General features: G+C 74.5%; 41 protein-coding genes and 2 pseudogenes (1 of these 43 only partly in view). 27 read left to right on the forward strand and 16 right to left on the reverse strand.

Features of this window, described 5'->3' with window-relative positions:
* Nucleotides 1-890, forward strand: partial view of a serine hydrolase domain-containing protein gene (locus tag ACFVVL_RS01325; protein ID WP_380287264.1) — the 3' portion only. Its footprint begins 178 nt before the window's first position; the window shows 890 of its 1,068 coding nt (coding positions 179-1,068); its start codon lies off the left edge, out of view; it ends in the stop codon at nt 888-890.
* 148 nt (nt 891-1,038) lie between these two features.
* On the opposite strand, the gene ACFVVL_RS01330 is transcribed toward ACFVVL_RS01325, so the two are convergent.
* On the reverse strand, nt 1,039-2,322 hold the full coding sequence (locus ACFVVL_RS01330) for a S1 family peptidase (protein WP_387670425.1): 1,284 nt from the start codon (nt 2,320-2,322) through the stop codon (nt 1,039-1,041).
* 470 nt (nt 2,323-2,792) lie between these two features.
* Between ACFVVL_RS01330 and ACFVVL_RS01335 the strand changes: the two genes are divergently transcribed.
* Together ACFVVL_RS01335 and ACFVVL_RS01340 are read left to right on the forward strand one after the other, a co-directional pair.
* Nucleotides 2,793-3,137 (forward strand): hypothetical protein, encoded by a 345-nt coding sequence (locus tag ACFVVL_RS01335; protein WP_380287262.1) that lies wholly within the window; start codon nt 2,793-2,795, stop codon nt 3,135-3,137.
* Nucleotides 3,138-3,252: 115 nt separating this feature from the next.
* Nucleotides 3,253-6,942 carry a SpoIIE family protein phosphatase gene (locus ACFVVL_RS01340; protein WP_387670427.1) on the forward strand — a complete coding sequence of 1,230 codons (3,690 nt, stop codon included), beginning with the start codon at nt 3,253-3,255 and terminating at the stop codon, nt 6,940-6,942.
* A gap of 18 nt (nt 6,943-6,960) precedes the next feature.
* On the opposite strand, the gene ACFVVL_RS01345 is transcribed toward ACFVVL_RS01340, so the two are convergent.
* Nucleotides 6,961-8,157 (reverse strand): MFS transporter, encoded by a 1,197-nt coding sequence (locus tag ACFVVL_RS01345; protein ID WP_387670429.1) that lies wholly within the window; start codon nt 8,155-8,157, stop codon nt 6,961-6,963.
* Between the two features lie 149 nt (nt 8,158-8,306).
* On the opposite strand from ACFVVL_RS01345, the gene ACFVVL_RS01350 reads away from it, so the two are divergent.
* From ACFVVL_RS01350 to ACFVVL_RS01360, 3 genes are all read left to right on the forward strand, one after another.
* A complete protein-coding gene (locus ACFVVL_RS01350) occupies nt 8,307-9,209 on the forward strand; it encodes a winged helix-turn-helix transcriptional regulator (RefSeq protein WP_387670431.1) in 903 nt (300 codons plus the stop codon).
* Nucleotides 9,210-9,561: 352 nt separating this feature from the next.
* Nucleotides 9,562-10,305: a polyprenyl diphosphate synthase gene (uppS, locus tag ACFVVL_RS01355; protein WP_387670433.1), complete on the forward strand. Its 744-nt coding sequence runs from the start codon at nt 9,562-9,564 to the stop codon at nt 10,303-10,305.
* Nucleotides 10,295-11,596, forward strand: a complete 1,302-nt coding sequence (locus tag ACFVVL_RS01360) for a hypothetical protein (RefSeq protein ID WP_387670435.1) — start codon at nt 10,295-10,297, stop codon at nt 11,594-11,596. The genes uppS and ACFVVL_RS01360 overlap by 11 nt, the downstream gene beginning before the upstream one ends.
* A 95-nt stretch (nt 11,597-11,691) precedes the next feature.
* Here ACFVVL_RS01360 and ACFVVL_RS01365 read toward each other — a convergent pair whose 3' ends face one another.
* Nucleotides 11,692-12,642: a pseudouridine synthase gene (locus ACFVVL_RS01365; protein WP_387670437.1), complete on the reverse strand. Its 951-nt coding sequence runs from the start codon at nt 12,640-12,642 to the stop codon at nt 11,692-11,694.
* Nucleotides 12,643-12,791: 149 nt separating this feature from the next.
* Here ACFVVL_RS01365 and ACFVVL_RS01370 point away from each other — a divergent pair, with 149 nt between their 5' ends.
* Both ACFVVL_RS01370 and ACFVVL_RS01375 read left to right on the forward strand, forming a co-directional pair.
* Nucleotides 12,792-13,883, forward strand: coding sequence for a PP2C family protein-serine/threonine phosphatase (locus ACFVVL_RS01370; RefSeq protein WP_387670439.1), 1,092 nt, complete (start codon nt 12,792-12,794; stop codon nt 13,881-13,883).
* Between the two features lie 102 nt (nt 13,884-13,985).
* Nucleotides 13,986-14,669, forward strand: a pseudogene (locus tag ACFVVL_RS01375) (DUF5995 family protein); the annotation flags it as partial.
* A 122-nt stretch (nt 14,670-14,791) separates the two neighbouring features.
* On the opposite strand, the gene ACFVVL_RS01380 reads toward ACFVVL_RS01375, so the two are convergent.
* Complete coding sequence (locus ACFVVL_RS01380; protein WP_380287254.1) at nt 14,792-16,231, reverse strand: GuaB1 family IMP dehydrogenase-related protein; 1,440 nt, start codon at nt 16,229-16,231, stop codon at nt 14,792-14,794.
* Between the two features lie 301 nt (nt 16,232-16,532).
* Between ACFVVL_RS01380 and ACFVVL_RS01385 the strand changes: the two genes are divergently transcribed.
* Nucleotides 16,533-18,044: an SDR family NAD(P)-dependent oxidoreductase gene (locus tag ACFVVL_RS01385; RefSeq protein WP_387670442.1), complete on the forward strand. Its 1,512-nt coding sequence runs from the start codon at nt 16,533-16,535 to the stop codon at nt 18,042-18,044.
* Between the two features lie 38 nt (nt 18,045-18,082).
* Nucleotides 18,083-18,538: an NUDIX hydrolase gene (locus ACFVVL_RS01390; protein WP_387670444.1), complete on the forward strand. Its 456-nt coding sequence runs from the start codon at nt 18,083-18,085 to the stop codon at nt 18,536-18,538.
* Between the two features lie 98 nt (nt 18,539-18,636).
* Here the strand turns inward: ACFVVL_RS01390 and ACFVVL_RS01395 are convergent, their stop codons facing one another.
* Genes ACFVVL_RS01395 through ACFVVL_RS01405 form a run of 3 tightly spaced genes read right to left on the reverse strand, consistent with a single transcriptional unit; the run spans nt 18,637 to nt 22,099 of the window.
* Nucleotides 18,637-20,868: an FtsX-like permease family protein gene (locus ACFVVL_RS01395; RefSeq protein WP_387670446.1), complete on the reverse strand. Its 2,232-nt coding sequence runs from the start codon at nt 20,866-20,868 to the stop codon at nt 18,637-18,639.
* Nucleotides 20,865-21,578 (reverse strand): ABC transporter ATP-binding protein, encoded by a 714-nt coding sequence (locus tag ACFVVL_RS01400; RefSeq protein WP_380287250.1) that lies wholly within the window; start codon nt 21,576-21,578, stop codon nt 20,865-20,867. The genes ACFVVL_RS01395 and ACFVVL_RS01400 overlap by 4 nt, the downstream gene beginning before the upstream one ends.
* Nucleotides 21,575-22,099, reverse strand: coding sequence for a PadR family transcriptional regulator (locus tag ACFVVL_RS01405; RefSeq protein ID WP_387670448.1), 525 nt, complete (start codon nt 22,097-22,099; stop codon nt 21,575-21,577). The genes ACFVVL_RS01400 and ACFVVL_RS01405 overlap by 4 nt, the downstream gene beginning before the upstream one ends.
* A gap of 388 nt (nt 22,100-22,487) precedes the next feature.
* Here ACFVVL_RS01405 and ACFVVL_RS01410 point away from each other — a divergent pair, with 388 nt between their 5' ends.
* Nucleotides 22,488-23,159 carry a hypothetical protein gene (locus tag ACFVVL_RS01410; RefSeq protein ID WP_387670450.1) on the forward strand — a complete coding sequence of 224 codons (672 nt, stop codon included), beginning with the start codon at nt 22,488-22,490 and terminating at the stop codon, nt 23,157-23,159.
* 101 nt (nt 23,160-23,260) lie between these two features.
* On the forward strand, nt 23,261-23,782 hold the full coding sequence (locus ACFVVL_RS01415; RefSeq protein ID WP_387670452.1) for a GNAT family N-acetyltransferase: 522 nt from the start codon (nt 23,261-23,263) through the stop codon (nt 23,780-23,782).
* 42 nt (nt 23,783-23,824) lie between these two features.
* On the opposite strand, the gene ACFVVL_RS01420 is transcribed toward ACFVVL_RS01415, so the two are convergent.
* Both ACFVVL_RS01420 and asnB read right to left on the reverse strand, forming a co-directional pair.
* Nucleotides 23,825-24,532, reverse strand: coding sequence for a YoaK family protein (locus tag ACFVVL_RS01420; RefSeq protein WP_380287246.1), 708 nt, complete (start codon nt 24,530-24,532; stop codon nt 23,825-23,827).
* An 83-nt stretch (nt 24,533-24,615) separates the two neighbouring features.
* Nucleotides 24,616-26,448, reverse strand: coding sequence for an asparagine synthase (glutamine-hydrolyzing) (gene asnB, locus ACFVVL_RS01425; RefSeq protein WP_380287245.1), 1,833 nt, complete (start codon nt 26,446-26,448; stop codon nt 24,616-24,618).
* 178 nt (nt 26,449-26,626) lie between these two features.
* Between asnB and ACFVVL_RS01430 the strand changes: the two genes are divergently transcribed.
* From ACFVVL_RS01430 to ACFVVL_RS01455, 6 genes are all read left to right on the forward strand, one after another.
* Nucleotides 26,627-27,565 (forward strand): TIGR01777 family oxidoreductase, encoded by a 939-nt coding sequence (locus ACFVVL_RS01430; RefSeq protein WP_387670455.1) that lies wholly within the window; start codon nt 26,627-26,629, stop codon nt 27,563-27,565.
* A gap of 100 nt (nt 27,566-27,665) precedes the next feature.
* Nucleotides 27,666-28,037 (forward strand): BlaI/MecI/CopY family transcriptional regulator, encoded by a 372-nt coding sequence (locus ACFVVL_RS01435; protein ID WP_380287306.1) that lies wholly within the window; start codon nt 27,666-27,668, stop codon nt 28,035-28,037.
* Nucleotides 28,034-28,927 carry a M56 family metallopeptidase gene (locus ACFVVL_RS01440; protein WP_387670457.1) on the forward strand — a complete coding sequence of 298 codons (894 nt, stop codon included), beginning with the start codon at nt 28,034-28,036 and terminating at the stop codon, nt 28,925-28,927. Before ACFVVL_RS01435 ends, ACFVVL_RS01440 begins: the two co-directional genes overlap by 4 nt.
* A gap of 287 nt (nt 28,928-29,214) precedes the next feature.
* The gene (locus ACFVVL_RS01445; protein ID WP_387670459.1) at nt 29,215-29,787 is read left to right on the forward strand and encodes a carboxymuconolactone decarboxylase family protein; all 573 of its coding nucleotides are present in this window, start codon (nt 29,215-29,217) and stop codon (nt 29,785-29,787) included.
* Nucleotides 29,784-29,996 (forward strand): hypothetical protein, encoded by a 213-nt coding sequence (locus tag ACFVVL_RS01450; RefSeq protein ID WP_387670461.1) that lies wholly within the window; start codon nt 29,784-29,786, stop codon nt 29,994-29,996. The genes ACFVVL_RS01445 and ACFVVL_RS01450 overlap by 4 nt, the downstream gene beginning before the upstream one ends.
* A gap of 28 nt (nt 29,997-30,024) precedes the next feature.
* Nucleotides 30,025-30,600, forward strand: coding sequence for a hypothetical protein (locus ACFVVL_RS01455; RefSeq protein WP_387670463.1), 576 nt, complete (start codon nt 30,025-30,027; stop codon nt 30,598-30,600).
* Between the two features lie 27 nt (nt 30,601-30,627).
* On the opposite strand, the gene ACFVVL_RS01460 is transcribed toward ACFVVL_RS01455, so the two are convergent.
* Complete coding sequence (locus ACFVVL_RS01460; protein WP_380287239.1) at nt 30,628-31,656, reverse strand: NlpC/P60 family protein; 1,029 nt, start codon at nt 31,654-31,656, stop codon at nt 30,628-30,630.
* Nucleotides 31,657-31,912: 256 nt separating this feature from the next.
* Between ACFVVL_RS01460 and ACFVVL_RS01465 the strand changes: the two genes are divergently transcribed.
* Genes ACFVVL_RS01465 through meaB form a run of 3 tightly spaced genes read left to right on the forward strand, consistent with a single transcriptional unit; the run spans nt 31,913 to nt 37,047 of the window.
* Complete coding sequence (locus tag ACFVVL_RS01465) at nt 31,913-33,820, forward strand: methylmalonyl-CoA mutase subunit beta (protein ID WP_387670465.1); 1,908 nt, start codon at nt 31,913-31,915, stop codon at nt 33,818-33,820.
* Entirely contained in the window at nt 33,817-36,045 is a 2,229-nt protein-coding gene (gene scpA / locus ACFVVL_RS01470; protein WP_387670467.1) for a methylmalonyl-CoA mutase, read from the forward strand. The genes ACFVVL_RS01465 and scpA overlap by 4 nt, the downstream gene beginning before the upstream one ends.
* A 12-nt stretch (nt 36,046-36,057) precedes the next feature.
* The gene (meaB, locus tag ACFVVL_RS01475) at nt 36,058-37,047 is read left to right on the forward strand and encodes a methylmalonyl Co-A mutase-associated GTPase MeaB (protein ID WP_387670469.1); all 990 of its coding nucleotides are present in this window, start codon (nt 36,058-36,060) and stop codon (nt 37,045-37,047) included.
* A 4-nt stretch (nt 37,048-37,051) separates the two neighbouring features.
* On the opposite strand, the gene ACFVVL_RS01480 is transcribed toward meaB, so the two are convergent.
* Nucleotides 37,052-37,522: an ATP-binding protein gene (locus ACFVVL_RS01480; RefSeq protein ID WP_387670471.1), complete on the reverse strand. Its 471-nt coding sequence runs from the start codon at nt 37,520-37,522 to the stop codon at nt 37,052-37,054.
* A 267-nt stretch (nt 37,523-37,789) separates the two neighbouring features.
* Here ACFVVL_RS01480 and ACFVVL_RS01485 point away from each other — a divergent pair.
* Nucleotides 37,790-37,867, forward strand: a pseudogene (locus ACFVVL_RS01485) (helix-turn-helix domain-containing protein); the annotation flags it as partial.
* 30 nt (nt 37,868-37,897) lie between these two features.
* Here the strand turns inward: ACFVVL_RS01485 and ACFVVL_RS01490 are convergent.
* Complete coding sequence (locus ACFVVL_RS01490) at nt 37,898-38,125, reverse strand: hypothetical protein (RefSeq protein ID WP_387670473.1); 228 nt, start codon at nt 38,123-38,125, stop codon at nt 37,898-37,900.
* Between ACFVVL_RS01490 and ACFVVL_RS01495 the strand changes: the two genes are divergently transcribed.
* Both ACFVVL_RS01495 and ACFVVL_RS01500 read left to right on the forward strand, forming a co-directional pair.
* The gene (locus ACFVVL_RS01495) at nt 38,109-38,582 is read left to right on the forward strand and encodes a hypothetical protein (RefSeq protein ID WP_387670475.1); all 474 of its coding nucleotides are present in this window, start codon (nt 38,109-38,111) and stop codon (nt 38,580-38,582) included. The two genes, ACFVVL_RS01490 and ACFVVL_RS01495, sit on opposite strands and share 17 nt — an antisense overlap.
* A 53-nt stretch (nt 38,583-38,635) precedes the next feature.
* Nucleotides 38,636-38,956 (forward strand): putative quinol monooxygenase, encoded by a 321-nt coding sequence (locus ACFVVL_RS01500; protein ID WP_387670636.1) that lies wholly within the window; start codon nt 38,636-38,638, stop codon nt 38,954-38,956.
* 96 nt (nt 38,957-39,052) lie between these two features.
* On the opposite strand, the gene ACFVVL_RS01505 is transcribed toward ACFVVL_RS01500, so the two are convergent.
* Nucleotides 39,053-39,655, reverse strand: coding sequence for a superoxide dismutase (locus tag ACFVVL_RS01505; RefSeq protein ID WP_380287232.1), 603 nt, complete (start codon nt 39,653-39,655; stop codon nt 39,053-39,055).
* 163 nt (nt 39,656-39,818) lie between these two features.
* On the opposite strand from ACFVVL_RS01505, the gene tsaD reads away from it, so the two are divergent.
* A complete protein-coding gene (gene tsaD / locus ACFVVL_RS01510; RefSeq protein ID WP_387670477.1) occupies nt 39,819-40,883 on the forward strand; it encodes a tRNA (adenosine(37)-N6)-threonylcarbamoyltransferase complex transferase subunit TsaD in 1,065 nt (354 codons plus the stop codon).
* A 139-nt stretch (nt 40,884-41,022) separates the two neighbouring features.
* Nucleotides 41,023-43,356 carry a collagenase gene (locus tag ACFVVL_RS01515; RefSeq protein ID WP_387670479.1) on the forward strand — a complete coding sequence of 778 codons (2,334 nt, stop codon included), beginning with the start codon at nt 41,023-41,025 and terminating at the stop codon, nt 43,354-43,356.
* 139 nt (nt 43,357-43,495) lie between these two features.
* Here ACFVVL_RS01515 and ACFVVL_RS01520 read toward each other — a convergent pair whose 3' ends face one another.
* Nucleotides 43,496-49,429, reverse strand: a complete 5,934-nt coding sequence (locus ACFVVL_RS01520; RefSeq protein WP_387670481.1) for a TIR domain-containing protein — start codon at nt 49,427-49,429, stop codon at nt 43,496-43,498.
* Between the two features lie 160 nt (nt 49,430-49,589).
* Between ACFVVL_RS01520 and ACFVVL_RS01525 the strand changes: the two genes are divergently transcribed.
* A complete protein-coding gene (locus ACFVVL_RS01525) occupies nt 49,590-50,792 on the forward strand; it encodes an SLC13 family permease (protein ID WP_387670483.1) in 1,203 nt (400 codons plus the stop codon).
* 73 nt (nt 50,793-50,865) lie between these two features.
* Here ACFVVL_RS01525 and ACFVVL_RS01530 read toward each other — a convergent pair whose 3' ends face one another.
* Nucleotides 50,866-51,723 carry an inositol monophosphatase family protein gene (locus ACFVVL_RS01530; RefSeq protein ID WP_387670485.1) on the reverse strand — a complete coding sequence of 286 codons (858 nt, stop codon included), beginning with the start codon at nt 51,721-51,723 and terminating at the stop codon, nt 50,866-50,868.
* Nucleotides 51,695-52,369, reverse strand: a complete 675-nt coding sequence (locus ACFVVL_RS01535; protein WP_387670487.1) for a hypothetical protein — start codon at nt 52,367-52,369, stop codon at nt 51,695-51,697. The genes ACFVVL_RS01530 and ACFVVL_RS01535 overlap by 29 nt, the downstream gene beginning before the upstream one ends.
* Nucleotides 52,370-52,545: the final 176 nt, after the last annotated feature.

The following is a 52,545-nucleotide window of genomic DNA, read 5'->3' on the forward strand; positions in this document are numbered from 1 at the left end:
TGACCAAGGTCTTCACCTCGCTCGCGCTCGCCCGGCTGACCCTGGCGGGCACCGTCACCCTGGACGAGCCGCTCGCGGACCTCCTGGCCGACGCGCTCCCGCCCGGCGTCACCGTCCCCACCCGGGGCCCGGAGCCCATCACCCTGCGGCACCTGGCGACCCACACCTCCGGCCTGCCGCGGCTGCCCGCCGGCATGCTGCTGTCCTCCCTGCTCACCCCCAACAAGCCCGACCCGTACGCGCACTGCACCCCCGAGTGGCTGCTCGCGAGCCTCGCCCGCACCAAGGTGCGGACCGCGCCCGGCCGCAGCTTCCGCTACTCCAACCTCGGCGCCGGCCTCCTCGGCCTCGCCCTCGCGCACCGGGCGGGCCTGGACTACGGCGACCTGGTCCGCCGGGAGGTCTGCGAGCCGCTCGGGCTCACCGACACGGTGCTCGCCCCCGACGCCGGACAGACGGCCCGGCTCGCCCCGGGCCACACCGCGGGCGGGCGCCCGGTCCCGGGCTGGAACCTCGCCGGACTCGCGGGAGCGGGCGCACTCAAGTCCACCGCCGCCGACCTCGCCGTCCTCCTGCGGGCCCAGCTGGCCACCGGCACCGACGAGGCGCCGCCCCTCGGCCCCGCCATCGCCCTGACCCGCGAGGTGCGCCACCGGGTCAACCCCGTCGCCTGGATGCACCTCGGCTGGCTGGGCCACCGCCTCCACACCCGCCAGGGCGGCCACCTCCAGATCTGGCACAACGGCGGCACCGGCGGCTACCGCTCCTTCACCGCCTTCGACCCGGACAAGCAGGTCGGCGCCATCGTCCTGGCCAACACCCGCCGCCCCGTCGACACCCCCGCCGTCCACCTCCTGCGCACCCTCCAGACCACCCACGCCCATGGGTAGGCCGATTCCTGTGGATCACCGAGTGGCCCCCGGTGAGAGTGCCCGCAATCGAGAGTGGATCGGTGGGGGGTGTCGACGGCGTTGCGCTGCACACAGGCCGCGCGGTCGAGGCGGTCTGCGGGCTACCGCTGTGACAAGTCAGCGCCCATCAGCCCGTATTGATCGTCCAGCCCTTGTCATGCAGAATTTGATAGATCGGCACGTACATCATGGCGCTGAAGCACCACGGGGTACGACTTCCACCGTCCGAGGTGGTTCGACCATTGCAGTTGACCGTACTGTCCAGCGAAGAGATGGTTCCCCGCGCCACTGCCTTTCCTGCGCTATCGACAGTGTAGACCGGACCCCCGCTGTCACCGTTGACAGCAGCTATGTCGTTCGCATTGGTCTGAATCGCGTAGTCGGCCACCTTGCGCCAGACACCATTGGGGCCGGTGTAGGAGAAATCGGTCCGGGTGATCTTAATCCCGCAATGCGTACCCGAGTTCGCAGCGGACTGACAGACATAGTCACCGACGTTGTTGTGTCCCCAGCCGGAAACGTACTTTCCGGTACCCGTCGAATCATTCCAGGGACCCTCATAGATGGCGTTCCCCACGGCGTTTCCGGTGTTAATTCCAGAGACGTCCAGGATGTCGAGCATGTCCGCCTGGGAGGTTGACCCGACGAACGCCCCGTCGTACCAGTTGTGGTAAATTCCGTCACCACAGTGGTAAGCGGTCGTGAGGAGCGGCGTCCCGTCGCTTCGAGTGACGCCGAAACCGCTGGAACAAATGGTTCCACCAGGCGTCCGCAGGCCACTTCCTCCCCACCAGGGAGAGTAGTCTTCGCCGCGCGTGGCATCAATGGCGATCGGCGCATAGACCACGTCGGTCTCGACGCCGGCGAGGCTGCTCGTGATGGCCTTGACCTCGCCGGTCTTCCTCGTCCTGGTCGCATCGTCGACCGAGGGCTCCCCGGACTGGGTCAGGCTGGCGGGCCGACTTCGAGGCTTCTCCTCGTCATAGCCGATTTCCAGACCGCTCCCGTCGACGGCCGGCGCGATGTGCGTAATTCGAGTTTTCGCCCGAGTGACCTCCGAAGCAAGTGGCTGCGGCTTCCCGTCACGCAGGAGCCTTTCCCGGGCTTCGTGCAGTTCCGCCTTGGAGTACTTTGCAGGCAGCACTTCGACCGTCACTCCGGCCGGAAGGCTGCCCATAATTTCGCGGGCCGTCGACGACACTTCCCCCTTCCAGTGGAGGCGGATGCGGTTCCCTGCCGGATCGACCTCCACATCCGTGAAGCCGGGTATGCGGTCCCTCTCGACCTCCGACAGCCCGCCCGTCATACGGTCTACGACTGCGTCGAGGACTTCCTGCTTTTTCATGGTCTCAACAATGCGAGAATCATCCGCCGCATTGCCTGCTACCGGCCTTTTCCCCTCGCCGCTCACCGTCGACTCCGTGGACGCCGCCACGGCGGGCATCACAACCGAGATCGACAACACGAGAGCTGCGGCGAGGCCGATCCTCCCCCTCTTTCCCATGCGCCTGAAGTTCACTGAACCCCCACTATTTCCAGGAACCGCCCCGGCGCGGGCGCGCCGCGACATCGGCACTCTAGCCGGGGAACGCAGGGTCTGCATCCATGATTTTAGCCACGAAATCCCCACACTCGGGGATCTACTGGACGGACACCTGAATTCGAAATCATTGGCACGAAAACCGGCAGGCCACATCTTTCCATTCAGGCGAAATGTGGCGAGGGAGAATAATTCACACACTCCGGGCGAAGCTTGACCTGCCTGCCCGAACCGGTAGTCTTGCCGCCGCCATGGCACGACTGCACCCACGAGGAGACCGAGTGACGCACCCAAGGCGGTGGCCACGCTTATCGAGGCGCGCCGGCCTCATCATCGTGGCCGTGCTGGTCGTCGTCGCAACCGAGGTTTCGCTGGAGACGTGGTGGTTGCCCTCGAAATGGCGCAGCTACGATGCCAGCGCGGCAGGCCAGGTCTCCGTCAGCGAGGACGGGAGGACGATCAGCCTGGCCGTCGAGTGGAGATGTGAACAGCGCCCCGAGCTTGAGGCGCATGAAAGCGCCGACCGCGTCACGGTGGTTCTGCACCGCAGGGAATTCAAAGGGCCGACCTACCAGTGCCCGGAGGATTCCGCCGGTTCCGCACTCGTCAGCGCCCATCTGGGCAATCCCCTGGCCTCACGGTCGCTGATCGACGAGATCTCCGGTCAGGCATTGCCTCTTGGCTGAACCCGGAGACTGCCGTTCGCCGTGGTGTGCGGCGAGCGGGGGTGGTGGGGCGCGTGGGAAGATGGCAGGGCTGGCGGCGACGATCTCCGGGCGGTTCCGGCCATGGTGACCGAGCATGGTGAACAGACGGCATGAGCGGCGCGAGGGCGCCGGGCCCGGGCGACCCGATGGTCCGGAGGCCCTGCTGATGGTGCCGATCGCCACCGCGCTGATCGAGGCGGACGGCCGGATCCTGCACTGGAGCAGCGATGCCGAGGCGCTGCTCGGCTACTCCGCCGAGGAGGCGATCGGCGAGCGGGCCGCGCAGTTGCTGGCCCCCGACGAGCGGCGGCCCGAGGTGCTGGAGCTGTTCCAGGGGATCCTGGACGGCCGCGGCTGGTCGGGCGTCTTCCCGGTGCGCCACCGCGACGGGCACCACGTCAACCTGGAGTTCCGCACCCATCCGATCACCGGACCGGGCGGCAGCCCGCTGGTGCTGGCGGTGGCGTCGGACGTGACGACGCTGCGCCGGATCCAGGCGGACCTGGCCGTGCTGGACGGGTTCTTCACCCAGGCCCCGGTCGGCATGAGCGTGTACGACACCCGGCTCGCCTTCGTGCGGCTCAACGAGGCGCTGGCGAGGATCAACGGCCTGTCGGTGGAGGAGCACCTCGGGCACCGGCTGACCGAGCTGCTGCCCGGCATCAACGGCGCCGAGAGCGAGAGCGTGATGCGCCGGGTGCTGGAGACCGGCGAGCCGGTGGTGGACGTCCGTTCGCACGGCCGCACGCCGGGCGACCCGACGCACGACCACGCCTGGTCGGCCTCGTACTTCCGGCTGGAAGACCAGGGCGGGCGGATACTCGGGGTGAGTTCGACGGTCGTCGACGTCACCGAGCGTTTCCAGGCCGAGACCAGGGCCGCCCGCGCGCAGGAGCGCCTCGCCCTGCTGGCGGAGGCCACCGCCTCCATCGGCACCACGCTGGACCTGCGCCAGACCGCCCGGGAGCTGGCCGACGCGATGGTGCCCGAGGTCGCCGACATCAGCGGGGTCTTCGCCCTGGAGGCGCTCGCCGCCGGCCGCAGCGTCGAGCCGCCGGACCCCGCCGCCCCGCAGCAGGTGCGCCGGCTGGCGCTGGCCACCTCCGACCCGCTCTATCCGGCGGAGGCGCTGCCGGTGGACGAGGTCTACGAGCTGGCGCCCGACTCGCCGTACGCGCGGGCGCTGGCCACCGGGCGCACGGTGGTGGTGCCGTCCTGGGAGCTGCCACCGCTGAGCGGGGCGATCACCGAAAGCCGCCGCCAGGCGTACCAGGGCGACCGGCCGCGCTCGGTGCGGATCACCCCGCTGGTGGCGCGCGGCACCACCCTGGGCATGATCGTCTACTCCCGGCGCGGGGAGCGGGAGTCCTTCGCGGAGGCGGACATCACGCTCGGTGACGAGCTGGCCTCCCGGGCGGCGGTGGCCATCGACAACGCCCGGCTGTACCTGCGCCAGCACCAGACGGTGCTGTCCCGCCAGCAGGCGCTGCGCGAGGCGAAGGCCGCGCAGGAGCGCCTGGCGCTGGTGAACACCGCCTCCACCCGGATCGGCACCACGCTCGACCTCGCCCAGACCGCCCAGGAGCTGGCCGAGGTGGCCTCGCCCCGGCTGGCCGACACGGTGGTCGTCGAGGTGCTGGACGACCTGGTGCGCGGCGAGCCCGAGGCCCGCCCGTCGGCCGACGGTTCGGCGCTGCTGCGGCGGATGGCCTTCCACGCGGCCCGGGAGTCGACCCTGCGCCCGATCGACCGGACCGGCGGGGTGCACCGTTTCACCGCCTCCTCCCCCTACGCCTGGTCGCTCACCCACCGCTCCCCGGTGCTGGTGCCGCGGATGGACGCCGCCGGGCTGGCCTGGTTCCGGGACGATCCGGTGCGCGCGGCGGCGGTGCACGAGCAGCAGGTCCGCTCGTTCATGGTGGTGCCGCTGATCGCCCGCGGCTCGCCGGTCGGGGTGGCCGCGTTCTACCGGACCGTCTCCGAGCACCCGTACGAGGACGACGATCTGGCGCTGGCCGGGGAGTTGGCGGTGCGGGCGGCCGTGTCGATCGACAACGCGCTGCTGTTCACCCGGGAGCGGGACGCGGCGGCCGCCCGGCAGCGGGCGCTCGACGAGGCGCGGGCCGCGCAGCAGCGGCTGTCGCTGCTCAACGAGGCGTCCGGGCGGATCGGCACCACGCTCGATCTGTACCGCACCGCCCGGGAGTTGGTGGAGGTGGTGATCCCCCGGTTCGCCGACTTCGTGACCGTCGACCTGCGCGAGGCGGTGCTCGACGGCGAGGACCCGGCGCCGGTGCCGCCCGACGGCTCGGTGCTGATGCGGGCGGTGGCCGTCGGCGACCTGGACGACCACGGCGTGATGGCCGACGCGGCCGACGGGATCGGGGAGACCTCGCAGTCGGCGCCGGTGTACGCGCAGAGCCTGCGCACCGGGCGGTCGATCCTGGTCTCGGAGGTGAACGAGGCGGCGCTGCGCCGGATCGTGGCCGCGCCGGACCGGGTGCAGCCGAGCCTGGACGCCGGGGTGCACTCGTACCTGATGGTGCCGCTGCTGGCGCGCGGACTGGTGCTGGGCGGCGCGGAGTTCATCCGCACCCGCAACCCGCTGCCGTTCGGCCCGGCGGACCGCGCGCTGGCCGAGGAGCTGGTCGCCCGCACCGCGCTGGCGATCGACAACGGCCGGCTCTACCGGCGGGAGCGGGAGACCGCGCTCACCCTGCAGCGCAGCCTGCTGCCGCAGGAGATCCACCGCACCCTGGGGCTGGAGCTCGCCTACCGGTACCTGCCGAGCAGTGTGGTCAGCGAGGTCGGCGGCGACTGGTTCGACGTCGTGCCGCTCTCCTCCGGGCGGGTCGCGCTGGTGGTCGGCGACGTGATGGGCCACGGCATCAGGGCCGCCGCGACGATGGGCCAACTGCGGACCGTCGCCCGGACGTTGATCACCCTGGAGATCGCCCCGGACCGGGTGCTGCAGCGGCTGGACGAGGCCACCACGGCGCTCGGCGAGGACCAGTTCGCGACCTGCGTGTGCGTGGTGTACGACCCGGTCGACCGGCGGTGCACCGCGGCCTGCGCGGGCCATCTGCCGCCGGTGGTGGCCGACACCGAGGGCCACGCCGAGCTGGTCGAGCTGCCGCCCGGCGCGCCGCTCGGGGTCGGCGGGGTGTCGTTCGAGAGCGTCGAGTTCACCCTCCCCGAGGAGGGCATCCTGACCATGTACACCGACGGCCTGGTCGAGCGGCGCGGCCGTGACCTCGACGAGGGGCTGCAGTTGCTGTGCCGCACCGTCGCCGGCCGGCGCGGCTCGCTGGAGCAGACCTGCGACGCCGTGCTCGCCGAACTCACCGGGCGCACCAGCGAGGACGACATCGCCGTCATCATGGCGCAGGCCCGGCCGGCCGGTTCGGACCGGATCGCGACCCTGCCGCTCGGCGACGACCACGCGATGGTGGCCCACTCGCGGCGCTTCACCCGGGAGACGCTCACCGAGTGGGGGCTGGGGGCCCTCGCCGACTGGGCCGAGCTGCTCACCAGCGAGCTGATCACCAACGCCCTGGTGCACGCGGGATCGCCCACCCAGCTGCGGCTGTTCTGCAACCGCACGCTCACCGTGGAGGTGGCGGACCGGGATTCCGCCACGCCGCGGATCCGGCGCGCCGACGAGGAGGACGAGGGCGGGCGCGGCATCCACCTGGTGAACGAGCTCGCCCACCGCTGGGGCAGCCGGCGCACGCCGGAGGGGAAGGTGGTCTGGTTCGAGCTGGAGCTGCCGCCGGGGCGGTAGCTCCGGTCCCGCGCGGGCTCAGAGCAGCTCGCGCATCCGGCGGACCGGGCTCGTCAGCAGGATCACCGGGCCGGCCACGCCGCCGAGCGCGAACAGCAGCAGCCCGGTGCGCGGGCCCCAGGCCGAGGCGGCGGCGCCGGCGGCGAGCGCGCCGAGCGGTATCGCGCCCCAGGAGACGAAGCGGACGGTGGCCGCCACCCGGGGCAGCAGCTCGGGCGGGGTGCGGGTCTGGCGGTGGGTGCGGGCCACGATGCTCGTGACGACGACCCCGGCGGAGAACCCCGCGTTGCCGACCGCGAAGACCAGCGTGCCCCAGCCGGCGCCGGCCGCCGGGAGCAGGAAGGCGAAGACGGCCGCGGTCGTCGCCGCCCGGCACAGGGCGCGCCCGCCGCCCAGCCGGGCGACCAGGCGCGGGGTGAGGGCGGCGCCGATCAGGCTGCCGAGGCCGCCGGTGGCCACCAGGGCGCCGACGGCGGCGGCCGGGGCGTCGAGGGTGCGGACCAGGAAGAGCGGGGTGAGCGTCATCAGCCCGCCGCTGACGGCGTTCACCGCGGCGGCGTGGGTGGCGACCGGCCGGAGCACCGGGTGCCGGGTGACGTACCGCCGGCCCTCGCGGATCTGCGCGCGCATCCCGGCGCCGGCCGTCCGCGCGGTGAGCGGCGGTCCGGCCGGCCGCACGCTGAACAGCAGGGCCGCCGAGACCAGGTAGCTGACCGCGTCCAGCAGGATCGCCGTGGCGCCGCCGACGAGTTGCACCAGCACGCCGCCGAGGGAGGGCCCGGCCAGTTCGGTCGCCGCGGAGCTGCCGGAGAGCAGGCTGTTGCGGGCGGTGAGCTCCTCCGTGAGGACGATCGAGGGCAGGACGGTGGAGATGCCCACGTCGAAGACGACGCCCGCGAGGCCCACCAGCAGCGCCACCGCCATGAGCTGGGGCAGTCCCAGCACACCGAGGGCGGCGGCCGCCGGGACCGAGGCGACGGCGGCGCCGCGCAGCAGGTCCATCGCCACCTGGGTGCCGCGCGGCGGCAGCCGCTGGACCAGGACGCCGGCGGGCAGTCCGATCAGCAGCCAGGCGGCGTAGCCGGCGCCGGTGATCAGGCCGACGTCGATCGCCGAGGCGTGCAGGGTGACCACCGCGACCAGCGGCAGGGCCACCGCGTTCACCTGGTCCCCGATCCGGCTGACCGTCGAGGCGGTCCAGTAGCGCCAGAACACCCCGGCGGATCCGCCGCCCGGCCCCGGCCCCGGCCCCCGCTGCCCTGCGTACGCCGGCGCGCCCGGCCTGCCCGTGTCCGCCGTCCCGGTCGACACACCCGCCCCCTCCGCAGTGAGTCTCTTTTGGGAACTCACTATAATCGGCGGTCATGCGGCACATGGAAGCGGCGGACGCCGACTGCGCGGTCTCCCGGGCCCTGGCCGTGGTCGGGGACACCTGGGCCCTGCTCCTGATCAGGGACGTCGCCGGAGGCACCCACCGGTTCGACGCCCTGCAGCACGGGCTCGGCATCAGCCGCAAGGTCCTCACCCAGCGCCTCGGGGCACTGGTCGCCGGCGACGTCCTGGAGAAGCGCCTCTACCACCCGCACCCGCCGCGCTACGAGTACCACCTGACGGAGGCCGGGCGCGGCCTGCTGCCGGTGCTGGTCGCCCTGCAGGGCTGGGGCGGGCGGTACGTCCTCGGCGACGGCTCGCTCTCCGCCACCAGCGCGGCCGGCTCCGCCGAGACCCGCCGGGTCCTGGCCCTGACCGGCCGTCGGCTGCCCCCGCTGGAACTGCCCGACGCCCGCGGCGGGCGCACCGACCCGGTCGCCGCCGACCGCGCCTGGACGGTGCTCCACTGCTTCCCCGGCGCCCACCGGCCCGGCGGCCCGGACCACCCCCCGGGCTGGGACGGCATCCCGGGCGCCGGCGACAGCGCCGCGGAGTCCCGCGCCTACCGCGACCGGACGGCCGCCTTCACCGCCCGGGGCGCCGCCGTCCACGGCGTCAGCACCCGGCGCCCGGACCAGCTGGCGGCCTTCGCCGGGTACGCGCGGATCCCCTTCCCGCTGCTGTCCGACGTCGGCCTCGACCTGGCCGCCGCCCTGCGCCTGCCGACCTTCCGGGCCGGCGGCGTGGAGCACCTCAAGCGGCTCACCCTCGTCCTCGACGCCACCCGCACCGTCCGCGGCGTGCGCTACCCCGTCACCGACCCGGCCGGCGCGGCCGACGACGCCCTCGTCCTGCTCGACGGCCTGGCGGCGGGCTCCGGCGACCGGGACGCGTGACGGCGCCCGGGACGCGTCACCGTGCCCGGCCCGACGGTGGCCGTGCCCGGCCGGACGGTGGCCGGCCCGGCCGTAGCCGGGGCAGCGTCACGGCCGGACTCCCCCGCTGCCCCCGGTCCCCGCCCGGTGAACCACCGCACCGGCGCACGGCCGCCCTCCGGCGCGCGACGGACCCGGCGGCCGTGCGCGGGGCGGTGCTGCGTGCGCCGAGGCTTGCGCTCTGATCCCGGCGGGGTGATCACCGCACCCTGTTGGGGGCGGTCGGCCGGTGAACCACACGGTGTGGTCCCCGGCGCCGGGACCGTGGTGCGGTGACCTGCCGGGTGGAGGGCCGACCACGGGAGTGATTGACATGCACCAGTCACCCGAGACCACGGTGTCCGCGACACCCGGCGCGCACGGCGGTCATCCGCCCGAGGGCCGGGATTCCCCCTTACGGCACCTGGCGGTGATCCTGGACGGCAACCGCCGGTGGGCCCGCGCACGCGGCGTGGAGGCGGTCCGGGGCTACGAGCGCGGCGGCGACCGGGCCCTCGACCTGCTGGCGTGGGCCGGGACGCTGCCGGGTCTGGAGGTCGTCACCCTGTGGCCGCTGTCGACCGAGAACCTGACCCGTGATCCCCGCGAGCTGGAACCGCTGCTGCGGGTCATCACCGACACCGTCGAGCGGATCGAGGCGGAGGGGCGGTGGCGGATCCGGATCATCGGGCGCCCGGAACGGCTGCCGTCCCCCCTGCACCGCCGGCTGCGGGGCGCCGAGGAGCGGTGCCGCGCCGCGGGGCACGCACGGACGGTGAACCTCGCCATCGCCTACGGCGGCCGTGACGAACTCGCGCGCGCGGTCGCCCGGATGATCGTCGATCAGCCGTCGGCCGGCACCGCCGGCATCTCGGACTACCTGGACACCGCCGGCCAGCCGGACCCGGACCTGGTGATCCGGACCGGCGGCGAACAACGGCTGTCCGGATTCATGCCCTGGCAGACCGCCTACGCCGAGTTCTGGTTCTGCCCGCTCCCGTGGCCGGACTTCACCCGTCGCGCCTTCGACCGGGCGGTGGCCCACTACCGGACGCGGACCCGCACCCATGGCCGCTGACGCCGGACCGGACGAGAGGATGCCGATGGAGCGCGAACCGCTGCGCAGCACACGCGAGTCGGACGCGAAGGAGTTCGCCGCGGCCATGCTCGACCGGGCCGCCGGGGCGGGGCTCCTCACCCCGACGGCGGGGGGCCTGCGCGGGGTGGAGAACTACCTGCTGCTGTCCCACTCGGTCGTCGACCCCCGGTACGGCGAGGCCGATCCACCGGTCCCCCGGTGGCGGGAGTGCGCCACGCTGCTGGGCCGGTACACCACCGCGGTGGCCGTCGGGGACTACGACGTGTTCGACGCGGTCGTCGAGCGGGACGAGCGGGCGGAGCACCGGAGGGTGACCGAGGCCGCCCGGTACCTGGCCGCCCGGCTGTCCCGCCCGGACGACCCCGTTGCGCTGCCCGACATCGCGGGCCGGGACCTCGTCCGGGCGCTCGGCGAGGAGTACGCGGACCTGGTGCGCACCTACCGCGCCCGGGCCCATCCGCAGGTCCTGGCGGACTGGACGACCGTGATGGCGCAGCTCCTGCACGGCATGGCCCGCTACCGGACGGTGCCCCACCCGGTCTTTCCGTTCGAGCTGCTGCGCGACCTCGCCTCGGGGGCCGTCGACGTCCCGGGCGCCCTCGCCCGCGTGACGCAGCGCCACCCGGAGGGCGCCGTGCCCGAGGTCCTGCTCGGGCACCTGGCCGCGCTGATGGCCTCCCCCGATCCGGACGACCGGGACGAGCTGCTGCTCCTGCTGCGGACGGCCGAGGAGGGGCGCACCGCCGGCGCGGGGGCGTACCTGCAGACCGTCGCGCTGCACGGGCCGCCGCACGAGGTGACCGGACCCGCCCTGCGGGCCCTGCGGGACGCGAGCTGGCTGGCCGACTACGGCTCCAGGCTCGCCAACCACCGCAGCGACGTCAACAACCGCGAGCTGCGGGCGAGCGGTCACGAGGAGCACTCGGGAGAGCGCGTGTGGTACTGCCTGCTCTCCGAGGCCGCGGGCGAGACCTTCGCCGACCACGACCTGCCGCCGGACCATGCCCGGCGCGTGCTGCGCGCGTGCCTGCGCGCCGAGAACCGGCTCGCCGACGCCTTCGCCGACAGCGTCCGCGCGCTGTGGCGGGCGTGGCCCTGGGTGGGTGCGACGTGCGGGCGGATGGGTCACGTGGGCAACCGCCCCTACGACGTCGGCCATTACGCCCTCCTGTCCGACGAGGGGTTCTCGGCGCTGTTCGCCGAACTCGACCACCGGGCCGAGGGCGGGTTCCTGACGCGCTGCCGCCCCGGCTGGACACCGCCGCCCTGAGCCGTCGCCGGAGCCGGGCGCCCTGAGCCGCCGCCGGGGCCGGGTGCCCCGAGCCGCCGCCGGGGCCGGGCGCGGGCCGGTCCGCAGGACACGCCCTAGAGCGCGCCCCAGGCGGCCGGTTCCGTCCAGGCCGCCAGGCTCCGGCGGCTCTCGAAACGGCGCGGGCGGCCGGTCAGCGGGTCGGTGAACTCCACCGCCGAGGCGAGCAGCTGCAGCGGGCGGCGGAAGTCGTCCGGGGCCGGCTCCGGCAGCACCACCGGGTACACCGGGTCGCCCAGGATCGGCAGGCCGAGTCCGCTCATGTGCAGCCGCAGCTGGTGGGTGCGCCCCGTCGACGGCCTCAGCAGGTAGCGGCCCAGCCCGTCCCGGCGCTCCAGCAGCTCGATCCGGCTCTCGCTGTTCGGCGCCGCGTCGAGCTCGTGCGCCGCGATCCGCCCGCGCTCCTTCACGATGTGGCTGCGCACCGTGCGGGGCAGCTCCACCGCCGGGTCGTCCGCCGCCACCGCCTGGTACTCCTTGCGGACCAGCCGGTCGCGGAACAGCGTCTGGTACGCGCCCCGGTCCTGCGGCCGGACCACGAACATCGCCAGCCCCGCCGTCAACCGGTCCAGCCGGTGCGCCGGGCTCAGCGCGGGCAGCTCCAGGGCGTGCCGCAGCCGGGAGAGCGCCGTCTCCACGACGTGCCGCCCGCGCGGGGTGGTGGCCAGGAAGTGCGGCTTGTCGACGACCACCAGGTGCTCGTCCCGGTGCAGCACCTCCAGCTCGAACGGGACCGGCACCTCCGGCGGCAGCTCCCGGTAGAACCACAGGTGCGCGCCCGGCCGGAACGGCTCCCCCGCCCCGACGGCCCGCCCGTCCTCCCCGACCACCCCGCCGGTCAGCAGCAGCCCGTCCACCCGCTCCGCCGCCACCGCCGGCAGCCGCTCCAGCAGGTACGCCCGCACCGTCTCCCACGGCCCGCCCGCCACGGGCAGCCGCAGGTGCACCGGATCCACCCCGAACCGCTGCGGAAGCGGCGAGGCCGGCACCGTACTCCTACGTCTCATCTCGCCCGCCACCCTACGTCCTCACGGCCGTCCCGGATGCCGGGCCCGACGGGTGCGGTCCCGGCCCCGGGGGCCGTCGGGATGCCGGTGGGGCGGGAGGCGGTGGAGAGTGGACGGGAGACCGGTCGGTCGGAGGTGAGGGCGTGGCCGTGAGCGGGGACGGGGCCGAGGACGGCGCGGTGCCGCTGCCGCGGCTGCCCCGGCGCACCCGGCTGCTGCTGTACGGCGCCTTCCTGCTGCTCGTCGGGGCCGTGCTGGCCGACCTCCTCACCGGCCCCGGCACCACCCTCTCCCCCGTCCTCGCGGTGGCGCCCGTGCTGGTCGGGGCGACCACCCGGCGGGCCCGGGTGCCGCTCGCCACCGGGGCCGCCGCGATCGCCGTGGCCGGGCTCCTGGAGGAGGGCAACACCCATCTGCCGGGCTCCGTCCACCTCGCCTCGCTGATCACCATCACCGCGGCGACCCTGGCCAGCACCGCCAACGTCGTGCTGATCGCGGCCCGCGAACGCGAGCTGTTCCACGTCCGGACCGTCGCCGAGGCCGCCCAGCGGGCCCTGCTGCGCCCGCCGCCTGAACGGGCCGGGCCGCTGCGGATCGCGGTGCGCTACGTCGCGGCCGCCGCCGAGGCGCGGATCGGCGGCGACCTGTACGAGGTGGCGGACACGCCGTACGGGATCCGGATCCTGCTCGGGGACGTCCAGGGCCACGGCCTGCCCGCCGTCGAGACGGCGGCGGACGTCCTCGGTGCCTTCCGCACCGCGGCCCGCACCGAACCGGACCTCGCCCGGCTCGCCGAACGCCTCGACGCCGCCCTCGCCGACCGCCCGGCGGACGGGCGGTTCGTGACCGCGGTGCTGCTCGGCGTGGACCGGGACGGCGCCGCGCACCTGGTCAACTGCGGGCACCCGCACCCGCTGCTGCGCCGCGGGGGCCGGGTCGTCGAACTGGCCCCCGCCCGGCACGCCCCGCCGCTGGGGCTGCTCGCCCTGACCGGCGGGGGCTACCGCGCCGAGCCCGTCGACCCGCACCCCGGCGACCTGCTGCTGCTGTACACCGACGGCGTCTCCGAGGCCCGCGACGCGGCGGACGTCTTCTACCCCCTCGCCGCCCGCCTGCCGCGGCTGCCGGCCGCCTCCCCGGACGACCTGCTGGACGCCCTGCTCGCCGACCTCGCCGGCTGGGTCTCCCCCACCGGCCTCGCCGACGACGCGGCCGCGCTGGCGATCCGCTGGGAGCGCTGAGGGGGCGGGGCCGGTGCCGGAGGACGCGTCGGGCCGGGGATCCACCGGCCCGCCGTGCCACGATGATGCGATCAGTGCACGAACGGCGCCGGAGGGTGACGGATGGCCAGGGTGTCCACGCGGACCGCGGCGGCGGCGCACGGGGTCGACGCGGTGATCCACCGGTTGCGGGCGATCGCGGCCGGGCTGCCGCCCGCCGACGGGGTGGCGGTGTTCAACCGGATGTACCTGACCGTCACGCAGACCGTCCGCTCCCGGCTGGACGCCTTCGCCGACCCGCCCGCGATGGCGGTGCTCGACACGCTGTTCGCCCGGCGCTACCTGCGGGCGGTGGACGCGGTCGCGGCGCGGCGCCGCCCGCCGGCCTGCTGGCGGCCGCTGTTCGAGCTGCGCGCGCACCCGGGGGTGCACCCGGTCCAGTTCGCGCTGGCCGGGATGGCCGCCCACATCCAGCACGACCTGCCGCTCGCCGTCGTCGACACCTGCCGCCGGCTCGGGCGGGAGCCGGAGCACGTCGAGGACGACTACCACCGGATCAACGACCTGCTGGCCGGGGTGGAGGAGGCCGTCCGGGAGCAGCTGATGCCGGGGCCGGACCTGCTGGAGCGGTTCGAGCCGCTGACCCACCGGCTCGGCGCGTGGTCGGTGGACACCGCCCGGGACGCCGCCTGGGGGTCGGTGCGGGTGCTCTGGGAGCTGCGCGCGCGGCCCCCGGCGGCCGGGGCGTTCCGCACGGCGCTGGACGGCGCGGCCGGGCTGCTCGGCCGCGCGCTGCTGCTGCCGCTGGGCCTGGCGGGCGGGGCGGTGGCGCCCGGCCGGCTCCCCGGCCCGTTCCCCGGGGTGGGGAACGGGCCGGGCGCCGGGCGGAGCAGCGGCGCCCGGGCCCGGACGGACCGGGCCCGGACGGCTCAGGACCAGCTGGAGTGCAGCGGCTTGCCCTCGGCGTAGCCGGCCGCGCTCTGGATGCCGACCACGGCCTTGTCGTGGAACTCCTCCAGGGTGGCCGCGCCCGCGTAGGTGCAGGAGCTGCGCACGCCCGCGACGATGGAGTCGATGAGGTCCTCGACGCCCGGGCGGGCCGGGTCGAGGAACATCCGCGAGTGCGAGATGCCCTCCTCGAACAGCGCCTTGCGGGCCCGGTCGTAGGAGGAGTCCTGCGCGGTGCGGTTGCCGACCGCCCGCTTCGAGGCCATGCCGAAGGACTCCTTGTACTGCCGGCCGTCGGCGGTGGTCTGGAGGTCGCCGGGCGACTCGTGGGTACCGGCGAACCAGGAGCCGATCATCACGTTGGACGCGCCGGCCGCCAGCGCCATGGCGACGTCGCGCGGGTGCCGCACGCCACCGTCGGCCCAGACGTGCCGGCCGAGCCGGCGGGCCTCGGCGGCGCACTCCAGAACGGCCGAGAACTGCGGTCGGCCGACGCCGGTCATCATCCGGGTGGTGCACATTGCGCCCGGGCCGACGCCGACCTTCAGGATGTCGGCGCCCGCCTCGACGAGGTCGCGCACACCGGCCGCCGAGACGACGTTGCCCGCGACCACCGGGACCTGCGGATCCAGGCCGCGCACGGCCCGCAGCGCGCTGATCATCGACTCCTGGTGGCCGTGCGCGGTGTCCACGACCAGCGTGTCGGCCCCCGCCTCCAGCAGGGCCTTGGCCTTGCCGGCGACATCGCCGTTGATGCCGACGGTGGCGGCGACCCGCAGCGTGCCGGCGGCGTCCACGGCGGGGGTGTAGAGGGTGGCGCGCAGGGCGTTCTTCCGGGTCAGGATGCCGACCAGGCGGCCCTCGCGGTCCACCACGGGGGCGAGCCTGCGGTGCGCCTCGCTCAGCTTGTCGAAGGCGTCGCGCGGGTCGATGTCCTCGTCGAGCAGCAGCAGTTCGCGGGACATCACCTCGGACAGCGAGGTGAAGCGGTCGACGCCCTGGCAGTCGGAGTCGGTGACGACGCCGACCGGGCGGCCGTCCTCGACGACGACCAGCGCGCCGTGGGCGCGCTTGGGCAGCAGCGAGAGCGCCTCGGCGACGGTGGCGCCGGGGTCGAGGGTGATGGCGGTGTCGTGCACCAGGTGGCGCTGCTTGACCCAGCCGACCACCTCGGCGATGACCTCGGTCGGGATGTCCTGGGGGATGGCGACCAGGCCGCCGCGGCGGGCCACGGTCTCGGCCATGCGCCGGCCGGCGATGGCGGTCATGTTGGCGACGACCAGCGGGATGGTGGTGCCGGTGCCGTCGTTGGAGGAGAGGTCGACACCCTGGCGGGAGCCCACGGCGGATCGACTGGGGACCATGAAGACGTCGTCGTACGTGAGGTCGTACGAGGGCTGGAGGTCGTTCAGGAAGCGCATGAAAACGGGGCTCTCTGGCTGGGAGAAAGATACAGCTCGGGTGCGGGTGCGACTGGGCCGCAGGGCGCATCCGGGCGCCCCTGCACCCGACGTTCGATTGTCCGCGAGCCGTTCGGCAAAAGCCAGTTCGACCACGATTGCTGGGGCTGCACACAAGCCATGATCGAAACTCCGCGCGTAGACCTGGAGGATCCTCCAAATACTCGGCTTTTCGCCCCGGCCGGGGCCGCTCCCGTAGCATTCACGCGGTGACGCGGCGAACGCCGTGATCGGCGAGGCGAGCGGGAAAGCGGCAGAGGGCATGACGGCGGCGGGCGTGGACATCGAGCAGGACAACGGCACCGGGATCGCCGAGGAGGAGACCGACTTCGGCCCCGGCCTGGACCCGGAGCGGCTGAGGCTCTGTCTGGAGGTGCTGGCCGAGCTGGACGAGCTGCACGTCGACCACCCGGACGCGATCACCGTCCGCCAGGCCGTCGGCGGCATATTCCGCACCCTGAAGCAGCGCCGCCGCCAGGAGACCCGGGCCCGCAAGACCGCCAACGACCGCGAGGTCACGGCGCGCACGGCCACCGGCGCCCCGACCCGGATCGACGACGAGACGGCCGGCGCGTTCGGCCTGACCACCGTCACCACCACCGAGATCGCCGGGATCCTGGAGCGCCCGCGCTCCTGCTACATCTGCAAGCAGCGCTACGTCGAGGTCGACGCGTTCTACCACAACCTCTGCCAGGACTGCGCGGTCAAGAACCGCGCCCGCCGGGACGCCCGCGCCGACCTCACCGGCAAGCGCGCCCTGCTGACCGGCGGCCGGGCCAAGATCGGCATGTACATCGCGCTGATGCTGCTGCGCGACGGCGCCCACACCACCATCACCACCCGCTTCCCGAACGACGCGATCCGGCGCTTCACCGCGATGCCGGACAGCGCCGAGTGGCTGCACCGGCTGAAGGTCGTCGGCATCGACCTGCGCGACCCGGCCCAGGTGATGGCGCTGGCCGACGAGGTCGCCGCGGACGGCCCGCTGGACATCCTGATCAACAACGCCGCGCAGACCGTGCGCCGCCCGCCGGAGTCCTACCGCGAGCTGCTCGCCGCCGAGTCCGCCCCGCTGCCGGCCGGCGCGCTGCCGCAGTCCACCACCATCGGCCGCTTCGGCAGCGGCAGCGTCGACCTGCCCGCCCTGCCCCACCAGGCCTCCGGCGCCGGCGAGCGGATCTCCGCCGACGACGTCACCTCGCTCGCCCTGGTCACCGGCTCGGCGACGCCCGAGCGCATCCAGGCCGGCACCGCGATCGACGCCGGCGGCCTGGTGCCCGACCTCGCGGACACCAACAGCTGGGTGCAGACCGTCAGCGAGGTCGGCCCGGTGGAGCTGCTGGAGGTCCAGCTCTGCAACTCCACCGCGCCGTTCATCCTGATCAGCCGGCTGCGCCCGGCGATGGCCGCCTCGGCCTCCCGCCGCAAGTACGTGGTGAACGTGTCCGCGATGGAGGGCGTGTTCCAGCGCGGCTACAAGGGCGCCGGCCACCCGCACACCAACATGGCGAAGGCCGCGCTGAACATGCTCACCCGCACCAGCGCGCAGGAGATGTTCCAGACCGACGGCATCCTGATGACCGCCGTCGACACCGGCTGGATCACCGACGAGCGCCCGCACCCGGACAAGATGCGGCTCGCCGAGGAGGGCTTCCACGCCCCGCTCGACCTGGTCGACGGCGCGGCCCGGGTCTACGACCCGATCGTCCGCGGCGAGCACGGCGAGGACCTCTACGGCTGCTTCCTGAAGGACTTCGAGCGCGCCGCCTGGTAGGACCCGCGCGGGCACACCCATTCGACGGAGGAACCGCCATGACGACCGCACCGCTGCTGGGCGCCGGCGTGATCGTGCCCACCGGGGACGGCCGGGTGCTGATCGGGCGCCGCACCACCGCGGGCGAGCCGCCGACCTGGAGCCTGCCCGGCGGCAAGGTCGACCCCGGCGAGTCCTTCGAGGGGACGGCCGCGCGCGAGCTGGCCGAGGAGACCGGGATCGTGCTGCCCGCCGAGCAGATGCGGGTGCTGGCGGTGCTGCTGGACCACGAGCTGGGCCGGCCCCGGCTGACCGCCGCGGTGCTCGCCCCGCCCAGCCTGGCGCCCGCCGTGGTCACCGAGCCGCACGCGTGCGGCGGCTGGGAGCGGCTGCCGCTGGACGCGCTGCCGGAGCCGATGTTCTACCCGTCCGGGCTGGTGCTCGCCAGCTGGCGCCCGGAGCTGGGCACCGGCCTGCCCCGGACCGGGACGCACGCGTACCCCGTCGCCCGCTGACGGGCCGACGGGGTACGGGCGGGGGCGTGCGCGGCGCGCGCGGCAGGTGCGCGGGGCCCGTGCGAGCCGGGGGCGCGGGCCCCTGCGGACGCGCGGCCTCAGCCGTTGCGGGCCGCCTCCGGGCCGGTGATCCGCCGGAGCAGCGGCAGCGTGGAGGCGATGATCCCGAGCGACAGCGCGAGCCCGAGCAGCACCAGCACGAAGTACACCGCGCCCGGCGAGACCAGGTCGTAGCTCATCTGCGACTTGAGGAACATCGCCGCCGCGCCGAAGCCCGTCCCGGTCGCGATCGCCGCCACCACCAGCAGCGGCAGCGCGCTCTCCAGGGCGATCACCCGGCGCAGCAGGCCCAGCGGCGCCCCGGTGAGCCGGAGCATCGCGAACGGCCGGCGCCGGTCGGAGAGCCCGGCGACCACGCTGACGGCGAGGCTGCAGCCGGCGATCGGCAGGGTGGTGAGCAGGACGACGTCGGCCAGTTGCCGCCAGCCGGCGAGCTGCTGCTGCTGGGCGGAGCCCCAGTCCTGGACCGTCCGGGTGTTGTGGTCCGGAAAGGCCCGGCTCAGGATGGTGCGGACCCGCTCCTTCGCGGCCGTCGACCCGTCCGTCGTCACGTAGAGCGACTGCACCGGCAGCCGGGCGGCCGCCTCGGCGGTGATCGGCGCGCTCGGCCATTCGACGGACTCCTGCGACCGGAGGTCCAGGAAGCCGTACGGCGCGACAGCCGCCACCGCGGCGCCGGGGGCGCAGTGGCCGACCACCGGGACCTGCGCGAGGTCCGAGCAGAGCGCCAGGACGGGCGCCCTCCAGTCGCGCGGATCGGCCGGGCCGCGCGCCAGGCCGTCCGGATCGGCGTGGACGATCGCCAGGCCCCGGTAGCCGGGAACGGCCCTCACCTCGGCCAGGACCCGCTCCGGCACGGCGGCGGCCATCGGCGGATCGCCGGCCAGGGCACCGTGCTCCACCGCGACCCGGGTCTGCGGGTCGCCGCTGAGCGCGCCGCGGTTGGTGTCGATGGTGCCGATGATGGCGACCGTCGCGGTGGTGACGAACAGCGCCAGGACCAGGCCGGCCACCGAGCGGAACCCGGCCTTCGGGTCGTCGGCGAGCCTCCGCACGGCGATCAGGGTGGCCGGGCGGCCGGTCCGGGCGGCGACCGCGCGGGCGGCCGCCATGGTCAGCCAGGGGCCGGCCACCACCAGGCCGAGCATGATCACCAGGAAGCCGGTCAGGTAGGCGGCGGTCTGCCCGTTGGTGGTGTGGGGACGGCGGCCGACGAACCACGCGAGTTCGGCGAGCCCGGCCAGCAGTGGCACGATCCGCCAGACGGTCGGCGGCCCGGGGGTGACCCGGCGGCTGACGCCGAGCGGGGAGACGGTCACCCGGCGCAGCGCGAGCCGGGCGGCCACCGCCGCCGCCAGCGGGACGCCGAGCAGCACGGCCAGGGCCTGCGGCGCGGTGAGGGTGAGGTCCTCGGTGAAGAAGCGGTCCCCGGTGAACGGGACGGTCGCCACCAGCGGGCGCAGTGCCAGGTACAGCCCGAAGCCGAGGACGGTGCCGACGACGGCGGCGAGGGTGGACTCGACGGCCGCGATCAGCGTGATCTGCCGGGGCGTGGCGCCGACCAGGCGCATCGCGGCGTAGCGCTGCTCGCGGGTGGCGGCGGAGAGCCGGGTGGCGGTGCCGATGAAGATCACCACGGGGAAGAGCAGCGCCCCGGCGACCACCGAGAGGATCAGCGTCATGGCGTCGCCGCGGGTGCCGGTGGCCGGGCAGTCGGCCCGGCAGGCCGGGAGCACGGTGGCGATGGTGGTGATCGGGCGGGCACCCGGCCGGGCCGCGAGGGCCGCCGGGTCCTGGCCCCCGATCAGCACGAGGGAGTCCGGGGAGGCGAGGGCCGCGTCGCCGATCTCCCCGGCCGGCCGGCCGGGGAAGCGGTCGGCCAGCTGGTCGGCGGGCCGTTCCCGGATCAGCTTCGCGAGGGCGGGCGAGGCGTAGTACTCGCCGGGTGCGGGCAGCTTCGCCAGGCCCGGCGGGACGGGCGAGGTGGGGCCGGTGGCGGCGACCTCGATGGACAGCAGCCGCTTGCCGTCGTAGAACTCGGGCCCGCGGTCGCGCCACCAGAGCGGGTCGACGTCCGCGGTCCCGGGGCGGCTCGCCGCACCGGAGTTGGCCCAGAGCATCCGTTCGTTGGTGGCGCCGACGGCGTTCACGGCGGCGAGCGTGGAGAGCAGCAGGCCGACGCCGACGGCCACGGCGGCGGCGATGGTGAGCAGCCGGACGACGGCCTGCCGGCCGCCGCTGAGGGCCAGGCGCAGGGCGAAGGCGATCACGAGGCGACCCGTCCCGCCGGGGCGGCGTGGCCCGGGTGGCCGGTGGAGAGCATCCGGGCCCGTCCGTCGCGCACCATGACCTCGCGGTCGGCGTAGGCGGCGACGCGGGGTTCGTGGGTGACCAGGACGACGGTGGTGCCGTGCTCGCGGGCGGCGGCGACCATCAGGGCCATCACCTGCTCGCCGGTGAGCGAGTCCAGCGCGCCGGTCGGCTCGTCGGCGAACAGCACCCGGGGGCGGGTCACCAGGCCCCGGGCGAGCGCGACCCGCTGGGCCTGGCCGCCGGACAGTTCGCCGGAGCGGCGGCGCTCCAGGCCGTCGAGGCCGAGCCGGGCGAACCAGGGGCGGGCCTCGGCGAGGGCGGCGGCCCGGCGGGCGCCGGAGAGCAGCAGCGGCAGGGCGACGTTCTCCTCGGCCGTCAGTTCCGGGACGAGCTGGCCGAACTGGAACACGAAGCCGAAGCGGTCACGCCGTAAGGCGCTGCGCCGGTTCTCGTCGAGGGCGTCGATCCGCTGCCCGTCGACGTGCACCTCGCCCGCGTCGGGGACGAGGATGCCGGCCAGGCAGTGCAGCAGGGTGGACTTCCCGGAGCCGCTGGCGCCCATCACGGCGAGCACCTCGCCGGCGTCGGCGGCCAGGCTCGCGCCGCGCAGCGCGGGGGTCTCGCCGAAGGCGAGTTCGAGGTCGCGGGCTTCGATCAGGGGGGTCATGCGCGTACCTCCGCGGCGAGGGAGTCGAGGCGGGCGGTGGTCAGGTCGATCCACCGCAGGTCCGCCTCCAGGTGGAAGAGGCCGTGGTCGGCGAGCAGGGCGTCGACCAGCGGGCCGGTGCGGCGCAGCTCGGTGAGTTCGCGCATCCGGCGCAGGTGGGCGGCGCGCTGGGTGTCGAGGTAGGTCTCGGCGTCGCGGCCGAGCAGCAGGGCCAGGACGACCTTCGTGAAGAGCACGGACTGGAGGGTGGGTTCGGGGGCGACGGGCTCGGCGAGCCAGTGCTCGAACTCGCTCACGCCGGCCTCGGTGATGACGTAGCGCTTGCGCTCGGGTCCGTCGCCGGGTTCGGCCTCGCCGGGGGCGACCTTCCCGTCGCGGGCCAGGCGGCCGAGGGTGGCGTAGACCTGACCGTACGGCAGGGGTTTGCCGCGGCCGAAGAAGGTGTCGTAGTCGCGCTTGAGGTCGTAGCCGTGGCTCGGCTCGCGCTCCAGCAGCCCGAGAAGGGTCAGGGGAACACTCATGGGAGGACCATACACCAGAGGTATACACCGGGTGTATACCTGCCGAGAGTACGACCCTGACCTGGAAGAACACAATGGCTGCCGCCGGTCCGGGAACGCCGCGAGCGGGGGACGGCCCCAACTCCGTCCCCCGCTCTGCACGGCGGCCCGGCGAGCCCCCACAGCGGGCCGGGCCTCCGCGTCCCCGGCACGAGAACGCGGCCGACGCCCAGCCTGCCTCCTTCGACCCCGCGCCGCCGAGGGCCGAACGTCCCGGTCCTGCGGCCCCGTCAGGGCCCTTGGGCCCGCACCGTGTGAGCCCGCCCGGCTCTTGTGCGAGGGGCCGGTGCCGGGGGAGATTGGGATCCGACGGGCCGAACCACGCCAACAGCCGTGAGGAGCACGCATCGTGTCCAGCTCACCCCGCTCGGCCCGGACCGTGTCGCTGTCCCGACGGGCCCGCCGCCAGCTCCGCCTCGCCCTCGGCGGCCGCCGCGCCGTCCGGCGCCGGGAACCGCTCGCCCGCCCCGTCGACCGGTCCCGCAGCCGCGCCTGGCTGGTCGCCGCGCTCGCGCTGGCCGTCGGCCTGGCCGGGGTCGTCACCGCCGCCGTCCTCGGCTGCCGCGCCGCCGGGCGCACCGCCGAGTCCGACCGCGCCCGCCTGCACCGCACCGAGGCGCTGGTCCTGGGCAAGCTGCGCACCGAGGACACCGGCGCCGGCCGGTGGAGCGGCGGCTACCAGAAGCGCGCCGAGACCTCGGTGTCCTGGACGGCCCCCGACGGCCTCGCCCGCACCGGCACCGTGGAGGTCCCGCGCACCGTCGCCACCGGCTCCACCGTCGTGCTGTGGCTCGACGCCGACGGCCTGCCCGTCACCGCCCCGGCCACCCCGATCGGGCTGGCCGTCGGGGCCGTCTGCACCGGGCTGGCGGGCGCGGCGACCCTGGCCGCGCTGATCGGCAGCGTGCTCGCGCTGCGGCTGCGCGTCCTGGACCGGCGGGCGGACCGCGCCTGGGAACGGTCCTGGGCCCGCTGGGAGCCCCGCTGGTCGGGGCGCGCCAGCCAGCCGCAGGACGACTGACCGCCCGCCGGAACGCGGGAACACGGGAACACGGGAACGCGGCAACGCGGCAACGCGGCAGCACCGGAACGCCGGACCACCGAGCAAGGAGCGCAGCGCTGTTGTTCACCACCGACCGGCTGATCGCCCGGCTCTGGGAGCACACCGACGCCGAGCGCGCGTACGACCTGTACGCGCGGTGGGAGGTCGCGCGGTGGCTGGGCGCCGCGCCGCGGGCGCTGGAGTCGCCCGCCGAGGTGCCGGCCATGATCGACCGCTGGCGGGCGCGTTCGGCCGACCCCCGGTACGGCGTCTGGGCGCTGGAGCGGCGGGACACCGGGGTGGTGGCCGGCTCGGTGATGCTGCTGCCGCTGCCGGACGAGGACGGCAGCGGCAACGGCGAGGTCGAGGTCGGCTGGCACCTCCACCCCGACTCCTGGGGCCGGGGCTTCGCCACCGAGGCCGCCCGCGCCGCCCTCGCCAAGGGCTTCGCCGACGGCCTCACGGAGATCCACGCCGTGGTGCGCCCCGGCAACGAGCGCTCGGCCGCCGTCTGCCGCCGCCTCGGCATGACCCCCCGGGGCCGCACCAGCCGCTGGTACGGCGGCGAGTTCGACGCCTTCCTCGCCACCCCGGACCGGTAGTCGGGCCCTCGGGTCCTCCGCTCCCCGGCACCCGACCGCCGGTCAGGGGGCGCCGCCGGGGCGGGTCCAGGGGGCGGCGGGGTGCCGGGAGGCGCGGTGGGTGAGGGCGGCCACGGCGAGGAGCAGCACGAGGGCGGCGGCGAGGGCCAGGGCGACGGTGGCGTGCAGCACGAGGACGGCGCCGAGCAGGGCGCCGGCGAACATCCAGGCGGCGGAGGCGAAGCGGCGGGCGCCGGTGCGGTCGGCGGCCAGCGCGGTGAGCGTCATGGTCAGCACGGTGGTCGTCAGGTCCGGCACCTTCAGCGCCCGGACGACCGCGTTCTGCAGCCCCATCGCGGCGCCCAGCACCCCGATCAGGGTGTACCGCACCGGGTCGGCGCCGTGCCCGAAGGCCGCGGCGAGGGCGGTGCAGACGGCGAGCAGCACCGACTGCGCGGCGACCGTGGCGACCAGCAGCCGCCCGCGGTGGTCCGGACGGCGCTCGGCGAGCCGGCCGCCCGCCAGCGCGCCCGCGAGGAAGGCGGCGAGGGCGGCCAGCGAGGCCGTCGCGGACAGTCCCGGCGCGCCGGCCAGGGCGAAGCCGAGGAAGACGACGTTGCCGGTCATGTTGGCGACGAAGACGTGCCCGAGGGCGAGGTAGCTCACCGCGTCGACCAGCCCGGTGACCACGGTGAGCACCAGCAGCATCGGCACCAGCGGACCGTGCCGCGGGTCACCGAACGGCCGAGCCGGCCGAGTCACCGTCACCATCGCACCAGCCTAACCGGGCCCGGCCGGCGGGACCCGACGGCGTCGTCGGGTCCCGCCGGCGCGGCGGGGCCGGGCCCCGGCGGTCAGACGGCGAGCGCCGGGCGGTGGTGGTCCAGCCAGAGCGCCAGGTCGACGACCCGCTCCAGCCGCAGCCGGTGGCCCCACTCCAGCTGGTCGGCCGGGGTGTCCAGGCTGCTCTTGATCACCGTCTCGTCGGCGATGTCGCGTACGTGCGGCGCGTCCAGCGCCTCGCGGGCGAGCCGCTGCAGGCCGCTGTTGTAGTCGGCGTGGTGGGTGGCCGGGTAGTGGTTCTTCGGCCGCCAGAGCACCGACTCCGGGGCGATGCCCTGGCCGGCGGCGCGCAGCAGGCTCTTCTCGCGGCCGTCGTAGTTCTTCATCGCCCACGGGGTGTTGAACGCGTACTCGACCAGCCGGTGGTCGCAGTAGGGCACCCGCACCTCCAGGCCCTGGGCCATCGAGAGCCGGTCCTTGCGGTGCAGCAGCTGGCGCAGCCAGCGGGTCAGCGACAGGTGCTGCATCTCGCGCTGCCGGTGCTCGGCCGGGCTCTCGCCGTCGGCGTGCGGGACGGCGGCGAGCGAGCTGCGGTAGGTGTCGTCGCGGAACTCGGCGATCCGCAGGTGGGCGGCGAGGTCGGGGTTGATCGGCATGGCCGCCTCGTCCCCGGTGACGAGCAGCCAGGGGAAGGTCTGCGCGGCGAGCGCCTTGGGGTTGTGGAACCACGGGTAGCCGCCGAACACCTCGTCGGCCGCCTCGCCGGAGAGCGCGACCGTCGAGTGCTTGCGGATCTCGCCGAACAGCAGGTAGAGCGAGGTGTCCATGTCGCCGACGCCGATCGGCGAGTCCCGGGAGACGACGACGGCCCGCCGGTTCTCCAGGTCGAGCAGGGTGCGCGGGTCGAGCACCACAGTGGAGTGCTCGCTGCCGATGAACGCGCCGGCCTCGGCGGCGTACGGGGTGTCGTGGCCGGTGCGCAGCACGTCGCCGGTGAACTGCTCGGCCTGGTCGCTGTAGTCGACGGCGTAGGAGCGCAGCTTGGCCTGCGGGCCCTCCTGGACGCGCAGTTCGTCGGCGACCAGGGCGGTCACGATGGTGGAGTCGAGGCCGCCGGAGAGCAGGCTGCACAGCGGCACGTCCGCCTCCAGCTGGGCGCGGGCGGCGCGGTTGACCAGCTCGCCGATCCGCTCCTTGGTGGCGTCCAGGTCCTCGGTGTGCGGGCGGGCGGTGAGCTCCCAGTAGCGGTGCTCACGGATGCCCGAGCGGTCGAGGACGAGCAGGCCGCCGGGGTGCACCTCGCGCACGCCGGCCCAGACGGTGGGGCCGGTGTTGAAGAGCAGGCTGTAGGCCTCGCGCAGACCGTCGGCGTCGACGGTGGGGGTGATGCCGGGGTGGGCGAACAGCGCCTTGGGCTCGGAGCCGAAGACCAGGCCGCCGTCGACCTCGGCCCAGAACAGCGGCTTGACGCCGAGCCGGTCGCGGACCAGCAGCAGGCGCTCCTCGCGCTCGTCCCAGACGGCGAAGGCGTACATGCCCTCCAGCCGCTCGACGAGGGCGTCGCCCCACTCCTGGTAGGCCCGCAGCACCACCTCGGTGTCGCTGCGGGTCTCGAAGCGGTGTCCCCGGGCGCGCAGTTCGGCGCGCAGTTCGTGGTGGTTGTAGACCTCGCCGCTGTAGGTGAGGACGGCGGCCGGTTCGTCGGCGCGGTCGGGCATCGGCTGGGCGCCGCCCTCGATGTCGATGACGGCGAGGCGGCGGTGGCCGAGGGCGGCGTGACGGCCGAGCCAGACGCCGCCGGCGTCGGGGCCGCGCAGGGTCATGGTGGCGGTCATCGCCTCGATGACGGGGGCGCTGTGGCGGACGTCCTGGTGGAAGGACACCCAGCCGGTGATTCCGCACATGCGCGAGCACTCCTTGGGCGAGCAGACAATCGGATCCGGCCCAGCAGTCGGACACGCGGAGGCGGTGGTTCCACGGATTCGGACACATTTCCGGCCATGTCACAGCAGCCCTGGAATTTTGAACACGTTCAGCCTGACCGTTAGGCTGGGTACGGACGAACGACCGAGGGGGGTCTCGATGAGAATCGTCATGCCCGGGGGGACCGGGCAGATCGGGCGCATCCTGGACCGGGCGCTGACCGCCGACGGCCACGAGGTGCTGGTCCTCAGCCGCCGGCCCCGGCGCGACCAGGAGATCCACTGGGACGGCCGCTCGCTCGGCCGCTGGACGGACGCCCTCGACGGCGCGGACGCCGTCGTCAACCTCGCCGGGCGCAACGTGGACTGCCGCCCCACCGAGCAGAACCTGCGCGACATGCGCGAGTCCCGGGTGCACTCCACCCGGACCGTCGGCCGGGCCATCGCCGGCGCCCGGCGCCCGCCCCGGGTCTGGCTGCAGATGAGCACCGCCACCATCTACAGCCACACCTACGGCGCCCCGCACGACGAGGACACCGGCGTCATCGGCGGCGGCGAACCCGGCGCCCCGCGCGCCTGGGACCACAGCGTGCGGATCGCGCGCGACTGGGAGCGCGAGCAGCGCGACGCCGCCACCCCGCACACCCGCCGGGTCGCGCTGCGCTGCGCGGCGGTGATGAGCCCGGACGCCGGCGGCACCTTCGACCGGCTGCTGCGGCTCGCCCGGACCGGCCTCGGCGGGCCGGTGGACGGCGGCACCCAGTACGTGTCCTGGATCCACGACCACGACCTGGTCCGCGCCGTGCGCTTCCTGCTCCACCGGGAGGACGTCACCGGCCCGGTGAACCTGGCCGCGCCGACGCCGGTGGCGCAGCGGGTGTTCATGCAGACGCTCCGGCGGGCCGCCGGCATCCCGGTGGGGCTGCCGGCCACCCGGTGGATGGCCCGGGCGGGTGCCTTCGCGCTGCGCACGGACACCGAACTGCTGCTGAAGAGCCGGGCCGTCGCACCTGGCCGGCTGCTGGCGGCCGGGTTCGGCTTCGAGCACCCGCACTGGTCGGCGGCCGCGGCCGACCTGGTCCGGCGGGCGCGCCGCTGACCACCCCCGTGCCGCGCGCCCGGGCGCGCGGCACGGGCACCCGGCGGCCGTACGATGGGCGGCGGCACGGCGGACAGGACGGCAGAGGAGCGGACGGGTGCTGCGCGGATTCGGCGATCTGGAGGCCGAGATCATGGACCGGCTCTGGTCCTGGGGCCGCCCGGCCACCGTCCGCGAGGTCGTCGACGACCTGCGCCGCGCCCGCCCGGTCGCGTACACCACCGTCAACACGGTCGCCGACATCCTGCACACCAAGGGCTGGCTGCGGCGCGAGAAGGCCGGCCGCGCCTGGGTGTACGAGCCGACCTGCACCCGCGAGTCGTACACCGCCCAGCTGATGCACCAGGCGCTGGAGACCACCTCCGACCGGGCCGGGGCGCTGCTGCACTTCGTCGACCGGATCAGCGGGGACGAGGCGACGGCGCTGCTCGCCGCCCTGGAGCAGGTCAAGGCCCGGGACGACGCCCGGTGACGCTGGTCCTGCTCGCCCTCCACCTGGTCCTGGTCGGCGTGCTGCTCCCCCGGCGGCTGGCCGGCTCGCGGCGGCTGCAGGCCCGGCCGGGCCTCGGCGCCGCCGTCTGGCTCGCGCTGATGGCCTCCTTCGGCACCGGCCTGCTGCTGGCCGCGCACCACCTCCTCGCCCCGCTCGGGCACGAACCGGCCGGGCTGGTCGGGCTGCTGCCGCACGCCGAACCGCCGGCCGCCACCGGACCGCACGCCCACGACCGGTGGGTGCCGGCCGCGGCGGGCGGGGCCGTGGCGGTGGTGGCGGCGGTGGCGGCCACGCTGGCCGCCCGGGCCGCCCGGGCGCGGCGGCGGCACCGGGCGGCGCTGGACCTGGTGGCCGCCCGGGACGCCCGGCGCCGGGTGCTGGTGCTGGACGACCCGCGGCCCGCCGTCTACTGCCTGCCCGGCCGCCGGGCCCGGGTGGTGGTCACCCGCGGCGCCCTGGAACTGCTGGACGAACCCCGGCTCACCGCCGCCGTCGCCCATGAGCACGGCCACCTGCGGGGGCGTCACCACCTGGTGCTGCTCGCGGCGGACACCTTCGCGCTGCTCCTCGGCCGCCGGCTGCCGCTGGCCCGCCTCGGGCGGGCGGAGGTGGCGCTGCTGCTGGAAATGGCGGCCGACGACGCCGCGCTCGCCCGGGTGACGCGCTCCGACCTGGCCGGCGCCCTGTACGCGCTGGCCACCGCCGCCCCGGACGCCGGAGCGGGCGCGCTCGCCGCCGCGTCCACCGGCGCGCTCGCCCGCGTCCAGCGCCTCGCCCGCACGCCCGCGCCCCCGGCCCGCGCCTGCCGGCTGGCGGCCTTCGCCGCCCCGCTGCTCCCCTACCTCCTGGCCTGCGCCCCGCACCCGTAGCCCGGCCTCCGTGGGGCGGCGTCCGTGGGACGGCGTCCGGCGACCCCGGTGCCCCGCTCCGATCCGTCACGCCCCCAGCGGCACCGACCCGCCGTACGACGCCGCACCGATCCGCCGACCGGCCCGCCGCACCGGCCTGCCGCGCCGGCCTGACGTGGCGACGCCCCGACGCCCCGACACCCCGACGTGCCGTCAGGGAGGCGACGTCCCCTCGGACATCCGTTTACCTAACCACCATTGGCGTGTTTAATGGTTAGCGCGAAGCAGGCCGACCGACGGAGGACCCCATGCCACGCATCCCCCAACTGACCCCGGACACCGCCGGGGGCGAGCAGCGCGAGCTGCTGGAGGCGACCCGCCGCCAGCTCGGCCGGGTGCCCAACCTCTACGCCGCGCTCGCCAACTCCCCCGCGGCCCTGCGCGGCTACCTGGCGCTGCGGGAGTCGCTCGGCGGCGGCGCGCTCGACGAGCGGCTGCGCGAGCAGCTGGCGCTGCTCGTCGCCCAGGAGAACGGCTGCCTCTACTGCGTCTCCGCCCACACCCTGCGCGGCGGGCGGCTGCTGGGGATGACGGACGACGAGCTGCTGGCCACCCGGTCCGCCGAGGACGCCGACCCGCACACGCGGGCCGTCCTGCGGACCGCCGCCGAGCTGGTGCGCAACCGCGGCCACCTGGCCGAGGAGTCGCTGGCGAAGGCCCGGGCGGCCGGTGTCACCGACACCGAGTTCGCCGAGATCGTCTCCCACGTCGCCCTCAACACGCTCTCCAACTACTTCAACCACCTCGCCGAACCCGACCTGGACTTCCCCCCGGTCGACTCGTTGGACGTTCCCACGGCCGGTCCGGCGGTGGGCCGGTGAACGGCGCGATGAACTGGCGGGAGGGCGCCCGCGTCGAGCTGCGGCCCGGCTACGCGCTCCTGGACGGCGCGGGCGTCGCCCGGACGCACCTCACGGGCGTCCGGCTGGCGATCGAGGGCGGCTTCGTGCACGTCGCGGTCCCGGGCACGGACGGCGTCCAGGTGGTCTCCGCCCCGGCGGTCGCCCGCCTCTCCTATCCGGCGGAGTAACGCCCGGCGGCCCGGGTAGCCGCGCGGCATGAACGTGACGCACACGAACCGGCCACCTGCCGCAGAACAGGTCCGCGCTCCCGGGGGCGGGGCGCCGGACCGCCGGTGGCTCGGGATCTACCTGAACGACCACCTGGCCGGCGCGACGGCCGGCCTGGCGCTGTGCCGCCGGGCCGAGCGGGTCCACAGGGGAGACCCGCTCGGCCCGGACCTGCGCCGGCTGGCCCTGGAGATCGCCGAGGACCGGCGGTCCCTGCTGGACGCGATCCGCCGGCTCGGCCTTCCGGTGCGGCGGCACAAGGCCGCCGCGGGCTGGCTCGGGGAGAAGGCGGGCCGCCTCAAGCCCAACGGCCGCCTGCTGAAGCGCTCGCCGCTCAGCGACGTCCTGGAGCTGGAGGCGCTGGGCGTGGGGATCCAGGGCAAGGCGATGCTCTGGCGCACGCTGCTGCGGCTCGACGGGGGACGGCCGGCGCCCTCCGGCCCCGCCCCGCTCGACCACGGGCGCCTGGAGCGGCTCGCCGAACGCGCCGCGCGCCAGGCCGGCGAGGTCGACGCCCTGCGCAGCACCGTCGCGCTGGAGGTCCTCGGCCCGCCCCGCTCCTGACGCGGCCGCTTCGGGGACGGCCCGGGCTCAGGGGCGCACGGCGCCCACGTAGGGCATGACGTCGATCGGGAGGACCTCGACGTTCTTGCCGGTGCGCGGGGCGTGGATCATCCTGCCCTCGCCGATGTAGAGGCCCACATGGTGGAGGTCGTCGTAGAAGAAGACCAGGTCGCCGGGCTGGAGATCGGCGCGGGCGATCCGGGCGCCGGCCTTCCACTGGTCCTGGGAGACGCGCGGGAGCTTCACGCCCGCCGCGCGGTAGGCGGCGCCGGTCAGGCCCGAGCAGTCGAAGCCGGAGGGGCCGGTGGCGCCCCAGACGTACGGCTTGCCGAGCTGCGCGTAGGCGAACTGGAGGACGGTGGCGGCCCGGCCGGTGGCGGGGCCGCTGTAGGCGGGGCGCTCGGCGGCGGAGCGCGAGGCGCGGGTGGCGGCGGGCTCCTGGGCGTTGACCTTGGCGCGGTCGGCGGCGCTCAGCTTGTTGAGCAGGGCCTGCGCCTTGGCCAGCTTGTCCTGGACGGCCTTCTTCTCCGCCGCCAGGGCGGTGCCGGCCTCGTCGAGCTGCGCGAGGGTGGCGGTGGCCTCGGCGCGGTCCTGGTCGAGCCGGCGCTGTTCGTCCAGCGCCCGGCGCAGCAAAGCCGCCTGGGAGTCGACGACCTGGTTCTGGGCGGAGGCCCGGGCCAGGTAGCCGCCCGGGTCGGAGTCGAGCATCAGCTGGACGGAGGGGTCGATGCCGCCGTTGCGGTACTGCTCCGCCGCGATCCCGCCGAGCTGGGTGCGCAGCTCGTTCATCGCCTCCTGGCCGCGGGCCACCTTCTCCTGGATCCGGTTGGCCTCGCCCTGGAGCGCCTGCTGCTTCTCCTGGAAGCCGTTGTAGCGCTCGATCGACTGCTCGGCCTCCTCGTTGAGCTGGTCCACCTGCTCCTTGACGGCGGCGAGGCCGGGCGCCGGTTCGGCCTGCGCGGGGCCCGCGGTGAGGACGACGCCGCCGGCCATCGCGGTGGTGACGACCGCCAGGCGGGCCCGGCTGGGCGGGCTGGGCTTGCGGCGCTTTCCCATGGCGGCTGACTCCTCGGAGGCGGGGAAAAAGGGGGGAGGCATGGCGGGGCGAACACGGGCAGGGGGTGTTCCGGGGAGAGCCGCCCCGCAGCCCGCGTTCTTCTAAGCAAGTTAATAGATGACGCCCGCTGTTCCGCAAGCCGACCGCCGCGCACCGCCCACCGCACACCGGCGTTGCAACCGGGTGCAGAGCGAGGGAAAGGTCACACCGTCCGCCTCTCCTGCGCCCCCGTTCACGGGCGCTACCCTGCGTGGCATGACGGTCCCGCCCGAAGGGCTTCCCCTGGCCGCCGAGTTCCCGGCCGCCCACCGCGAGCAGTGGCAGACCCTCGTCGAGGGTGTGCTCCGCAAGTCGGGGGCGCAGCCCGAGGACGGCGCAGCGGCCGAGCACGCGCTCAGCACCGCCCTCCAGGACGGGCTGCGCGCCCGCCCGCTGTACACCGCCGAGGACGCCCCCGCCGACCCGGGCCTGCCCGGCTTCCCGCCGTTCGTGCGCGGCGCCCGCCCGCAGGGCGCCTCGATCGCGGGCTGGGACGTCCGCCAGCGGCACAGCGACCCCGACCCGCGCCGCACCAACGAAGCCGTACTGGCCGATCTGGAGCACGGCGGCGGCTCGCTCTGGCTGGAGCTGGGCGGCGGCGGCCTGCCGGTCACCGCCCTGGGCGAGGCCCTCACCGGCGTCTACCTGGACCTCGCCGGGGTGGTGCTCGACGCGGGCGCCGAATTCCCGGAGGCCGCCGCGCAGTTGTTCAAGCTGTACCAGGAACGCGAGGTCTCCCCCGGCGCCGCCGCCGGCACCCTGGGCGCCGACCCGCTGGGCCTGCAGGCCCGCACCGGCGACGCCGCGCGCACCGACGCGCTGCTCACCGAGGCCGCCGCGCTCGCCACCCGCTGCGCCGAGGGCTTCCCCGGCCTGCGGGCGCTGGCCGTCGACGCGCTGCCGTACCACGAGGCCGGCGCCTCGCCCGCGCAGGAGCTGGGCGCCTCGCTGGCCACCGGCGTCGCCTACCTGCGCGCGCTGACCGGCGCCGGGCTGCCGGTGGACGCCGCGCTCGGCCAGCTGGAGTTCCGCTACGCCGCGGACGCCGACCAGTTCCTGACGATCGCCAAGTTCCGTGCCGCGCGCCGTCTCTGGGCCCGGGTCGCACAGGCCTGCGGCGCCTCCCCGGACGCCTCGGCGCAGCGTCAGCACGCCGTCACCTCCGCAGTGATGATGACCGCCCGCGACCCGTGGGTGAACATGCTGCGCACCACGATCGCCTGCCTGGCCGCCGGTGTCGGCGGGGCGGACGCGGTCACCGTGCTGCCGTTCGACGCCGCGCTCGGCCTGCCGGACGCCTTCGCCCGCCGGATCGCCCGCAACACCCAGGCGATCCTGCTGGAGGAGTCGCACCTGGCCCGGGTGGTCGACCCGGCCGGCGGCTCCTGGTACGTGGAGCGGCTGACCGACGAGCTCGCGCACGCCGCCTGGGCGTGGTTCCAGGAGATCGAGCGGGCCGGCGGCCAGCGCGCCGCGCTGGAGTCGGGCCTGGTCGGCGAGCGGATCGCGGCCACCTGGGCGGAGCGCTCGGTGCGGCTCGCCAAGCGGCGCGAACCGGTCACCGGCGTCAGCGAGTTCCCGAACCTCGGCGAGGCGGCGCCGGTCCGCGAGCCGGCCCCGGCCGGCCCCGGCGGCGGGCTGCCGAGGGTGCGCCGGGCCGAGGCCTTCGAGGCGCTGCGCGACCGCTCGGACGCGCACCTCGCGGCCACCGGGGCGCGCCCGGCACTGTTCCTGGCGTCGATCGGCACCGCCGCCGCGCACACCGCGCGCACCACCTTCGCCGCCAACCTGTTCCAGGCCGGCGGGATCGCCACCACCGCGCACGAGGGCACCGAACCCGCGGCGTTCGCCGAGGCGTTCACCGCGAGCGGAGCCTCCGTGGCCTGCCTCTGCTCCAGCGACGCGCTCTACGGCGAGCACGCCGAGGCCGTCGCCGCCGCGCTGCGGGCGGCCGGCGCCCGGCAGGTGCTGCTGGCCGGGCGGCCGGGCCCGACGCCGCCCGCGGGCGTGGACGCGTTCGTCTTCGCCGGCGGCGACGCGGTCGCCGTCCTGACCTCCCTGCTCGACCAGCTCGACGTGCCCGAGCCGGTCGCCGTGCCCGACGCGATCGGAGTGGCCCGATGATCCCCGACTTCACCACGGTCGCCCTGGACGGCGCCGCCCCGGCGGACGCCCCCGGCGAGGCCCCCGAGGGCGTCACCGGCGCCCAGTGGCGCGCCGCCTGGCGCGAGGCCACCGGCAAGGACGTCGACGAGCAGCTCTGGGACACCCCCGAGGGCATCGGCGTCAAGCCGCTGTACACCGCCGAGGACCTCACGGGCCTGGACTTCCTGGGCACCTACCCGGGCATCGCCCCCTACCTGCGCGGCCCGTACCCGACGATGTACGTCAACCAGCCGTGGACGGTGCGCCAGTACGCGGGCTTCTCCACCGCCGAGGAGTCCAACGCCTTCTACCGCCGCAACCTGGCCGCCGGCCAGAAGGGCCTGTCGGTCGCCTTCGACCTGCCGACCCACCGCGGCTACGACAGCGACCACCCGCGCGTCACCGGCGACGTCGGCATGGCGGGCGTCGCGATCGACTCGATCTACGACATGCGCCAGCTGTTCGACGGCATCCCGCTGGACCGGATGTCGGTGTCGATGACGATGAACGGCGCGGTGCTGCCCGTCCTCGCGCTGTACATCGTGGCCGCCGAGGAGCAGGGCGTACCGCCCGAGAAGCTGGCCGGGACCATCCAGAACGACATCCTCAAGGAGTTCATGGTCCGCAACACCTACATCTACCCGCCGCAGCCGTCGATGCGGATCATCTCGGACATCTTCGCGTACACCTCGCAGAAGATGCCCCGGTACAACTCGATCTCCATCTCCGGCTACCACATCCAGGAGGCCGGGGCCACCGCCGACCTGGAGCTGGCCTACACCCTGGCCGACGGCGTGGAGTACCTGCGGGCCGGGCTGGACGTCGGGCTGGACGTGGACGCGTTCGCCCCGCGGCTGTCGTTCTTCTGGGCGATCGGCATGAACTTCTTCATGGAGGTCGCCAAGCTGCGCGCGGCCCGGCTGCTGTGGGCCAAGCTGGTCAAGCAGTTCGACCCGAAGAACCCCAAGTCGCTGTCGCTGCGCACCCATTCGCAGACCTCCGGCTGGTCGCTCACCGCGCAGGACGTGTTCAACAACGTCACCCGCACCTGTGTGGAGGCGATGGCCGCCACCCAGGGCCACACCCAGTCGCTGCACACCAACGCGCTGGACGAGGCGCTGGCGCTGCCGACCGACTTCTCCGCCCGGATCGCCCGCAACACCCAGCTGCTGCTCCAGCAGGAGTCCGGCACCTGCCGGGTCATCGACCCGTGGGGCGGCTCGGCGTACGTCGAGAAGCTGACGAACGACCTGGCGAACCGCGCCTGGCAGCACATCCAGGAGGTCGAGGCGGCCGGCGGCATGGCCAAGGCGATCGACGCGGGCATCCCCAAGCTGCGCGTCGAGGAGGCCGCCGCCCGCACCCAGGCGCGCATCGACTCCGGCCGCCAGCCGGTGATCGGCGTCAACAAGTACCGGGTGGAGAGCGACGAGCAGATCGAGGTGCTCAAGGTCGACAACTCCGCGGTGCGCGCCCGCCAGATCGAGAAGCTGCGCCGGCTGCGCGAGGAGCGCGACGAGCCGGCCACCCGCGCCGCGCTGGAGGCGCTGACCCGGGCCGCCGGGGCCGGGCCCGCGCGCGGCGGTTCGCTGGACGGCAACCTGCTGCACCTGGCGGTGAACGCGGCCCGCGCCAAGGCCACCGTCGGCGAGATCTCGGACGCCCTGGAGCAGGTGTACGGCCGCCACTCCGGCCAGATCCGTACCATCTCGGGTGTGTACCGAGACGAAGCGGGCCCATCGGCCCCCCTGCAGCGCACCCGGGAGCTGGTCGAGCGGTTCGAGCAGGCCGAGGGCCGCCGCCCGCGCATCCTGGTCGCCAAGATGGGCCAGGACGGCCACGACCGCGGCCAGAAGGTGATCGCCACCGCCTTCGCCGACCTGGGCTTCACCGTGGACGTCGGTCCGCTGTTCCAGACCCCGGCCGAGGTGGCCCGCCAGGCCGTCGAGGCGGACGTGCACATCGTCGGCGTCTCCTCGCTGGCCGCCGGCCACCTCACCCTGGTGCCCGCGCTGCGCGCCGAGCTGGCCGCCGCCGGCCGGGAGGACATCACCATCGTGGTCGGCGGGGTGATCCCCCCGCAGGACTTCGACGCGCTGTACGAGGCGGGCGCCGCGGCGGTCTTCCCGCCCGGCACGGTGATCCCCGAGGCCGCCTACGACCTGCTGAAGTCGCTCGCCGCCGACCTCGGCCACGAGCTCTGAGGCGCTGAGCCGATGGCGCCCCGGACGATCGACCTCGACAGCTACGCGACGGGCGTGCGGGAGGGCTCGCGCGCGTACATCGCGCGGGCCATCACCCTCGTCGAGTCCACCCGGCCGGACCACCGCGCGCTGGCGCAGCAGCTGCTGACGATGCTGCTGCCGCACGCGGGCGGTGCGGTGCGGGTGGGCATCACGGGGGTGCCCGGAGTCGGCAAGTCGACTTTCATCGATTCCTTCGGCACCATGCTCACCGGCCTCGGGCACCGGGTCGCGGTGCTGGCCGTCGACCCGACGTCCAGCCGCACCGGAGGCTCGATCCTGGGCGACAAGACCCGGATGGAGCGCCTGGCGGTCGACCCGCACGCCTTCGTGCGCCCCTCCCCCACCTCCGGCACGCTCGGCGGGGTGGCGAAGGCCACCCGGGAGTCGATGCTGGTGATGGAGGCGGCCGGCTACGACGTGGTGCTGGTGGAGACGGTCGGCGTCGGCCAGTCGGAGACCACGGTGGCCGGCATGGTGGACTCCTTCCTGCTGCTGTCGCTGGCCCGCACCGGGGACCAGTTGCAGGGCATCAAGAAGGGCGTGCTGGAGCTCGCCGACGTCATCGCGGTCAACAAGGCGGACGGCCCGCACGAGACCGACGCCAAGGGCGCCGCCCGGGAGCTGGCGGGCGCGCTGCGGCTGCTCCAGGCCCCGGACGCGCCGTGGACGCCGCCGGTGCTGACCTGCTCCGGGCGCGACGGCGCCGGTCTGGACACCGTCTGGGAGCGGCTCCAGCAGCACCGCAAGGTACTGGACGCGACCGGCGCGCTGGCCGCCAAGCGGCGCGACCAGCAGGTGGAGTGGACCTGGGCGATGGTGCACGACCAGCTGCTCGCCCGGCTGCACGCCCACCCGGACGTGGTCCGCCTCGTCCCGGACCTGGAACGCCAGGTCCGCGAGGGCACCCTCACCGCCACCCTCGCGGCGGACCGCATCCTGGACGCCTTCGGCCTGCACTGACCCACTACGCCACCACGAGACCCAGCGCCGTGCCCCACCCGTACGTGGGGCACGGCGCTTCACACTGCTCGGCGAACTCGAACCACACCACCTTGCCCGCGCCCGCCGGGAACCACCCCCACGACCCGGCGAGCGCCTCCACCAGCACCAGCCCGCGCCCACCGGTGTCTTCGGCCTCGCGCTCCCGTCTCGGGAGCGCGGGGCACCGGTCGGCCACCTCGACCCGAAGCCGCCCCGCGCACTGGAGTACGGTCACGACACAGCGCTCCCCGGTGTGCAGCAGCGCATTGGCGATCACCTCGCTCGCGCACAGCTCCACGTCCCCGAAGGCGTCCGCCGAGAGCGGCACCCCCCACTCCCGCACGATCGTCCCCACCAACCACCGCGCCGCCGGCACCGCCTCCGGCCCCGGCGGCACCCCCCCCCATTCCAGCGGAACCGGGAACCGGGCATTGCTGAGCGGGCTGACCACCATGAACGCCTCCACGTCGACGGGGCAGAAGAACTGTCGAGGACCGAGCGACCGATCACCAACAGTCAACAAGCGGTCACATCTATGGGACGATCGATGATGCGGCGCCCGCATACGCGTATGCGGGCGCCGCATCGAACCGCATCACCGGCCCAGGCGGGGCCCGTAGCGTTGGGTGCGCTGATGAACTGGAACTCGGCAGTGGTCCGGCAGGCCTCCCGGACCGGGAACTACGGCAAGGTCATCGAACTGGCCCGGACCCACCGGCGGATGACTCAGGCGCAGTTGGGTGCGGCGTGCGGGTTGTCCCAGTCGGCCGTCTCGCGGCTGGAGAAGCGCGGCAACGGTCCTTACGCCATGGACGTACTGCTGCGGATTTCACGGCATCTGGACATTCCACCGGCAGTGCTCGGCCTGGCCGCGCCGCCGATGCGGACGATGAGGGGAGACGAAAACGTGGAGAGACGGCAGTTCCTCGGCGCGGCGACGGCGATCGCCGTCGCCGCGCCCGTTCTCGCCCTCGTCGACCGCGCCGCGGAGGAGACCGAGCCACGGGCAGCGGCGCTCCGGCTTGCCAGGAAGGAACACGATGCGGATCGGGATCACGGGGCACCGAGGACTGAGTGCCGAGTTGGAGCACGAGGTCCGACAGCTGCTCGCCGACGCACTGCCGACGGAGGACGCGGGCGGACTCACCGTGGTGTCCTGCATCGCGGACGGGCCGGACGCGTGGATCGCCGAACTCGCGCTCGACCGGGGAGCCCGGCTCGCGGTGGTCATCCCCGCCCAGCAGTACCGCGACGGCCTACCGGAGTGGCACCACGCGGTCTACGACCGCCTCCTCCGGGAAGCCTCCGAACAGCACCACACCGGGCGAGTGGAATCCGACGAGACCGCCCACATGGCCGGGAGCGAACTGCTCGTCGGACAGGTCGACCGGCTGATCGCCGTTTGGGACGGCCTGCCCGCCCGGGGCTTCGGCGGGACGGCGGACGTCGTCGCGTACGCGCGGCGGCGGGGTGTCCCCGTCGACGTGCTCTGGCCGTCCGGGGCACACCGCTGAGGGTGTGCCCCGGACGGTTCGCACTGTTCTCTACGCCTTCACCAGGGAGAGCCATGGGATTCGGCCTTGTCGTCCGCTTCGTCGCCCGTGACGAAACCGCCGCTCGTGCCTTCGACGGCCTGGCACGGGAAGCACTCGAAGGGATCCGCGCCGAGGAGCCCGGCACACTCGTCTACGTCAACCACACCGTGCCGGAGGAACCGCTCGTCCGGGTCTTCTACGAGCTCTACGCGGACCGCCAAGCATTCGAGGAGCACGAGCGACAGCCTCATGTCCGCCGGTTCCTGGAGGAGCGCGGCCAGTACCTCGAATCGTTCGAGGCCACGTTCCTGGACGAGATCGACGGCAAGAGGCCCGCAGCCCGCACCGTCTGAATCGCCCGGCAGAACCACGGAGGGCTCCGGACCGGGCGGTCCGGAGCCCTCCGCTACCTGCCCTGCCCTGGGTCAGGTGTATACAGGCGCCTTGGGTCAGGCGCTCTTGACGGCCGCGAAGCGGGCCGAGACGTCCTGCCAGTTGACGACGTCCCACAGGCGGGTGACGTAGTCCGGGCGGACGTTGCGGTACTGCAGGTAGTAGGCGTGCTCCCAGGCGTCGAAGGCCAGCAGCGGGGTGGTGCCCTGGCCGACGTTGCCGTGGTGGTCGTAGACCTGCTCGACGATCAGGCGGCCGGCCAGCGGCTCCCAGGAGAGGATGCCCCAGCCCGAGCCCTGCACGCCGGTGGTGGCGTTGGTGAGCTGCTTCTTGAAGGCCTCGAAGCTGCCGAAGTGCTCGGTGATGGCGTCGGCCAGCTCGCCCTCGGGGCGGTCGCCGCCCTCCGGGGAGAGGTTCTGCCAGAACAGCGAGTGCAGCACGTGGCCGGAGAGGTGGAAGGCGAAGGTCTTCTGCAGGCCGACCAGACCGCCGAACTGCTCCTTGTCACGCGCCTCGGCCAGCTGCTCCAGGGTGTCGTTGGCGCCCTTGACGTACGCGGCGTGGTGCTTGGAGTGGTGCAGCTCCAGGATTTCCGCGGACATCGCGCGCTCCAGCGCGGAGTAGTCGTACGGCAGGTCGGGAAGCGAGTAGGTGCCCATCAGGACACGGCCCCTTTCGGCGAGTTCAATGATGTCGATCGTGCCGGGTCAACACTATTGCGTATGAGTTGCAAGAACGAACAAGGGGCTCCTGCGTATTCCTCACGCCGTGTCGGGCACAATGGCCGCGGCCATGTGTAATGATCGACAAGGGTGAGTGACCATGACGGACACGCCGGTGGTACTGGGCATCGAGTCGTCCTGCGACGAGACCGGCGCGGGCCTGGTGCGCGGCGGCGTCCTGCTCGGGCAGGCGGTGGCCTCGTCGATGGACGAGCACGCCCGCTTCGGCGGCGTGGTGCCCGAGATCGCCGCCCGCGCGCATCTGCACGCGATGGCGCCGGTGGTCCACGAGGCGCTGGACCGGGCCGGACTGACCCTGGCCGACGTCGGCGCCGTCGCGGTGACGACCGGTCCGGGCCTGGCCGGGGCGCTACAGATCGGCGTGGCGGCGGCCAAGGCGTACGCCTTCTCGCTCGGCGTGCCGCTCTACGGCGTGCACCACCTGGCGGGACACGTCGCCGCCGCGACGCTCGACGGCGGGCCGCTGCCCGACCCCTGCGTGGTCCTCGTCGTCTCCGGCGGGCACACCTCGCTGCTGCTGGTCCGCGACCTCGCCCGCGATCCGATCGTCCACCTCGGCGACACCCTGGACGACGCGGCCGGCGAGTGCTTCGACAAGGTCGCCCGGATCCTGGGCCTGCCCTACCCCGGCGGACCGGCGATCGACCGGGCGGCCCGCGAGGGCGACCGGCGCGCGGTGCGCTTCCCGCGCCCCCTGTCCGGGCCGGCCGACCCGCCGTACGCCTTCTCCTTCTCCGGCCTCAAGACCGCCGCCGCCCGCTGGGTCGAGGCGCGGCGGGCGGCCGGCGCGGAGCCGCACGTCCCGGACGCCGCCGCCGCGCTCCAGGAGGCGATCGCCGACGTGCTGACCCGCAAGGCCGTCAGGGCCTGCCTGGACCACGGGATCGGGACCCTGGTGGTGGTCGGCGGGGTGGCCGCCAACTCACGGGTGCGGGAGCTGGCCGAGCGGCGCTGCGCCTCGGCCGGGATCGCGCTGCGGGTGCCCCCGCTGCGGCTGTGCACGGACAACGGGGCGATGATCGCGGCCGTCGGCGACCTGCTGGTGCGCGCGGGAGCCGCGCCGGCCCCGGCGGACCTGTCCGTCGACCCGTCGGCGCCGCTGGAGTCCGCGGCGCTCACCCCGGCGGCGCGGCGGGCCGCCTGACAACGTTTCGGTTGCGGCGATCAGTTTTTCGGTCCGGGGCCTTCCCGGGGCACTGTGACGTGTGCCATTTTACATGTCACACATCGAGAGGCCGCGTCCCCCATACCGCGGCCCCGAACGGCCCCGGAGGCCCCCACAGATGCGTCCCTTCCGGATATCAACGGCCAACGCGCGCAGGCTCCCCGCGCTCGGCGCCGCCTTCTTCATCGCGCTCGGCCTCTTCGCCCCGCAGAGCCAGGCCGCCCCGGCCGGCCAGGCCGCCACCGCGTCCCCGGCCGGCAGCAGTGCCGCCCCGTCGACGCCGCGGTCGATCCCGGTGCCCAAGTCGCCCGACGCCAGGAGCACCAGCCCCTTCAAGCTCTCCGCCCAGGACAGCACCGAGGAGCAGGCTCCGCCGGCCGCCCCGGCCACCCGGCCCGCCGTGGCCGCCAAGGGCTTCTCGGCCGCCGCGGCCGATCCCTGTCCCGACCTCTCCGGAGTGATCAACGCCACGGGCAGCGCGCTGGTCCAGCAGCTCAAGGCGCTGCCGCGGGTCGACTGCACCTACCCGCTGTTCAACCTCACCGGGGACAGCGTCAAGGCCTTCCGCGAGTCCAACATGGTGACCGTCGCCAACGCACTGCGCGACGCCTCCCCGGCCTACCCGGGCGACAACAGCACCAACATCGGCCAGCTGGTCCTGTTCCTGCGCGCCGGCTACTACGTGCAGTGGAAGTACCCGGCCGCCGTCGGCGCCTTCAGCCCGGCGCTGAACACCGCGACCGCCGCCGCCCTGGACGCCTTCTTCGCCTCCCCGCACGGCAAGGACGTCACCGACGCCAACGGCGCGCTCCTCGTCGAGGTCGTCAAGGTGATCGGCCAGAGCGACACCCTCGGCCGCGAGGCCGGTGTGTTCAAGTGGCTGCTCTCCAGCTACAACGGCAGCTGGCCCACCCAGATGACCAACACCGTGTCGGAGTTCGACTGGGTCCTCAAGGACGCCTACGAGTCGAAGACCGACGCCGCCGGGTGGAAGGCCGCCCTCAAGGCCGACCCCTCCCTCCTCACCGCCTGGTCCGGCTTCATCACCCGCAACGACTCGCAGCTGAACCGCTGGGACGTCGTCAGCAACATCGGCCGCTACCTCGGCTACGCCCTGGAGGTGCCGGAGCTCAGGACCACGCTGCGCCCGATCCTCAAGGACCTGATCAACCGCTACCCGAACGTCGGCCCCACCGCCCCGATCACCATGAACCTGGGATGGGCCACCCGCCAGTTCGACAAGGGCAACTGCGCGGCCTACGGCATCTGCGACCTGAGCACCCGCCTCATGCCGGTGATCCTGCCGATCCAGCGCGTCTGCAACGACGGCCTGAAGATCAAGGCCCAGGACATGTCGCCCGCCCAGCTCGACAGCACCTGCACCAGCCTGATCAACCAGGACGCCTACTTCCACAAGATCATCGGTGACAAGGGCGCCATCCCGGGCGACGTGAACACCAACCTGGAGGTCGTCGCCTTCGACGACTACGACCAGTACTCGCTGTACGCCTGGGCCTTCTACGACATCGACGTCGACAACGGCGGCATGTACGAGGAGGGCAACCCCGCGCTGCCCGGCAACCAGGCCCGCTTCATCGCCCACGAGGCGTCCTGGCTGCGGCCGTCGTTCTCCATCTGGAACCTCAACCACGAGTACACCCACTACCTCGACGGCCGCTACAACATGGCCGGCGACTTCGAGGCCAGCCAGACCACCCCGACCATCTGGTGGGTCGAGGGCATCGCGGAGAACATCTCCTACGGCTACCGCAACGAGCGCAACGCCGCCGCGATCACCGAGGCCGGCAAGAAGACCTACAAGCTCAGCGAGCTGTTCGACACCGTCTACGGCCAGACCGCCGACGCCGACGAGAACTCCAACCGGGTCTACCGCTGGGGCTGGCTGGCCGTGCGCTACATGTTCCAGGAGCACCGCTCCGACATCGACGCCGTGCTCGCCAAGTACCGCGCCGGCGACTGGAACGGCGCCCGCACCATCCTGAAGCAGACCATCGGCACCCGCTACGACGCCGGCTTCGACGCCTGGCTGACCAAGTGCGCGAGCAACGACTGCGGCCCGCTGCCGGAGGCGCCGACCGGCCCGGTCACCCCGACCACCCCGGTCTGCACCATCGCCGACCCGCGCCAGTTCGACAACAACTGCCGCCGTGACAACCTCACCGCCACCACCGGCAACTACAGCTACCACTTCGTCAACCTGCCGGCCGGCGTCAAGACGCTGACCCTCACCAGCAGCGGCGGCACCGGCAACGCCGACCTCTACTACGGCGGCTCCACCTGGGCCACCACCGGCAACGCGCTGGCCAAGTCCACCAACGCCGGCAACGGCGAGACGCTGACCATCACCAACCCGCCCTCCGGCTGGGTCTACTTCAGCCTCGCCGCGCAGCAGGACTTCGCCGGCGTCACCCTCTCCGTGCAGTACCAGTAGCACCGGGCAGCACCTCTAGCACCGGGTGCCATGTCTAGCACCACCCAGAACACCTAGCACCACCTGAACACGAGGGCCCCGCCGGTGTGCGTCCGGCGGGGCCCTTCGTCGTACCGCCTTCCCCCCGCGCCCGCCCCGGCTACAGCTGCGCCTCCGGGGGGAGGCGGTGCACGCCGGGCAGGTGGGAGTCGAGTTCGCCGGGCTCGAAGCGGCACATGCCGACGGCGTGCCAGAACTCGCCGGCCACGTCGCCCTCGCACTTGTAGGCGCCGGAGGGCAGCAGGGTGGCCCAGCCGTCGGGGGCGCCGAGGAGGGTGGCGAGGGCGGTGGGGCGGCCGTCGGCGGGCACGCGCCAGAGGCGGACCGTGCCGTCCTCGCCGCCGCTGGCGAGCAGTGAGCCGTCCGGGCTGAAGGTGACGGCGAGGATCCGGCCGGTGTGGCCGCGCAGCCCGGCGAGTTCGGTGCCGCCGACCGGGTCCCAGATCCGCACCACCCGGTCGTCGCCGGCGGTGGCGAGCAGCGGGCGGTGCGGGTGGGCGGCGGCGGTCCACAGCCGGCCGACGTGGCCGGTGAGGCGGTGGCGGACGGCGCGGCCGGCCCAGATGAGCGCGGTGCCGTCCCAGGAGACGCTGGCCAGCCAGGTGCTGTCGGGCGAGGGCGCGACGGCGTACACCCGGTCGGTGTGGCCGTCGAGTTCGGCCTCGACCCGCCCGCCGGCGATGTCGGAGATGCGCACCTTGGCGTCGTCGCAGCCGGTGAGCAGCTGCCGCCCGTCCGGGCTGAAGGCGATGGAGCGGACCCGGCCGCGGTGTTCGCGCAGGGTGGTGAGGTGCGCGCCGGTGCGGCGGTACCAGATGCGGACGGTGTCGTCGTCGTTGGCGGTGGCGACCAGGACGCCGTCGGCGCTGAACGCCTCCGCCCAGACGTGTTCGGTCTCGACGTCCATCTCGCGCAGGTACTCGCCGGTGCGGGCGTTCCACAGGCACAGGTCGCCGTCGTTGGTGGCGGTGGCCAGCACGGCTTCCTCGGGGCTGAACACGGCGGAGACCAGCCGGCTGCTGCGGCCGGACAGTTCGCGCAGCCGGCGGCCGGTGGAGGGTTCCCAGAGGCGGATCGCGCCGTCGTTGCCGCCGGCGGCGAGCAGGGTGCCGTCGCCGCTGAAGGTGAGCGAGCCGATCCGCCGGCCGTGGCCGCGCAGGAGCTGGCGGCTGCGACCGCTGGAGGGGTCCCAGAGCCGGACCCGGCCGTCGTTGCCGCCGGTGACGAGCAGCGGGTCGCTCTCGGCGCCGCCGCGACCGGCGCCGGGGCGGAAGCGGCAGGCCCACACCGAGCCGCGGTGCTCGGGCGGCTGGCGGCGCAGTGGCGCGATCTCGCGGGCGCCGGTCGCGCCGACGCCGACGGCGCCCTCGGCGGCGCCGACCCGCCAGACGCGGACGCCGCCGTCGCTGTCGCTGGCCGCGAAGCGGGTGCCGGCCTCGTCGAAGGTGACCTGGTAGATCTTGCCGGTGGAGTCCTCGGCCCGGCCGGTGGACGTGCCGTCGAGGGGGTTCCAGAAGCGGATCTGGCCTTCGGTGTCGCCGCTGGCGAGCAGGTCGCCGTCGGGGTGGAAGGCGAGGGTGTAGATGCGTCCGGCGTGGCCGGGCATGCTGTGGCGCAGCCGGCGGCCGGCCGCCTCCCAGATGCGCACGGTGCCGCCGGTGCCATCGTCGGGTCCGCCGTCGGCGGTGGCGATCAGGGTGCCGTCGGGGCTGAACGCGGAGCGGTAGACGGTGCCGCGGTGGCCGGGGAGGACGGCGAGGCGGCGGCCGTTGGCGGTGGACCACAGGCGGGCACCGCCGCCCTGGTCGCCGGTGACGATCATGGTGCCGTCGGGGTTGAAGACGGCGGTGTAGACGGGTGCGGCGTGGCCGGGCAGGCGGTGGAGGGGTTCGCCGGTGGCGGTGTCCCAGAGGGTGACGACGCCGTTGAGGTCGCCGGTGGCGACCATCCGGCCGTCGGGGGCGAGGGAGACCGGCCAGACGCCGCCGGGGTGGACGTCGAGGCGGTGGCGGCACTCGCCGGAGACGGGGTCCCAGAGCCGGACGGTGCCGTCGGCGCTGCCGGTGGCGAGGGTGTCGCCGGCGAACTTGACGGCGTAGACGCGTCCGATGTGGTCCTTGAGGGTGCGCAGGGCGGTGCCGGTGACGGCGTCGCAGACGAGGACGCTGCCGTCCTCGGAGCCGACGGCGAGCAGGTGGCCGTCGCGGCTGAAGGCGACGGGTTCGGGCAGGCGGGTGGAGCGGACGTCGAAGCCGTAGGGGACGCCGACCTCGGAGGGGCTGAAGCCGGCTTCGACGGGCAGGCCGGGGGCGATGGCGGCGGCGCGCAGTTCGGGGGCGGCGAGCACGGTGTCGTCGGTGACGGCGGAGATGAGGGCGGCGCGTTGCCAGCGGCTGCCGCGCAGTTTGGTGCCGCGCAGGTCGGTGCGGATCAGCCGGGCGCCGTGCAGGTCGGCGAAGCGCAGGTCGGCGCCGGAGAGGTCGGCGGAGTCGAGGCGGGCGCCGGCGAGGCGGGCGCCGCGCAGGTCGGCGCCGGCGAGGTTGGCGCCGAGCAGCCGGGCGCCGCGCAGGTCGGCGCCGAAGAGGTCGACGCCCGACAGGTCGCGGTGGGAGAGGTCCTCACCGGCGAGGGTGGCGCCGCGCAGGTCGGTGTGGGCGGGGACCCGGAGCCGGTCGAGGACCTTGACGGCGTTGAGCCGGGCGGCTTCGGTGGCGGGTTCGGTGGCGTCCAGGACGGAGCGGGCCCACTGCTGGCAGACCTGGTGGTCGGCGAGGTCGCAGAGGAACTCGACGGCGAGGCGGCTGAGCGGGCCGCGGGCGAGCAGGGTGGCGTCGCCGCGCAGGAGCGCCTCGGCGGCGGCGCGGGCGACCAGCCATTCGACCACGGAGCCGTGGATGAAGTGGAACATGCCTTCGTCGGAGCGCACCAGCAGGCTGCCGGAGCCGACGGCGTGGGCGACCTGCGGGGTGGGCATGCGGTTCTCGGCGAGGCCGCTGAGCACGCCGGCGATGTCGACGATCTCGTCGAGCGGGATGGAGGTGCGGCCGCTCTCCCACAGGCGCAGCGCGAGCAGGGTGACGGCCTGCCAGAGCTGGTCGAGGTGCAGGCCGGGGGCGGCGCCGGGGCCGCCGTGGCCGCGTTGTTCCTCGAAGCGCAGCCAGGCGGTGAAGACCTCCTGGTAGAGGCCGGCGGCGCTGAGTGCGCGGCCGGCGCCGGCGACGGCGCGCAGCCGGTCGTGGTCGAGGTCTGCGACGAAGCTGAGCAGGCGGGGGTTGCGGCACAGGGCGAGGAGGTCGGGGATGCCTTCGAGCAGGCGCATCCGGCGGTCGGCGGCCTCCTGGTCGCCGTAGCGGTTGCCGAGGTAGCCGCGGATCTGGTGGGGGGTGAAGTCCTGGACGGCGATGAGGCGGCGTTGCGGGAGCAGGCCGACGCGTTCGCCGAGGGCGGTGAGGACCTGTTCGTGGGAGCTGAAGTGCTGGGTGCGGCTGGTGACGACGATCTTGGCGTTGTCGACGGCGGCGTCGAGGAGGACCTGGAGGTGGTCGGCGGCGCGTTCGTAGCTGACGCGGTTGACGAGTTCGTCGAAGCCGTCGAAGAGCAGGACGATGCGGCCCTGGCGCAGCATGTAGCGGAAGGCGCGCAGGTCGAGGGTGTCGATGCCGTGCTCGGTGAGGTGGGCGGCGACCAGGCCGTCCAGCGAGTGGGCCTTGTCGAGTGCGCTGAGTTCGATGAACAGCGGCGACAGGTGCGGGAGTTCGGCGGGTAGCCGGCGGGCGAGCTCGCGCAGGGCGAAGGTCTTGCCGCGGCCGAAGTCGCCGAGGAGCAGGACGAAGCGGCCGTGGTCGGAGTCGAGGAGACGCAGCAGTTCCTCGACGAGGCCGTCGCGTTCCTCGGCGCCGGGGCGTTCGGCGTCGCGGTAGCGCTGGGGCAGGTAGAGGCCGGGGTGGTACTGGCTGTCGGTGGCGAGGCGTTCGGTCTGGGCGGTGACGTGGCCGCGCAGGTCGAGCAGGCCCTGGAATTCCAGGAAGCTGCGCAGCCTGACGCCGCGGCGGCGGGCGCGGTCGCGCAGTTCGCGTGCGGGCGGGGGGCCGTCGTGGACGAGTTCGGCGTCGAGGGTGGTGCCGTCGGCGTGCACCGCGTCGGCGAAGCGTTCGACCTCCTCCTCGGTGGGGGTGCCGACGCAGGCGGCGACGCGTTGCTGGCGGACCAGGCCGGATTCGGCCCAGGTGACGAAGAGTTGGGCGGTGGTGCCGGCGACGGGGCGGATCTGGGCGCCGGGGTGGCGGGTGCGGCAGACTTCGGCGACCCGGGCGAGCAGGGCTTCCTCGGGGGTGGCGAGGGCGCGGGTCTCGTGGTCGGTGGCGGCGGGTTCGCGGACCTCTTCGAGTTGGGGCGGGCCGGCCTGGGGGGCGGGTTCGGGGGCGGGGAAGGCGCGGGCGGCGCGGCGCCAGGGGACGGTGAGGCGTTGGTGTCCGGCGGCGGGGGCGGGCCAGCGGGTGAGGCCGTCGCGGGTGAGCCGCAGCAGTTGGTGGGCGCCGGGGGTGGCGGCGGCGAGCACGGGCAGGTCGCCGGCGGAGGTGGTGAGGGTGCGCGGGGCGGTGCGGCCGTCGCCGGGGCCGTGGAGCAGCAGGTGGAGGCGGGGTGCGGTGAGGCGGGTGAACCGGTCGGCGTCGCGCAGGGGTGCGGTGGCCGGCTCGTGGGGGGCGCGGCTGGGGGCGAGGTCGGCGGGGCGTGCGCCGGAGCCCGGGGTGACCGGGTGGCGTACGGCGCCGATCCGCAGCCAGCCGTCGTTCTCGTAGGGGCGCAGTGCCTGGGCGAACCAGGCGGCCTGTTCGGGGCCGAGCCAGCCGTAGTGGTCCTCGGGCCGGTGGGTCCAGGCCATGGAGGAGTTGAGGGCGGCGACGACGGTGCCGAGTTCGGGGACCGGGAAGAGGGTCCAGGGCTGGGCGCTGTCGAAGACGATGTCCAGGCCCTGGTAGAACTCCTGGAAGAGGCGGGCGTAGTGGCGCCATTTGGGCCAGTAGGGCGGGGCGGGGCGCAGTTCGTCGGCTTCGCAGGTGGCGAAGTAGGCGCGGGAGGCGGCCTGGCTGACGTCCTGGCCGCCGGGCAGGACGGCGACGCGGTGCGGTTCGAGGCCGAGCAGGGCGCGGATGCCGGTGAGGAAGGTGAGGGCCTGCTCGCATTCGCGGGGGCTGCCGGAGGCGGTGAGGTCGCCGGTGACGACGACGAGTTCGGGGGCGGGGGCGCCGGCGTCGGTGAGTTCGACGAGGTCGCCCCAGATGGCGGCCTGGAGGGCGACGGGGTCGTGGCCGCTGCCGAACGAGGGGCCCGCGAGGTGGAGGACGGTGACGGCTTCGCGTGCGCCGGGGCGGCCGGCGGCCTGGGGGTACTCGGGTTGGACGGTGGGGCGGCGGCGTCCGGCGCGGCCGGTGCCGGCGGCCTGGCGCGGGGCGGGGACGGGGTGCTGTGCCTGGAGCGGGCCCCCGGGCGGGGTGCCGGCGGCGCCGGTGCCGGTGCCGCCGGTACCGCTGCCGGTGCCGCCGGTACCGTGGCCGTCGCCGGGGTAGCCGGGGACGAGGTCGGGGCGGGCCCGGCCCTCCAGGGCCTGGCCGACCCGGGTGAGCAGCAGGTCGCGGGCGCGGGCGGGTTCGGTCACGCCGACGAGGTCGATGTAGGTGAGGGTGGCGAGCAGGCCGTCCACCGGGATGTCCTCGATCCGGACGGTCAGCAGCCGCCGTTCCGGGGCGTCGGGGTCGGCGCGCAGTGCGGCCTGCCACTCCATCCGGCCGTAGCGCGAGCGCTCGTAGTTGCGCGAGAGCAGGGCGATGACGGCGGCGGACTCGGTCACGCCGCGGTCCATGAAGTCGACGAAGTTGGTGCCGGGTACGAAGTCCCAGGCCTGGAGCAGGGCGCGGTAGCCCGCCTCCTCCAGCGTCCAGGCGATCCAGGCCGCCCAGCGTTCGTCGGCCGGCGAGTAGCTGATGAAGAAGTCGATCGGCCCGGGGCCACCCGGGGTCGCGTCAAGAGCCCCCATGGGAGGAGCTTATGACCGATCCGGACCGGCTCAACCCTCTTTCACCGCAACGGGTCCGGGTGGATTTCGGCCGCGACCCGCCGAACGCGCGAGCGGACGGCGCCCCTCCGTGCGACCCTCGGCCTCGACCGGCAACCCCTCGTGTGCGACCCTGACGTCCGTGTTCGCGTACTGGCCCGCCGTGAAGCGGCTGCACCCCCTGGATCTGCTGGCCGCAGGCCTCCTCGCCTGCGGCCTGCTCCTCCTCGCCACCGGTCTTCTGCCGACGGACTCCGCCGGGGCTGCCGTCGAACGGATCGCCCCGCTGCTGGCGTTCCTCGCCTCGGTGATCGTGCTCGCCGAACTCACGAGCGCCGCCGGGGTGTTCGACGTGGTGGCGGCCTGGGTGGCACGGGCCGGCCGGGGCAGCTACCCCGCGCTGTTCCTGCTGTGCGTCGGCTTCGCTGCGCTCACCACCACGGTGCTCAACCTGGACACCACGGCCGTGCTGCTCACCCCGGTCATGCTGGCGCTGGCCGCCCGGGTGGGCATCGCCCCGCTGCCGCTGGCGATGACCACGGTCTGGCTGGCCAACACGGCGAGCCTGCTGCTGCCGGTCTCCAACCTCACCAATCTGCTGGCCGCCGACCGGGTCGCGCTCTCCCCGGCCGGCCTGGCCCGTGCCATGTGGGCGCCGCAGCTGGCCGCGCTGCTGGTCACCATGGTCTGCCTGTGGGGCTTCTACTGGCGGCGCGGACGGCGCGGCGCGGACGTCTACACCCCGCCCGAGCCGCACCGGCCCGGGGACCGGGTGCTGTTCCGGATCTGCGCGCTGGCCTGCACCGGCTTCCTGGCCGCCAGCCTGGCGGCGGTCGTCCCGCTGTGGGCCGCCTCGGGGGCGGCCGCGGCCGTGGTGGTGGCGGCGTTCGCGGTGCGCCGCCCGGAGGCGCTGCGGCCCTCGCTGGTGCCGTGGCGGCTGCTGGTGATGGTGCCCGGCATGTTCCTTGTGGTGCAGACCGTGGACGCGCACGGGCTGCACCGGCTGCTGGCCGACGCCGTCGGCACCGACGGCGGCACGCTCGGCCTCTTCCGGGCCTCGGCGGTCGGGGCGGGCCTGTCGAACCTGCTGAACAACCTGCCGGTGTACCTGGCGGGCGAGGCCGCCGTGCCGGAGGGCAACCACACGCAGTTGCTGGCCCTGCTGATCGGCACCAACGTCGGCCCGCTGGTGACCCCCTGGGCCTCGCTGGCGACCCTGCTCTGGTACGAGCGCTGCCGCTCGGCGGGCCTGCGGGTGCCGTTGCGCGGCGTGGCGGCGACCAGCTCGGTGCTGGCGCTCGGCGCGGTGGCACTGGCGACGGCGGCGCTGGCCCTGACCGGGTGAGCCGGGCCGGGCGCGGCGCGGGCGGCCTCGGCCCGGCGGCGCGGTCGGCCCTACCCCGGCGGCGCGGGCGGCCCTACCCCAGCGGCGCGGACCGGGCGACGAGGCCGAGCAGGTACGGCAGCACCTCGGGGCGGGCGGCGACGTAGCCGCGGTCGGTGTCCGGCCGCCCGATCCGGGGGACGAAGGGGCCGCCGTCCAACGCGCGGACCTCCACGCCGGCCTCGGTGGCGAGCAGGACGCCGGCCGGCAGGTCGATCTCCTCCGCCCGGTAGCCGACGAAGCCGTCGATCAGCCCGCAGGCCAGCAGCGACCAGGTGAGCAGCGGCGCCCACAGCTGGAGCACCCGGCGCGCACCGCTCTCCAGACCGTCCTTGAGCGCCCGCGCCGCCGGGTCGCCGGGCGCCAGGCCGTGGCCCTGGGTCCAGCCGATCACCGGCCGGGCGGCGGCGGCCGGGCGCCGCGGTGACCACAGCCGCCCGGCCGGTCCGTACGCTCCGGCGCCGTGCACCGCGCGCCAGGTGCGGCCGGCCACCGGGTCGTGCACCACCCCGAGCACCGGCTCGTCGTCCACGCACAGCGCGATGCCGACCACGTAGGCGGGCAGGCCGATCACCACGTTGTTGCTGCCGTCCAGCGGGTCGACCAGCCAGGTGCGCCGGGCACCGGGCGCGCCGGGGCGCCCGCCGCCCTCCTCGGCGAGGATCCGGTCGGAGGGAAAGCGCTGGGCCAGCCGCCGGGTGAGGAGTTCCTCGGCGAGCAGGTCGAGTTCGGTGACCACGTCGCCGTGGGCGCCCTTGGTGTCCACCCGGAAGGCGCCGTGGAAGCGCGAGCGCAGCAGGGCGCCCGCGTCCTCGGCGGCGCGCACCGCGACCCGGCACTCCTCGGCGTACGCCCCGGCGCCGTCACCCGGGTCCGCTGTCGTACCGTCCACCGATCCTCCTGACTGCCTCGTCGGCGATCCGGGCCGTGCGGTCCGTGTCGCACAGCCGCCGCACCACCCGGCGGGCGGCGCCGTCCACCGGTCCCAGCACCACGTCCACCGGCCCCGGCACGGTGCGCCCGAGCACGACGGTGGCGGTGGGCGTGCCGTCGGGCAGCACGGTGGCGTGGAACTCCCCCGCCCCCAGGGTGTAGGTCTCGCCGCGCCCGCTGGTCTGCTCGGCCAGCGTCCGCCAGCGCACCAGCCGCGTGGTGGGCCGCACCTCGTCCACCCCGGCGGCGGCGTCGCTGTGCACCTCGTAGGCCCGGTGGGTGGGCCGGGCGGGTTCGTCGTACACCCCGATCCGCACGTTGCCGATCCGCCCGTAGAGCACGCTGCTCTTCAGTTCCCAGCTGTGGCAGTGGATCTCCCGCTGCCCGGCGGCGGTCACCGGGTCGAACACGTGCACGCAGACGCCGAGCGCCCCGTCGCGCACCACCGGCAGGCAGTAGAACCCGAGCGGGTGGGCCACCGCCCGCAGCACCCGCGTCCCGCGCGCGATCTGCGTCAGCAGACCGCCCACCAGCGCGTCGAGACCGGGTTGTGCGGTGGTGCGCCCGGCTGCCCGGTCGAGCGTCGTGAACAGGTCGTTGCTCATCGCTCCCCCTTGCTCCCCGCCCAACATGCTAGGACCGGCGGGAAGTTGACGGCCAGCGAGTTGACGGCCCGGGCCGCGGTTTCCCGTTGCCGAAGGCCGCGGGCCCGCGACGCGTGGTGCGTCGCGGGCCCGGGGGGCGGGGGGGGGGGGCAGCAAAGGGGGGGTGACCGGGCGGT

This window comes from Kitasatospora sp. NPDC058115 (assembly GCF_042884635.1).
Taxonomy (GTDB): Bacteria; Actinomycetota; Actinomycetes; order Streptomycetales; family Streptomycetaceae; genus Kitasatospora.

What these genes read in the sequence shown, in the direction of transcription:
- ACFVVL_RS01340 (WP_387670427.1), top strand. Translation starts at nt 3,253, where the DNA reads ATGGTGAACAGACGGCATGAGCGGCGCGAGGGCGCCGGGCCCGGGCGA.
- ACFVVL_RS01350 (WP_387670431.1), top strand. Translation starts at nt 8,307, where the DNA reads ATGCGGCACATGGAAGCGGCGGACGCCGACTGCGCGGTCTCCCGGGCC.
- uppS (WP_387670433.1), top strand. Translation starts at nt 9,562, where the DNA reads ATGCACCAGTCACCCGAGACCACGGTGTCCGCGACACCCGGCGCGCAC.
- ACFVVL_RS01360 (WP_387670435.1), top strand. Translation starts at nt 10,295, where the DNA reads ATGGCCGCTGACGCCGGACCGGACGAGAGGATGCCGATGGAGCGCGAA.
- ACFVVL_RS01365 (WP_387670437.1), bottom strand. Translation starts at nt 12,642, where the DNA reads ATGAGACGTAGGAGTACGGTGCCGGCCTCGCCGCTTCCGCAGCGGTTC.
- ACFVVL_RS01380 (WP_380287254.1), bottom strand. Translation starts at nt 16,231, where the DNA reads ATGCGCTTCCTGAACGACCTCCAGCCCTCGTACGACCTCACGTACGAC.
- ACFVVL_RS01385 (WP_387670442.1), top strand. Translation starts at nt 16,533, where the DNA reads ATGACGGCGGCGGGCGTGGACATCGAGCAGGACAACGGCACCGGGATC.
- ACFVVL_RS01390 (WP_387670444.1), top strand. Translation starts at nt 18,083, where the DNA reads ATGACGACCGCACCGCTGCTGGGCGCCGGCGTGATCGTGCCCACCGGG.
- ACFVVL_RS01400 (WP_380287250.1), bottom strand. Translation starts at nt 21,578, where the DNA reads ATGACCCCCCTGATCGAAGCCCGCGACCTCGAACTCGCCTTCGGCGAG.
- ACFVVL_RS01405 (WP_387670448.1), bottom strand. Translation starts at nt 22,099, where the DNA reads ATGAGTGTTCCCCTGACCCTTCTCGGGCTGCTGGAGCGCGAGCCGAGC.
- ACFVVL_RS01420 (WP_380287246.1), bottom strand. Translation starts at nt 24,532, where the DNA reads ATGGTGACGGTGACTCGGCCGGCTCGGCCGTTCGGTGACCCGCGGCAC.
- asnB (WP_380287245.1), bottom strand. Translation starts at nt 26,448, where the DNA reads ATGTGCGGAATCACCGGCTGGGTGTCCTTCCACCAGGACGTCCGCCAC.
- ACFVVL_RS01430 (WP_387670455.1), top strand. Translation starts at nt 26,627, where the DNA reads ATGAGAATCGTCATGCCCGGGGGGACCGGGCAGATCGGGCGCATCCTG.
- ACFVVL_RS01445 (WP_387670459.1), top strand. Translation starts at nt 29,215, where the DNA reads ATGCCACGCATCCCCCAACTGACCCCGGACACCGCCGGGGGCGAGCAG.
- ACFVVL_RS01455 (WP_387670463.1), top strand. Translation starts at nt 30,025, where the DNA reads ATGAACGTGACGCACACGAACCGGCCACCTGCCGCAGAACAGGTCCGC.
- ACFVVL_RS01460 (WP_380287239.1), bottom strand. Translation starts at nt 31,656, where the DNA reads ATGGGAAAGCGCCGCAAGCCCAGCCCGCCCAGCCGGGCCCGCCTGGCG.
- ACFVVL_RS01465 (WP_387670465.1), top strand. Translation starts at nt 31,913, where the DNA reads ATGACGGTCCCGCCCGAAGGGCTTCCCCTGGCCGCCGAGTTCCCGGCC.
- scpA (WP_387670467.1), top strand. Translation starts at nt 33,817, where the DNA reads ATGATCCCCGACTTCACCACGGTCGCCCTGGACGGCGCCGCCCCGGCG.
- meaB (WP_387670469.1), top strand. Translation starts at nt 36,058, where the DNA reads ATGGCGCCCCGGACGATCGACCTCGACAGCTACGCGACGGGCGTGCGG.
- ACFVVL_RS01480 (WP_387670471.1), bottom strand. Translation starts at nt 37,522, where the DNA reads ATGGTGGTCAGCCCGCTCAGCAATGCCCGGTTCCCGGTTCCGCTGGAA.
- ACFVVL_RS01495 (WP_387670475.1), top strand. Translation starts at nt 38,109, where the DNA reads ATGCGGATCGGGATCACGGGGCACCGAGGACTGAGTGCCGAGTTGGAG.
- ACFVVL_RS01500 (WP_387670636.1), top strand. Translation starts at nt 38,636, where the DNA reads ATGGGATTCGGCCTTGTCGTCCGCTTCGTCGCCCGTGACGAAACCGCC.
- ACFVVL_RS01505 (WP_380287232.1), bottom strand. Translation starts at nt 39,655, where the DNA reads ATGGGCACCTACTCGCTTCCCGACCTGCCGTACGACTACTCCGCGCTG.
- tsaD (WP_387670477.1), top strand. Translation starts at nt 39,819, where the DNA reads ATGACGGACACGCCGGTGGTACTGGGCATCGAGTCGTCCTGCGACGAG.
- ACFVVL_RS01515 (WP_387670479.1), top strand. Translation starts at nt 41,023, where the DNA reads ATGCGTCCCTTCCGGATATCAACGGCCAACGCGCGCAGGCTCCCCGCG.
- ACFVVL_RS01520 (WP_387670481.1), bottom strand. Translation starts at nt 49,429, where the DNA reads ATGGGGGCTCTTGACGCGACCCCGGGTGGCCCCGGGCCGATCGACTTC.
- ACFVVL_RS01535 (WP_387670487.1), bottom strand. Translation starts at nt 52,369, where the DNA reads ATGAGCAACGACCTGTTCACGACGCTCGACCGGGCAGCCGGGCGCACC.